This window comes from Streptomyces sp. NPDC055815 (assembly GCF_053616475.1).
Genome location: NZ_JBSHDU010000001.1, coordinates 281933 through 332444, shown reverse-complemented (window position 1 = coordinate 332444; position 50512 = coordinate 281933). Strand labels below are relative to the sequence as shown.

Here is a 50512-nt window from a genome sequence, read left to right as displayed (position 1 = left end):
GTCGTACGCCATGCCGCAGTCCCAGGAGGAGATGGCCACGGCGACGAGGGACACGTCGTCGACGACGACCGTCCAGCGGGCCCCGTGCCCGTCCTGGCCGAACACGAGCCCGTACCCCTCGGCGTACGGCTGAAGGCCGAGCGCGGCGCAGGCCGCCGGGTAGTCGTCGCCGAGCACGCTCGGGAATCGCGCGGGCGTCAGCAGCGCCGCGGTCAGCACTAGGAGCGCGTCGGCGTCGGCCTCGGCGATCGGGTCCGTCCCAGCCACGGCTTCCTCCCCATCTGGTCGTCGGCGCACCTTAACCAGTGGGTAACCCGCGCGTCGAGGGTCTCCACCAGCGAACCTCGACCCGCCGGGGCCGGGCCCGTCATGCGTCGCCGGCCCGCCGTGCTCCTGATGCGTCCCGCAGACCGAGGAGCGAGCGGGCGACGGTGCGGGGGGACTCGTTCCGTTCCCTGGCGAGGGTGATCAGCGCCCGGCAGGCCAGTTCGTTCACGCCGAAGGAGAGCATGCCGGGGGAGACCCGGCTCGCCGCCTCCTCAGCCCGGGCCAGGTCGTCCTCGGCACAGGCCGCCACGTACTCGGCGGCGGCCTCGAAGAGGTTGTGTCCCTGTCGGGGGCGCGGTGGAGCCGGCGCGGCGGCTTCGGGCGCCTTCCGGCCGGAGGGGAGGAGTCTGCGCAGTCTTTCCGGTACTCGTGCCACGGCCCGCCGCCTTTCCCGGGCACGACTGCCCGGCGTTTCTACGGTAGACAGTGAAGTGCCGGTAAAGAAGGGTGCGTTGGCATCCGCGACAGCCTCCGCGACGGCTCCGCCGACCCTGCCCCGACTCTGCCGCATCGGGCCCCGCGGCCCGGCTCAGTCCTCGCGGACGGCGAGAGCCAGATAGCGGGCGTCCTCATCGACATAGCTGACGAGTCGCCAGCCGGCCTCGGCGAGCACGGGGCGCAGCCGGGGCTCGGCGCGCAGGTCGTCCGGTGTGATCTGCCGGCCGTGGCGGGCCGCGAGGGCGGCTCGCCCGATCGGGTGGAACAGCGCGAGCCTGCCCCCGGGCCGTACGACCCTGGCGAGTTCCCGCAGATCGGCGACGGGCTCCGCGAGATGCGAGATGAGCCCCGCCCCGAAGACGGCGTCGAGTGCCCCGTCGCGCACCGGCAGCCGGCCGACGTCGGCGAGCAGCAGCGTCCCGCCGGACTCGCCGCCGCGTCCGGCGCTGACGGCCCGTTCGATCATTTCGGGGGTGAGGTCGGCCCCGAGTACCGTGCCGGAGGGGCCGACGGCGGCACGGAGCGGCGGGAGCGCGCGGCCGGTGCCGCAGCCGGCGTCCAGCACGGCGTCGCCGGGGCGGAGTCCGAGTTCGTCCACGGCCGCGGCGTACGCGGGGCCGTCGTCGGGGAACCGGCTGTCCCAGTCGGCGGCGCGGGCGCCGAAGAACTCTCGTACATGCGTGGGGTCATCGCTCATGTGCTCATGATCTCGCACCCTTCCGCACACGGAGGGGTGAACGTTCTGTGTGCACGTTCGAGCTCGGCCTGATCGTTCGGGACCATCTCTCTGTCATATTCCAGCAGCTTTCGAAATGCGCCCCCTGTGCGCCCCCCGGTGCGCACTAGCGTCCCTGAGCCATGGGACACCTGGACCACGCCACCTTCGGCTGGCTGACACCCGTGCTGTCGTACGCGATGGCCTGCATCGGCGCCGCCCTCGGGCTGCGCTGCACCGTACGAGCGCTCGACGCGACCGGCAGGTCACGGCGCAACTGGCTCCTCACCGCAGCCTCCGCGATCGGCACCGGCATCTGGACGATGCACTTCGTGGCGATGCTCGGATTCGGAGTGACGGGCACCGACATCCGCTACGACGTGCCGCTCACCATCCTCAGCCTCCTCATCGCGATGGCCGTCGTCGGCGTCGGGGTCTTCGCCGTCGGCTACGGACGCGACCGGGTCCGCTCCCTCCTGATCGGCGGGCTGACCACGGGCATCGGCGTGGCGAGCATGCACTACATGGGGATGGCCGCGCTCCGGCTCCACGGCCAGGTGCGGTACGACCCGCTGCTCGTCGGCCTGTCGGTGCTGATCGCCGTCGTCGCCGCCACGGCCGCGCTCTGGGCGGCGCTCAACATCCACGCGCCCGCCGCCGTGGCCGTCGCCTCGCTCGTGATGGGAGCGGCCGTCAGCAGCATGCACTACACCGGCATGTTCGCGGTGCGGGTCGAGGTCGTCCCCTCAGGGGCCACCCTCCCGGGAGCCACGGTCATGCAGTTCATCTTCCCGCTCGCCGTCGGCCTCGGCTCGTACCTCTTCATCACCTCCGCCTTCGTCGCCCTCTCCCCGACGGCCAGGGAACGCGCCGCGTACGCCTCCGCCGGACGCCTCACGGAACCGGACGAACGCGCGGTGGACGTCGCGCCACCCGGCTTCCGCACCCCGGAGGCGGCCCGCACACCCACGACCTGACCGTCACGCGCCGCCCCTGGCCGTCGCGAGCCGACCCTGCCGGGACGCGCCGACCCTGACCCGCTTGACCCGACACCCCTGAGCACACCAGGCCACACCGCACCAGAGACAGTCGCAGCCGGAACGAGGAGGCCATGCGAACTCCCCGCAAGAACAAGGACGCCGAGGCGGCCACGCCGCCACCGGCGGCCGCGCGCGGGCGGCGCGCACACGCAGGCCCGCCCGCCGACGAGCCGGGGGAACGAACCCCCGAGGCCTCTGCGACGGCGCGCCGGACGGGCGCCGCGGGCACCCAGGTGCCGGGAAGTGCAGGCCACCCGGCGGGCCCGTTCGTGGCCGGCGAGGACGGCACTGCTGCCCACCCCGCCGGCCCGTTCGTGGCCGGCGAGGCCGACTCCGCCGCCCACCCCGCCGGCCCCTTCGTGGCACGAGACGGCGGCACCGCCGCCCGGACCTCCGGGCGCCCCCAGGACTCCGCAGGACCGCACGGGTCCGACGCGCCACGTGGCCGTCCTTCCTTCCAGGGGCTGCGGCCGCGTACGGTTCGCGCCAAGATCGTCTCGCTCCTGATGGTCCCGGTCGTCTCCCTCCTCGCCCTCTGGGGCTTCGCCACCGTCAGCACCGCGCAGGACGTGGCCCGCCTCCGCCAGCTCCAGCGCGTCGACGCCGAGATCCGCGAGCCCGTCACGGCCGCCCTCGCCGCACTCCAGGCCGAACGGCGCGCCGCCGTACGGCAGGTCGCGGCGCCCGGATCCACCCGGGCCGCCGAGCTCAAGGACCGCGTCCGCCGTACGGACGAGGCCGTCGACCGGCTCCGCCTGGACGGCAGCCACACCGTCGGCGACACCGGAGACCTGCCCGGCGAGGTCGCCGACCGGGTGAGCGTCTTCGTCGGCAAGGTCGAGGGCCTCGCCCGGCTCCGTACCGCCGCGGCCGACGGGCGTGCCGACTGGGACCAGGTCTACACGGCGTACACGGACACCATCTCCGCCGCCTTCGCCGTCGGCGGCGCCCTCAGCGGCATACAGGACGCCGAGCAGGGGTCCGACGCGCGCGTACTCCTCGAATTCGGCCGGGCCGGCGAGATGCTGTCCCGTGAGGACGCCGTCCTCACCTCCGCCCACCTCACCGGCCGGCTCACCGCGGACCGGCTCCGCGCCTTCACCGGCGCCGTCGAGACCCGGCGTGCCCTCACCGCCTCGGCCTCCGCCGACCTGCCCGCCGCCGCACGCGCCGCGTGGGCCCGGCTCGCCGCCGGCGACGAGCAGACCCGGCTCACCCGGGCCGAGGAGCGGGTCGGCGCCGCGAGCCCGGGCCGCCCCGCGGCCCAGGCCGTCACGTCCGCCGAGTGGGACGCCACCCTCGCGGCCGTACGGGGCGGACTCACCGCGATCGAGAACGACGCGCGCGGCGCGGCGGCCGACCGCGCCGACCCCTTCGCCGGCGGTGCCCTCACCGCGGGCGGCGCGGCGGTCGTACTCGGCCTCGCCGCCGTCGCCGCCTCGCTCGTCATCTCCGTACGCATCGGCCGCGGCCTCGTCGTCGAGCTCGTCAGCCTCCGCAACACCGCCCTGGGCATCGCACGCCGCAAACTCCCCGCGGCCATGCGTCGGCTCCGCGCGGGCGAGGAGATCGACGTCCAGGCCGAGGCCCCGCCCGGGCCCGTCTCCCAGGACGAGATCGGCCAGGTCGGCGAGGCTCTCACCACCGTCCACCGTGCGGCGCTCTCCGCGGCCGTCGAACGCGCCGAACTCGCCAGCGGCATCTCAGGCGTCTTCGTCAACCTCGCCCGCCGCAGCCAGGTCCTCGTCCACCGCCAGCTCAACCTCCTGGACAGCATGGAACGGCGCGCCGACGACCCCAACGAACTCGGCGACCTGTTCCGGCTCGACCACCTCACCACCCGCATGCGACGCCACGCCGAGAGCCTGATCATCCTCTCCGGAGCCGCCCCCGGCCGCGCCTGGCGCATGCCCGTCCCCCTCACCAACGTCGTCCGCGCCGCCGTCTCCGAAATCGAGGACTACGCGCGCGTGGAGGTCCGGCGGCTTCCCGAGACGGCCGTGGTCGGCGGTGCCGTCGCCGACCTCACCCACCTGCTCGCCGAACTCATCGAGAACGCCGCCCAGTTCTCCCCGCCCCACACCAAGGTGCGGGTCAGCGGCGAACCCGTCGGCAACGGCTACGCCCTGGAGATCGAGGACCGGGGGCTCGGCATGGGCAAGGACACCCTTGCCGAGGCGAACGCCCGCATCGCCCAGTCGGAGGCCCTCGACCTCTTCGACAGCGACCGGCTCGGCCTCTTCGTGGTCAGCCGCCTCTCCTCCCGCCACGACATCAAGGTCCATCTGCGGACCTCGCCCTACGGCGGCACGACCGCCGTCGTCCTGCTCCCGACCGACCTCCTCCAGGGCGCCCTGCCGCCCGGCCGCGGCGCGTCGGCGAGCGCAACCGACACCCCTCACGCCGGAACCCCGCGCGCGGGGAACCCCCCTGCGCACCTCCCGGGCGGTCCGGTCGTCGACGGCAGGACCGGTCAGGCCCCGCACACCGACAACGCGCGCGCCGCGCGGGAACGTGAGGAGGCGCACCGCGCCGAGGCCCGCCGCTTCGGCCGGCCCCAGGCACCGCAATCGGCCCCGGCTGCCCCGATCCCCCCTGCGCTTTCTGGGAATCCGGCCTCGCCCGTCGCCACCGGACGCCCTGCCCCGCCGCCGTCGCCCGGCGTACGGGCCGGGAGCCTGCCCCAGCCGACGGACGGATCCCGCCCGTCGAACCCTCCGCAGCCCCCGACGGGCGCCCGCCCGCAGCCGTTGGCGCGCCCGACCGCCGTGCCCGCGCTCGGGGCGCGGCCGGAGCCCGGCCCCGGCCCGGCTCCGGCACCCGCGGGCGTCACCGAACTGCGCCGCCGCGGCCCCTCCGTACCACCGCTCGTCCCGCCGCCCTCCCGGGAGCGGCCGCCGGCCACACCGACCGGCGAAGGGGCGCCCGGGCACGATGCCTCCGCGGCCTCCGACGGCGAACTGCCCCGTCGCGTACGGCAGGCGAGTCTCGTTCCGCAGCTGCGTGAGGCACCGGCCCCGCAGCCGGTGTCCGTACCGGTCGCACCCGGCACCGGCGCACGGACCCCGGAACAGGTCCGGGACCGCATGGCGGCGTACCGGGACGGCTGGCAGCGGGGCGGTGGCGCCGTCCCTGGCGCCAGACGACCCCTCGGTACGGGCTTCGCCACCGACACGGGCCAGGACCCCGGCCACGGCACCGCCCCCCTCGACCCTCGCTCCGAAGGAGACGACGCATGATCGACCACGAGCGGATCTCGCACCACCGGTCCGGCGAACTGGACTGGCTCCTCGACGACCTCGTCATGCGCGTCCGCGAGGTCCGCCACACCGTGGTGCTCTCGAACGACGGACTCGCCGTGGGCGCCTCCAACGGACTCAGCCGTGAGGACGCCGAGCACCTGGCCGCCATCGCCTCCGGCTTCAACAGCCTCGCCAAGGGCGCCGGACGCCAGTTCCACACCGGCGGAGTCCGCCAGACCATGGTCGAGATGGACGACGGCTTCCTCTTCGTCGCCGCGGCGGGGGACGGCTCCTGCCTCGCCGTCCTCAGCTCCGCGAGCGCCGACATCGGCCTCATCGCCTACGAGATGGCCCGCCTCGTGAAGCGCGTCGGCGAGCACCTGCACACCCCGCCGCGCCTCACGGTGACCCCGCCGGCCGTCGGCTGACCCGGAGAAGCCCATGAACGACGACAGCACCGGCGCCGACCCGACCGTGCCGGGCAGTCAGTGGTACGACGCCGACGCAGGACCGCTCGTACGCCCGTACGCGATGACCGGCGGACGGACCAAGCCGGGCCCCAGCAACGTACGGTTCGACCTCATCGCACTCGTCGTCGTGGACGACGAGCCGCCCGGACCGGCCGAGGAAGCGCTCCTCGGCCCCGAGCACCGGTCCCTGCTCACCCTGTGCAGGGCCGAGACCCAGTCGGTCGCCGAACTCGCCGCGGACGCCGACCTGCCCGTCGGCGTCGTCCGGGTCCTCCTCGGCGATCTCCTCGAATCGGGCTTCGTGCGCGTCAGCCGGCCCGTACCCCCCGCACAGCTCCCCGACGAAAGAATCCTGAGGGAAGTAATCGATGGCCTACGAGCGCTCTGAGAGCACCGGCGCCGAGGACGGCGCGGACACCGCCCTCGCCCTGAAGATCCTGGTCGCCGGCGGATTCGGCGTGGGCAAGACCACCCTCGTCGGCGCGGTCAGCGAGATCCGGCCCCTGCGGACCGAGGAACAGCTCAGCAGGGCCGGCGAACTGGTCGACGACACGGGGGGCGTCGACCAGAAGACCACCACGACCGTCGCCATGGACTTCGGCCGCATCACGATCCGCTCCGGGCTCTCCCTCTACCTCTTCGGCACGCCCGGGCAGGACCGGTTCTGGTTCCTGTGGGACGAGCTCTCGCAGGGCGCCCTGGGAGCCGTCGTCCTCGCCGACACGCGGCGCCTGGAGGACTGCTTTCCGGCGGTCGACTACTTCGAGCACCGGAAGATCCCGTTCGTGGTCGCCGTCAACTGCTTCACGGGCGCGCGTACGTACGGGGCGCACGACGTGTCCCGGGCGCTCGACCTGGACCGCGGCACGCCCGTCGTCCTGTGCGACGCGCGCGACCGCGATTCGGGGAAGGAGGTGCTCATCCGGCTGGTCGAGTACGCGGGGCGGATGCTCACCGCCCGGCTCCTGAACACCGTCGGCTGAGGTGCACGGGGGGCGAGGGCGTCCTGGGGCGGCGGGGCGGGACCTCAGTCGGCGATGCCGGCCTCGGCGATCACCTTCTCGATCCGCACCCGGACGAGGAGTTCGCCGGGGACCGCGTTGCGCTCCCCGAACTCCTCCGCCCGGTCCGCCCCCATGTACCGGCCGCCGATCCGGGTGGCCCAGTGAAGCAACTCGACCGGGTCCTCGCTGAGTTCGGCCCGACCGCGGATCGACACATAGGCGAAGGGCGGGGTGTCGTCGTCGATGCAGAGGGACACCCGGCCGTCGCGGGCGAGGTTGCGTCCCTTCACCGTGTCCTTGCCCGTGTTGAACACCAAGTCGTCGCCGTCGAGCAGGAACCAGACGGGGACGACGTGCGGACTGCCGTCGTCGCGCACCGTCGCCAGCTTGCCCGTACGGGTCCCCTCGGACACGAAAGTCCGCCACTGTTCCTCGGTCATTCTCGTCATGGCCCCATCCTGCGGCACGCGCGGGCGTGGTGCGGTGCTTGCCCTGTCCACGACAGTGCGTAAGGCTTGCGGCGATACGCGGACGACGACGGTACGGACCACGAGGGCCGTGCGGACCAACAGGGTCCGCCCAAGGGGACGTACCGGCTAGGGGGAGGATCACTGATGGCATTGGACAAGGGACTGGACTGGCTCCTGGACGACCTGACCCAGCGGGTCGGATACATACGGCACGCGCTGGTGCTGTCGAACGACGGTCTGGTGACGGGCGCGAGCAGCGGGCTCGTGCGCGAGGACGCCGAGCACCTGGCGGCCGTCTCCTCCGGTCTGCACAGCCTCGCCAGGGGCTCGGGCCGGCACTTCCGGGCGGGCAGGGCGCGGCAGACGATGGTGGAGTTCGACGACGCGCTGCTCTTCGTGACGGCGGCCGGCGAAGGCAGCTGCCTGTGCGTCCTGAGCGCGGCCGAGGCGGACGTCGGCCAGGTCGCGTACGAGATGACGCTGCTGGTCAACCGGGTCGGCGAACACCTCGGCGTGGCGGCGCGGCAGCCCGGAATCCCGGACGGCGGCGTGATCTGACGCCACTGCCGGACGGTTGTCCACAGGGCGTTGTCCACAGGTCGTGCGGGTGTCGTCACTCTGCGTTACGGTGTTCTGTGTGGGTCCGAGGGGCCCGCGACGGAGCGAACACGGACGCAAGGGGGAGGGCCGCCATGACGGTGGACGAAGGAACGCGCACGGTGACACCGGGGCGGGCCGCGCAGGAACTGGAGCTGAGGCGCGACGAGTTCCGGCTCGCGGTCCAGCTCGGCCTGGTGCGGACGGTGCCGGCCGGCGAGGCGGGACGGCGGCGGGTCGAGCGGTGCGAGCTCGACCGCCTCAGGGCCGGCCCGGACTTTCCCGCAGGCCTGCGCGAGCGGGTCCGCGCGGTCGGTACGGGGGAGGCCGCCGCCCTCCTCGGGATCACGGCCGACCGGTTCACCCGGCTGGCCCGGACGGGACACGTCAGTCCGGTGCGGTTCTCGCTGAACCGCTACCGGGCCGTGGTCTGGCTGTATCTGCCGCAGGAGGTCGTCGAGTTCGGCCGGACACGCCCGGACCTCCTCACGGGGCGGCTGCCGCTGGAGCTCCGTGCGCGTCTCGCCGCGCACGAGGACCGGCGGGCCAGGAACTGGCGGGCGCGGCGGCTCGCCCTGCTGCTCCGTGCCACCGAGGACCCGTGGGCGCGGGCCGCCGCCATCGCCTCGCTCCTCGATCCGGTCCAGGTGGCCGAGGTCGTCGACGATCCTTATGAGCGCACGCACCTCGACCGCTTGCGCCCGCCTCCGCCGCCGGGGATGCCTGTGTCGCCGGTCGCGCGCGAGCTGGCCGAACGGCTGACCCTGGCCGACGACCCGGACGAGATCCTCTGGCACCGCCTGAGCCTGGCCCTGGCCCTGGACGAAGCCCGCGCGGAACGCCAGGCGCCGCACCCCGGGGATGCGGAAGCCGCCGTGCGGGCCCAGGGGGCGTCGGCTAGGCCATGGGCGCCGCGGGAGGTGCCGGATCCGAGGGGTTCGGCGAGGTCATGCGCGTCACTGGACGTGCCGGCTCCAAGGGTTCCGGCTCCGAGGGTGCCGGCTCCACGGGTGCCGGCTCCGAGCATGCAGGATCCACGGGTGTCGGACCCAGTGGTGTCGGATCCGGGGATGTCAGTTCCCTTGGCGTCAGTTCCTGTGGCGTCGGTTCACGCTGTGCCGGACGCTGCCGGGCCGGGTTCGGCCGGTCGGTCGGCGGTGGTCGGTCGGTCGGCGGTGGTCGGCGCTCCGCCGGGGCGGCCCCGGCGGAGCAGGCTGTTCGAGCGTTTCCGGCGGGGGAGGGCCGCGGGTGCGGCGCGGCCCCGGCGGCGGAGGCGGCCGGTGGACTGGCCCTGATGCGGTACTCCGGCGTGCGGCCCCGGCGGCGGGTCGAGAGGATGGGCCCATGCTGCTTGCGCGTGTCGCGGAAGTGTCCCGGGAGGTCGCCGCCACGGCCGCACGCACGCGCAAGATCGCTCTGCTCGGCGAGCTGTTCGCCGAGGCAGGGCCCGAGGAGAGCCCCCTCGTCATCGCGTATCTGTCCGGGCGGCTGCCGCAGGGGCGGATCGGGGTCGGGTGGAGCATCCTCAAGGAGGTCATCCCGCCGGCCGTTCCGCCCGTCGATGAGCCCGGGCTCACGCTGGGGCAGGTCGACGGGGCGATGGCGGAGCTCGCCGCCGTGTCCGGCGCCGGGGCCCGCGCCGCGCGGACCCGGCTCGTCCACGCGCTCCTGGCGGCCGCCACCCTCGACGAACAGGAACTCCTGCTGCGGTTGCTGGCCGGCGAGGTGCGCCAGGGGGCACTCGACGCCATCGCCCTGGAAGGCGTGGCCAAGGCCGCCGGGGTGCCGGCCGGCGAACTGCGGCGCGCCGTGATGCTCGAAGGGTCGCTGCCCCCGGTCGCCCAGGCCGTGCTGGCCGAGGGGGTGACCGCGCTCGACCGGTTCACGCTGCGGGTCGGCAGTCCCGTGCAGCCCATGCTCGCGCATACGGCCGCTTCCGTCGCCGAGGCGATCGCCGACCTGGGGGCCTGCGCGGTGGAGGAGAAGCTTGACGGGATCCGGATTCAGGTGCATCGGCGCGGCGAGGAGGTGCGGGTGTACACCCGCTCGCTCGACGACATCACCGACCGCCTGCCCGAGGTGGTGGCGACCGCCGGGGCGGTCGACGCCGACGCGTTCATCCTGGACGGCGAGGTGATCGCCCTCGACCCCGGAACCGGGCGCCCGGTGTCGTTCCAGTCGATCGCGTCCAGGGTGGGATCCCGGTCCGACGTGGCGGGTGCGCGCGCCGCGCTTCCCCTGACGCCGGTGTTCTTCGACGTCCTCGCGGTGGAGGGAGAGAGTCTGATCGACCGGCCGGGCGCGGAGCGGCACGCCGTTCTCGCCCGTCTGCTGCCGGAGGCCCAGCGGGTCCGCCGTACCGTCGTGACCGATCCGGCCGAGCGCGGGCAGACCGAGGCCGCAGAGGGGTTCTACGCGGACACCCTGGCCCGGGGGCATGAAGGGGTGCTGGTCAAGGCGTTGGAGGCGCCCTATGTGGCCGGGCGCCGGGGGCGTACCTGGCTGAAGGTGAAACCGGTCCACACCGTCGACCTCGTGATCCTCGCGGTGGAGCGGGGCCATGGCCGCAGGACCGGACTGCTCTCCAACCTCCACCTCGGCGCGCGGACCGCCGACGGCGGCTTCGTGATGCTGGGGAAGACCTTCAAAGGGCTCACGGACAGCATGTTGCGCTGGCAGACCGAGCGGCTCGGCGAGCTCGCGCTGTCGGACGACGGCTTCACCGTACGTGTACGGCCCGAACTCGTCGTGGAGATCGCGTACGACGGACTCCAGGCCTCGACGCGCTATCCGGCCGGGGTCACGCTCCGGTTCGCCCGGGTCGTACGGCACCGGCCCGACAAGCGGGCCTCGGAGGCCGACACCGTCGAGCGGATCATCGAGGGTCGCTGACTCCGTTCGGCGGCTCTCGCGGGGCGGCCTCCCGAGAGGGATGCTGGAGACGTGGCACGACGAGCGCCCGGCCCGAGGAGCGCGTGGCACCACGAGCGGCCGGCGGGCCGCGAGGAGATGAGCGACGTGTACGACTTGCACATCGACACCGACGTCACCGTGCAGCTGAGCGACTGCTGCAGGGAGGACGCCCAGGCCGTGTTCGACGTCCTCGACCGCGTCTACCAGCTGGAGGACATGGAGACGGTGAGCCCGCAGGCCGCCACGGGACCGGTTCCCACGGTCTGGAGCGCCACGTTCGACACCGCCGCCGGACGGCACGAGGACGTGGCCCCCACCCATCTGACCGCCCCGGTCGGCGCCACGCTCACGGGTGGCTACCACGCCGTCGACGAGGTCGAGAAGGTGCTCGCCAGCGGCTTCGACATCCAGTCACTCCAGTCCGTCTCCGGTGACCAGGAGACCGAGGCCCGACTGTTGCTCGCGTCCCGCTGAGCGGGACGCGTAGACACTCCGGGCGGCGCGGACGGGCGCCGCCCGGGGTTCTCGTGTGCCCGTGAAGGGCCCGGCGGACCCCGCCGACATCCCCGCTATACACCGTATGTAGAGTGCCTTCCGATCAAGCGCGCCGCCCTGACCAGCGGTGACGGCTGTACCGAAGACACCACGGGGAAAGCGGGTCCACCATGTTCCGATCCAGGCCTGTCCGCGGCAGGGCAGTGGCCACCGCCGTGCTCGCCGCGGCATCGCTGCTGCTGACGCTGAGCGGCTGCGGAGTCGATCCGCTCACCCCGCAGGACGCCCGGGGCGAGGCCGGATCGGACGACAAGGCGGGCGACGGGGGCCGCCGCGTCGACTGCGCCGAGGTCAAGTGCATAGCGCTGACCTTCGACGCCGGACCGGGCAAGGACACCCCCCATCTCCTGGACGTCCTCAAGGAGAAGCAGGTGCCGGCGACCTTCTTCCTCCTCGGCAGCAAGCACGTCGACCGCTACCCCGATGTGGTCAAGCGCATCGCCGACGAAGGCCACGAGGTGGCCAACCACACCTGGTCGCACCGGATCCTCACCGACCTCGACGAGTCGGAGGTCCGTGAGGAGCTGTCGAAGACCCAGGACGCCATAGAGAAGATCACCGGCCGGAAGCCCACGCTCATGCGCCCGCCCCAGGGCCGCACCGACGGCACGGTCTCCGACGTCAGCCGCGAGCTCGGACTCGCCCAGGTCCTGTGGAGCATCACGGCCAAGGACTACTCGACCACCGACCCGGCGCTGATACGTCAGCGGGTGCTGGAGGTCGCACACCGTGACGGGATCATCCTGCTCCACGACATCTACGACGGCACGGTGCCGGCCGTGCCCTCGATCATCGACGAGCTCAAGCGGCGGGGCTTCACGTTCGTGACGGTCCCGGAACTGCTCGCTCCCGGCAAGGCCGAGGCCGGTGAGGTCTACCGCCCCGAGAGGGACTGACGGACCTGCCGAAACCGGGTGAGGTCGCTCACATCGACCACCCGGGATTTCTCGGAACATTCGGGAAAGGTTTACCGTTCATACGTGTGTGACTGCGAAGGGGTCCGGTCCCCAAGGTCCCCCCCGAGAGGTGACCGCTCTTCGTCCGTCACGGCGATCGGCCCCGGTTGGAATCCCCCGTCCAACCGGGGCTTCGTCGCGTGGAGGACCCCCACCTCCTCCCTCGTCGGCGGTGCGTCGACGGCGCGTGAGCGGCGCGCACCCCGGCGCGTTCGACTCGTTCGAGTGAGCCTCGGCATGGCGGCCCGGCAGCCGGGCAGTGATCTTCCCGAGCCGGTCAAGACGATCACCGCCGGCCACTCCGACCAGGGACGATCGAAGGGGGAGCCCCATGGTCCGCACCACCTCCCGCACCGCCTCCCGTGCCCGTCGCACCCTCCTCGCCGCGGCCGCCACGCTGCTGCTCTCGGGCTGCGCCACCATCGGACCCGGTGGGCCCGCGCCCCCGAGCGTCCCGGCGGACACCGCGGCCCAGGACGAGCTCCTCAGGGCCGCCGAGCACCGCCTCGTGGCGGACTGTCTCGACGCCAGGGGGCTCACCCTCGCGGCCCGGCCCCGCGCTCCGGACGAGGACCGCGCCTTCCAGGCGGCGCTCTTCGGCTCCGGGCCCCACGAGCTCTCCGTCACCCTCGCCACGGGCGCCACCGTCACCGCCCACGAGGACGGCTGCCTCGCCACCGCCCGCCACCGGCTCTACGGCGACCAGCGCCGCTGGTTCCGGGCCCAGGTCACCGTCGACAACCTCCGTACCGAAGCCCAGGCCCGGATGCGCGCCGACCCCGCCCACCAGGCGGCGCTCGCCCGCTGGACCCGATGCGCCGGCCCGCCCGGTCACCCCCGCCCCGACCGCCCCGCTCCCACCGTCGCGACTCGCTGCGCCCGCGAAACCGGACTCGAGGCCGTCCGCGCCCGACTCGAAGCCGCGGAACTGGTCACGGTGCGCTCGCTGCGCCGCGACGAACTCACCACCTACCGGCAGCTGCGCGACAGCGCGCTGCGGCGGGCAGTCGAACTGTCCGCGTCCACCCACCCGCAGAAGGGCTCCACCCACTCGTGAAGCGACTCATCGCCACCTCCGCCGCCGCCCTCCTCGCCGTCACCTCCGGACTCGCCCTCGCCACCTCCGCCGGAGCCGCCGAATGCCCCAGCGGGGAGTTCTGCGTCTGGCAGGACGCGAACTTCGGCGGTCAGCGCGCCAACTGGAGCGGGGACGACGGCTGGTGGGAGAGCTGGATCTCCGACACCGACTCCTCATGGGCGAACCACGGCATCTCCGGACCAGGGATCAAGGACCACGTCCAGGTCTACGACAGCGCCTGGCAGGGCGGCAGCATGACCATCTGTCTCGCCCCGGGGCAGGAGGTCGGCTACGACGGCGCCGCCAACGACCGCGGCGACTCCCACATCTGGTCCACCGGTTGCTGACCCTCCGTCAGTCGCGGGGCAGGGCGCCGGCCGGGTGGCGGAGGGCGGAGGCCAGCATCAGACCGGCGCCACGGACGACGCTCGTGGAGGGATCGTTCGCCAGCCGGAGCCGGGCGCGGAGGAGGTGAGCCAGCCGTCCCGTCACATCGAGGCGCAGGGCGCCGCCGCCCGTCACCAGGACGCCCCGGCGCAGCGCCCCGCGGACCGCGCCGGTGCGGTCATGCCGCCACAGGTCGCTCACCATGTCGGCGGTCGTCGTGGCGATCGCGTCCGGCGCGCTTCCGGAGTCCGGAAGGTCGTCGAGGCCCACCTCGGCGAGCCGGGCGTCCTCGACGAGGCCGTCCACGACGAGCGTGACCTCCGTCAGCTGGGCGCCGAGGTCGACCACGAGCAGCGGGCCCCCGCCGGACGGGGCGGCATAGGCGGCCGCCGCGCGGGCGCTGTCCACGGCGATGACCCGCACCGGGCCGAGACCGTCGACGAGCCGCTTCGCGGCTGCCCGCTCCTCGGGGGCGGCGAGGACCGGGTGGGTGAGCATCACGACGGTGTCGTGCCCGCCGCCACCCGGGGCCGAGGCGGCCAGGCGTCGAAGCAGACGGAGCTGGGAGTCGGCGTCGGTCACCCGGCCGCGGCGTACCGGAGCGCTCGGCACGTCCGCGAAGACGCCCGCGCCCGGAGCCCAGGCGCGGGTCCGGGAGCTGCCGATGTCGAGGGCGATCCCGCGCACCGGCCGCCCCGTGCCCCGGCCTTCCCCTGCTGCTCCGAACGATCCCATCGCTTCCGTCCATTTCCTGCGAACCCGCTGATTGCGAGGTTGATATGGCACCTCACTATGCAATACCCGTGGAATTAACGCCATGGTGCATGGGGATCGAAGGGGGGAGCTGAAGGGGAGGGGGTGAGAGCTCAGCCCTCGGCGCCGAGCCAGAGGTCGGGGCCGAACACCTCGTAGTGGATGTCGGCCGCGGCGGTGCCCCGGCCGAGGAGGTCGCCGCGCACCGCGCGCAGGAAGGGCAGCGGCCCGCACAGGTACGCGGTGGTGCCCGCCGGCAGGTCGATGAGCGTCACGTCCGCGCGGCCGGGACGGGCGCCGGACTCGCCCGGCTCCTCGTACCAGAGGTGCAGCGTCCCCTGCGGGAGGGCGTCCACCAGGCGTCGCAGCTCGGCGGCGTGCGCGTGGGAGTCGGGCGTGCGGTCGGCGTGCACCACGACGACCGGCCGGGTCGATCCGGTGGCGACGAGATGGTCGAGCATCGCCAGCATCGGGGTGCTGCCGATGCCGGCGGAGGCGAGCAGCAGAGGGCTGTCGCCCTCGGGCAGGGCGAGGTCGCCGAACGGGGCCGAGACCTCCACGGTGTCGCCCGCGCGGGCCTGCGCGTGCAGCCAGGAGGAGACCTCGCCCGCCGGGTCGCCGTCGACCCGTTTCACCGTGATCCGCCACTGCGGGTGCCCGGGAGCGGCGGACAGGCTGTACTGGCGGATCTGCCGGGCGCCGTCGGGCAGCGCGACCCGGACGCTCACGTACTGGCCCGGCCGGAACGGGGTCGTCGGAGTCCCGTCGGCGGGGCGCAGGGTGAAGGACACCGTGTCGGACGTCTCCTCGCGCCGCTCGGCGATCTCCATGGACCGCCAGACCTGGCCCTCGGGGACACCGGCCTCCTGGTAGAGACGGGCCTCCACGGCGATGAGCGCGTTCGCCATCAGCCAGTAGACCTCGTCCCAGGCCTGTGCGACCTCGGGGGTCACCGCCCCGCCGAGGACCTCCACGATCGCGGCGAAGAGGTGCTCGTGCACCGTCTTGTACTGCTCGGAGGTGACGCCGAGCGAGGCGTGCTTGTGCGCGATGCGGGACAGCATGGCGTCGGGGCGGCTGTCCGGGTTCTCGAGCAGGGCGACGGCGAAGGCGGCTATCGAGCCGGCGAGCGCCTTCCGCTGCTCCCCGTTGGCCTGGTTGCCCCGGTTGAACAGGTCGCGCAGGAGCTCGGGGTGGGCGGTGAAGAGGCGCCCGTAGAAGCGTTCGGTGATCTCGTCGAGCGCGCCGCCGACGGCGGGCAGGGTGGCGCGGACGACGGGAACGGCCTGCTCGGACAGCATGGGAACTCTCAATCTGGTAGATGATCTACCTATTAAAGGGGGTGCGGATGCCCCTCAGTGGCCCACCGGGAGTGTGGTGACCCGGTCAGGGGGCCTGTGGCGGACGTGGGCTGAGAGTGAGGAGCAGCGGGCCGGTCGGTGACTCCACGAGCGAGGCGACGGTGAGCGGGTCGAGCGCGCGGTAGAAGGCCTCCTGCGCCTCGCGCAGTGCTCCGCGCAGCCGGCACGCGGTGCGCAGGGGGCACGGCGGGTCGCCCTCGCAGGCGACGACCTCCTCCTCGCCCTCCAGGGTCCTGGTCAGCCAGCCCACCGAGGAGCGGCGCCCCAGCTCCGTCAGGGCCAGGCCGCCACCGCGGCCCCGCCGCGCCTCGACCACGCCGAGGTGCTGGAGCCGGGTGACCACCTTCGCCATGTGCGCGTAGGGCACGTCCATCGACTCCGCCACCTCGCGGGTGGTGACGGACTCGTCCGATGCGGTGACCGCCAGGCGCATCACGGCACGGAGCGCCAGGTCGGTGAACTTGGTCAGCCTCACGCCATGACCGTATCAAAGCGGTATCTCGGGTACGTATTAAGGGGGTGGCTCCCGGCGACGCCTCCGGCGGTGCCACACCCACCAGCCGCCCGTGAGCAGGCAGCTGGTCACCAGGACGATCCCGGCCACGGGCCACTGTCCGCCCGCGATCCGGAGGTCCGCGGCGGCGACCACGAGCAGTCCGCCCACCGGGAGCACCACTGATCCCAGCGCGCGAAGCCCGGCCGTGGCCATGGCCGGGTCCACCCGGACGCGGCGCGGCGAGCGCAGGTCGCGCGAGCCGACGTAGAAGACGGTGGCCCGGTCCATGAGCTGGTTCGTGGCGCGGTTGTACGAGACTGCCATGTACGGCAGCCAGACGAGCGGGGCCACCAGACCGATGAGGAACACGCAGACCACGAGGACCCACTGGCCGAACCGCGCGAGCCGGCCGGGGCCGTCGTCGGAGGGCGTGAGCAGTCCGAGGAGCCGCGCCATCCGCATCACCAGGTCCCACAGGACGCCCGTACGCCCCCGTCCCCCGCGCGCGGGGGGCTCGGCCGCGTGGGCGTCGAGTGCGGCCAGGGCCGTCTCGGTGTCTCCGTACACCCCTTGCAGGACGAGCAGTTCGGCCGCCCGCTCCGGATCCGTGGGATCCCGCCCCTCGCAGGCGGCGAGTTCGAGCACCGTGCGCGCCTGGGAGAGGATGGCGGCGCAGAAGGCGACGGGGATGAAGAGGAGGAACGGGCCGCCGACGAAGGCGCCTTCCGTCACGACCCTCCGGCGGCCTCGGCTGATGACGAGGGACCGCAGAGCCGCCGCGTCGGCTTCCGGATGGGCGGCACGGAGGCGTTCGACCGCGGGCCCGGCCCCCGGCCCGAGGTGGCGCAGGGCGAAGGAGGCGAGCGCCTCCGGGAGCCTCCCGGGCTCCGCCGCGACCTCTCGCAGCAGGGATCCCGGGAGCCCGGCACCGCGCCCGCCTTCCTCCGGGCCCGCGGCCCGCCGCCTTCTCAGTCTCAGGACAGGACCTTGGCCTTGGCCTTCTCGAACTCCTCGGGCGTGATGGCGCCCTTCTCCTTGAGGTCGGCCAGCCGGGCGAGTTCGTCAGTGGGGCTCGTGCCGCCGCCCTGTGTCCCGGCGGTCTTGCGGATGTACTCCTGGAACGCCGCCTCGCTCTCCTTGGCCTGCTTGATGTCCCGCTGACCCATGCTCTTGCCGCGTGCGATGACGTAGACCAGCACGCCGAGGTACGGGAGCAGGATGCAGAAGATGAGCCAGCCTGCCTTGCCCCAACCGCTGAGGGAGTGGTCCCGGAAGATGTCGGTGATCACCTTGAACAGCAGGAACAGCCACATGATCCAGAGGAAGAACCACAGCATGGTCCAGAAGACGTTGAGGAGGGGGTAGTCGTCCATTCCTGCACTCCGTTCCCGCGCAGGCCGGGGAAGGCCTGGCGATGCAGCGAGTTTCGCTCAGCCCTCGCACGCCCGCATGTCGTACGCCCGCACGTGCGGGCCCGGCGCGGCCGTGTTCGGATGGAGGCCGCGGACCGTCGCCGGAACCGGGACCACCACCCGCCCGCGCGGGGCCGCGCATCGCACGAGGAACGGAACGGAGCAACATGGGGCCGGTGGAATGTGTCGTGCTCGCCTTCCCGGGGGAGCGGCTGAAAGTGGCGGCGGTGACGGCCATCGCGGAGCTGCGCAGGGCCGGCCAGGTGCGCCTGATCGACTCGCTCGTCGTCGTCAAGTCCGTGGCGGGCGAGGTGTCCACCTCCGAACTCGTCGAGTACGAGGAGTTCGACGAGGCCACGGCCGAGATCGGACCCGAGGTCAATCTGCTCGGTCCCGAGGACGCGGCCGAGGCGGCGGAGACGCTCGAACCGGGCTCCTGCGCGCTGATGCTGCTCGTCGAGCACGTCTGGGCCACGCGGGCGACGGACGCGATCCGCCAGGCCGGCGGCCGGATCGCCGGGAGCGTGCGCGTACCGCCCGTGCTGGTCGAAGAGGCGAGGGTCGCCCATCGCGAGGCCGTGGCCGCCGCAGCGGTCGGAAGGAGCTGAGCATGTTCCTGCGACGACGCCCCCTCCTGCGACCCGTCGTCCGGCCCGTCGGCGCGCCCCTGTTGCGCGGCGCCCTCGTGGGCGGCGCGGCCTACGCGGCGGGCCGCAGCTCCGCCCGCGCCGCGCGCCGCGAGGAGGACCAGGAGCAGGCCATCGCCGAACTCCAGGCCCAGCAGCAGCCCCCGGCGCCGCCGACCCCCGCCGCGCAGCCCGCCCCCGGCGGGGCACCGTCGATCACCGACCAGCTGGCACGGCTCGGCGAGCTCGCCCAGCAGGGTCTGCTCACGCCGGAGGAGTTCGCGGCCGCCAAGGCCAAACTGCTCGGCGTCTGAGGGTTCTGCCCGGTCAGGCGCCGCGCAGGGCCGCGAGGGCGCGGTCCGCGTGGGCGCTCATCCGCAGTTCGCTGCGGACGACCTCCCGGACCCGCCGGTCCTGGCCGATCACGAAGGTGACCCGCTTCGTCGGCGCGAGCGAGAAGCCACGCTTCACACCGAACCGTTCCCGTATGGCACCGTCCGGGTCGGACAGCAGGGGGTAGCCGAGCGAGTGCCGCTCGGCGAACTCCTGCTGCCGCTCCACCCCGTCGGAGCTGATGCCGACCGGCAGGGCGCCGACGGCACGGAACTCGGCCGCGAGGTCACGGAAGTGACAGGCCTCGGCGGTGCAGCCCGGGGTGAGAGCCGCCGGATAGAAGAAGAGGACGACCGGGCCTTCGGCGAGGAGGCCGGTCAGTGAGCGCGGCGCGCCCGTCTCGTCCGGAAGGGTGAAGTCCTCGACGAGGTCACCGACGTTCATTTCAGGCCGTCCTCGATGCGTCCGTGTGGCGCCACCGGTGCCTCCGGCGGCCGGCCGTGACGTTACCGCAGAGTAGGACCGGCGTCACCCCTGGCGTACCGCCTCCGGGGCCGCGCTCCGTGCCGCGGCGCGCCGGTCGAGCACGACGAGGGCCCGCTCGCCCCAGCGCAGGTTCTCCTCCTCGAAGAACCGCCCCCGCATCAGGGTGAGGTACGGTCCGACGCGCTCCGCCTCGCCCAGGTACGTGTCCTCGTCCCGGCCGGCGAGCATCCACTCCCGCAGCCGCTCGTAGCCAGCGAGCTTCGCCCGGGCCGTCTCCATCCGCTGCGCCACGAACTCCCGGACGGCCGCGGTGTCGCCCTCGTCGCAGGCCTGGACCTGCACCATCAGCTCGTCGCGGACGGCGCTCGGGCGCGGCGGGGTGCTCGTGTAGGCGACCAGATCCCGTCGGCCCGACTCCGTGAGGCTGAACATCCGCTTGTTGGGGCGCCGTTCCTGCTGCACCACGCGGGCCGTGATCAGACCGGCCTCGGCGAGCCGCTCCAGCTCGCGGTAGAGCTGCTGCGGGGTGGCGGCCCAGAAGTTGGCGACGGACACGTCGAAGATCTTGGCCAGGTCGTATCCGGAGGCCTCGCCCTCCAGGAGAGCTGCGAGGACGGCGTGCTTGAGCGACATCCGGACACGCTAGCAGCACGTTGAATAGTTTCGTCCGCACCTAATCAACCGAGTGGCCGTCCGAAGGAGCCGGACGGCCGTCCTTCGCTGGCAGGTCCGTCCGGCGCCTGCCTAGGCTGGAGAGGGGCAGGCCGCGGGGCAGCAGATCCGAGGGGCAGCGCGATGGACAGCGACACGTTCGTGTACACCACCTATATCCGGACCACTCCCGAGGAGCTCTGGCAGGCGCTCACCGAGCCGGAGCTCACCCGCCGCTACTGGGGCGTGGCCTTCGAGTCGACGTGGACCCCGGGCGCGTCGATGGTCTGGGACGAGCAGGGCCGCAGGACCGTCGACCCCGAGCAGGTGGTCCTGGAGGCCAAGCCCGGCCGCCTCCTCTCGTACACCTGGCACACCTTCACCCCGGACTGGGCGGAGGCCGTCCGACTCGACCAGGAGGTGTACGAGCGCCTCACCCGCGAGCGCCGGTCCCGGGTCACCTTCGTGATCGAGCCGTCCGGCGACACGGTGAAGCTCACGGTCACCCATGGCGACCTGGAGCCCGACGGCACCATCAAGGGCCTGATCGGCGAGGGCTGGCCCGCGCTGATCTCCAGCCTCAAGTCCCTTCTGGAGACGGGCGAGGAGCTCCCGGAGCCGCCCCGCTGAAAACCGGCTCGGCCGCCCGCCCCTGCCCGACCGCGGCCATCGCCCCTGCCCGGCCGGATCCGCCCCACGCCTGACCCCGCCGCCCGGCTGACCCATTCGAGTCGTCTCGCCCCCGACTCCGCGCCACGCCCGGCGCCTTGATCATCTTTTTCTCCGTTCATCCGTTTTGATGCTGCGGTCGGCAACGCCCGCCGACGCCACCGCACGAAGGGGAGGCTGTCCGACGTGTCGTCACGCCGATACGCACGAGGGTGGGGAGCGCTCTCCCTCGCCGTCGGAGCCGTCCTCGTCAGCACGGCCGCCCAGTCGCCCGCCCCGGACTCCGCGCGCGAGCAGGGAACCGCCACGGACCGGGACGCCACCGCCGTCGTCTCCCTGGACGGCTGCGCCGCCGACGAAGACCTGTGCACCGACCCGCCCCACACCGTCGTGCTCGGCGGCGACCGTGTCCTCACGGGCCGGCCGTTCACGCTCGGCCCGCACGCCGCGGGCCCCGTGGAACTCGCGCTCCGCACCCCGGGCGTGCTCGCCGACATCAACGTCACCGACGAACGCGGCCGCCGGATCGCCGGAGCACAGAGCCCGGACCACACCCGGTGGACCAGCGTCGCCCCCCTGCCGGCCGGAGCCCGCTACGCCGCCCGGATGGTCGTCGACGGGGCGGGGGCGTACGGCCCGCACCGCGCCCGCCTCGACTTCCGAACCGCCCCGATGCCCGCCGGGGAGCGGCTCACCGTCGCCTTCGGACCGGACGACGGCGGCACGTACGGAGTGGGCCAACCGGTCACCGCCGAACTCAGCCGGCCCGTCCCGGCGGACGACCCGGGCGCGCGCCGCGCCGTGGAACGGGCGCTGGACGTACGGACCGAGCCCCATGTGGAAGGCGCCTGGCACTGGGTCGACGCCAACACCCTCCACTACCGGCCCCGCACCTACTGGCCCGCCCGCGCCACGGTCCGCGTCCGCAGCGGCCTCGACGGAGCCCGCATCGGCGGCGGCCTCTACGGCGGCCCCTCACGCCCCCTCACCTTCACCACCGGAGCCCGGATCGAGGCGGTCACGGACGTCTCGGCCCACAGGATGAACGTGTTCCGCGACGGGGAACTCCTGCGCACGCTCCCGGTGACCACCGGCAAGTCCGGCTACCGGACGAGAAGCGGCATCAAGGTCGTCCTCGGGAAGGAGCGCTTCGTCCGCATGCGCGGGGACTCCATCGGGATCGCCCGCGGCAGCAAGGACTTCTACGACCTCAAGGTCTACTGGGCCACCCGGGTGACCTGGAGCGGCGAATACCTGCACGCCGCGCCCTGGTCGCTCGACTCCCAGGGCAGCGAGGACGTCAGTCACGGCTGTACGGGGATGAGCACCGAGGACGCCTCCTGGCTCTTCCACACCGTCCGCGAGGGCGATCTCGTACGGGTCGTCAACGGGTACGGGGAGCCCATGACGCCCTTCGGCAACGGCTTCGGCGACTGGAACCTCAGCTGGCCCGAGTGGCTCCGGGGCAGCGCCCTCGCCACGGACACCGCCACCGAGACCGGGGACTCCGACACCGGGTCCGCCGCGGGTGCGCTGAGCCCGAGCCTCTGACCGCCCGAGCCTCTGCCTGCCCGACCCTCTGACCGCGCGACCCCAGGGAGCACACCGATGCAGGAGATCACGGAAATCGAGGTCGGGGACGCGACGCTCTTCGTGGAGGCACGACGCCTCGGCCCCGATGCGGACTTCGAAGCGCTCGGCGACCACCTCCCCGACCTCTCCGGCGTCACCGAGGCCCTCTCCTCCTTCGCCGGACGGATCGGCGAGGCGCTCCGCCAGGCCGCCCCGGACCGTGCGACGGTCGAGTTCGGCTGCCAGCTCGGCCTGGACGCGGGCAAGCTCACCGCACTGGTCGTCCAGGGCAGCGCGAACGCGAGCCTGCGCGTGACCCTCGAATGGGTGAAGAAGCCCGGCTGACCGGCTAGGAGCCTGTCCGGCCGATCATTGGTCGATGCGCATGGTCGGGGGTAGTTGTGTGCGCGGCCTATAACCTGCGCCTGTCTCGGCGACCTGGCCGCACGCCTGACGGCTCGGTGGGGCAATGCGTTCATCGTGGACCTCGGACCGTATCTCAGTGCTGTCTGCGTGGGTGATGCGGTGCCCGAGCCGCTCGACTACCTCAGCCAACAGGCCGTGAGCATGCAGGTGTGGCCGCTCCCCGACAGCGGTCGTTGGATCGCGCTGGCGATCGGCCAGGCTGACAAGGAGCTTCTCCGGCACCGGCGCGAACTGGGTGCAGGCGGCCCGCTGTCCCGGTGTGACGATCAGGGACAACGGGCGGCAGCGGCCGTCCGCGCTCAGGTGGATCTTGCCGGTGAAGCCGCCGCGCGAGCGCCCCAGGCGCTCGCCTCCAGCAGCACCTCCACCAGCCGGTCGGCGAGGCTATGCCACGGAGTTTCGTCCTGGTGTTCCAGCGGCTCGCCCCCTTTTAGGGGATCGGCCGGACAGCTGTGGTTCAGCGGTAGTCGTCCTCGTCGAGGTCGACTACCCGCGCCTCGACCGGCGGCCTGCCTTGCGGCAGGAAACGGTCATCGGCTCACCAGCGCTCGAACGCGGTGAAGGCATGATCGCCGGCCGCCCCGACGATGATCCGCCCGTCGTGCTCGAAGAAGTAGCCGCTGGGCGCTTCCTCACGGAAATGGCGCTCGTCGAGTTCCTCGCCGTTGCCGGCGTCGTACACGAGCAGCTCGGTGATGGCGCTGGCCTGGGTTGACCACTCGCACAGCACGGTGACCCGGTCGCCCCGCACGGCCAGCCCGGCCGCAGGCTCGTCCAACTCGTTGTTCCACACCTCTTCGCCGCTCTTCAGGTCGAAGGCGATCAGCCGGTAGTGCCGTCCCTTGTGATAGGTCCACGCCAGCGCGTACATCCGCTCGCCGACGACCTCTGCCGCGTCGATCTGGCCGTAGTCGCCGCTGAGCTCGATGCCGGGCCGAGGATGCCCATCCTGGCCGAAGGAGACGAACGTGCCCGTCGCCTCGCCCGAGTTCCCGTTCGAGGACCGCACGACCCTCAGCACCAAGGGGTCGGCCGACTCGATGAGCACGCTGGAGTCCATCGACACGGGGCGACGGGCATCGATGGGAACGTTCCACTTCAGAGCGCCGGTGCCGCGATCGAAGGCCGCCGCCATCAGCTCGACGTCCCCGCCGCTGTCGGAGCCCGGGTCGTCCGCGTCCTCCCCGCCGCAGGCCAGGACGGCGTGGACCTGTTCCTTGCCCACGAACGTGTCCCATACCCCGCACGTGCCGGGAACGGCCGCCGTCCAACGGGCCTTGCCTGTGCGCAGGTCGAGGGCGCGGAGGGAACGGTTGCCGCTCGGCGTCCGCAGCTCCTGCTCGGTCCAGTCGTCGCGGATCAATGCCAGGCCGCCCTCCGCATCCAGGAAGCCGTCCCCGGGAAACCGGCCGTCCGAGACGGTCCGCGGGACGCTCCACAGCTCCCGCCCGTCCTTCATGTCGAAGGCAAGGACGGTCGAGCAGCCCTTGCCCTTGCCCGGCGAGGCGGGCTTGCCGCTCCCGCCGCTGGTGGCACTGCTCTCCGTGCCGTACGCGACCACGAGGACCCCCTCGCCCGCACGACGCGCGCTCCCGCAGATCTGGGCGCGGCCGGGCGGCACGAATTCCCAGAGCTTCTTCCCGTCCTGCCCGTCGGCGATGCCGAAGCCGGTCACCGCATCGAACCGGCTGCGGACGGCGACGTCCCCGACGACCCAACTGCCGTTGGCCTTGCCATCGCTGGGCCGGTCCTTCGGAGTGGCCCAGGTCCGCACCATGGAGTCGCCCGGCAGATAGCCCTCGAACGACAGGAACCAGGCGGTGATGGAACCGATCACCCCAAGTACGACCCCGATCACCGCCACCACCTTCACGAGCCCTGCTCTGCCTGACATCACGCGCTCCCCCTACCGTGCATGGCACACCCCCTGCGAGCGGCGTTCCGGAGACCCGCCCGACACGTTGATCTTCGAACAACGGTCAGGCTAAGGGCGGGGCCTCCCAGCGGTCCATGCCGATCCGGCGCGGGTGGAGGACGTACCGGCCGAGGGCGAGCTGCGAACGCCGTCGGTGGCGCGGAGGTGGACGGGTGGCTGGACGGTGATCGGCCGGACAAGCCCTAGGGACCGGGCTCCGCCTCCGCCGGCTCCGTCGGGTCCCCCTGTGTGGCCGGGGCCGGTTCGCCGAGGCTGAGGCGGGGGCGCCGCTGGAGCCCGGCGCCGACCAGGACGCCCAGGGCGATCGACGCCACCGTGATGACCATGGTGACCAGGCTGTCCAGGCCGCCGGCCGTGTCGCCCTGCACGATGATCTCCGAGACGCTGGTGAGACCGACCGCGCCCGGCACCAGGAGCCAGAAGCAGGGCAGGAACACCACCTGGTCCGGGGTGTGCGAGCGCCGCTCGATCCAGGTCGCCATCGGGGGCAGCAGCATCCCGGCCGCGAAGGCGCCGAAGGTCGGCCCGGCGAACTCCGTGGCCACCGACTGGACCAGGCGCTCGACGAGCAGCGCGGCCAGGAGCCAGCCGGTGACCCGGGGTGGGGCGGAGAAGTACAGCAGGAAGCCGAAGCCGAGCAGCAGCACCCCGGCCCACGGCGCCCAGGCGCCCAGCGGCTCGGACGGGGCCCCGCCCGGCGGGCGGGCCCGCAGGAGTTCGGTGCCGACCAGGATGCCGAGGGCCAGGAGCAGCAGGACGTTCACGGCTCCGGCGAGCCGCGCGATGCCCGAAAGCGCCGCCCCGGTGGCGAGTTCGATGGCGCCCAGGGTCAGCGCCGCGCCCGGCAGGAAGGCGATCAGCGGCGGGATGTACAGGACGGTGGGGACTTCGTGCAGCAGGGGGCCCGCCCAGCGCAGCGAGACGGCCGTGACCAGGATCGCTGCGGTCACGGGCAGGGCCGTACGGGCCGCAGGGAGCCGGTCGCCGAAGAGCCGGAGCAGGCCGATACCCAGACCGAGCACCGCGTACCCGATGACGGCCGGGACGGTCGCGTGCCGCATCGCGCCGAGGCCGACGGTGAGGAGCACGTACCCGAGGACGGTGGCGGCCGGGCTGAACCGCTCGGGCCGTTCCCGCACCTCGCGCAGGGCGTGGCGCGCGTCCTCGAACGGCACCTCCGTCGCCCGCATCCGCTCGACGAGGGACTGCAGCGCCTCGACCTGGTCGAGGCGGAGGTCGGGGCCCTCGACCGGGGCGAAGTCCAGCTCGCCGCCCCGGCCGTCGGGGCCGCCCCCGACCCGTACGAAGAGGCCCGTGGGGACCACGAAGGAGCGGACCCGCATCCCGTACCGGGCGGCCACGTCGTGCAGGACCCGCTCCACCTCTGCGGTCCGCTCCCCGGCGCGGAGGAGTGCGGCGCCGAGCTCGCACAGCAACGCCGCCAGGTCACGCAGCCGTTCGCGGCCGGCGCTCTCCGCCTCCGGCACGGTGACGGTGTCCCCGCCCCGCCGGCGCGGCCGCAGCGCGGCGGCCCGGCGGGCGAGAGCACGCACATCGAAACGGGGCAAAGAGCGCATTCGGGAAAACTAGCAGGACAGCGGTGCCACCGCCGTTCTGGCGCTCCCTCACACCCGTCCGCCGCCCTGTGTGTCCGAGGAGAGCCGCTGGGCCGCGTAGATCGGGATCACCGACAGCAGGACGAGTGCCGCCGCCACCACGTTCACCACGGGGGCCTGCTGAGGGCGGGTCATGTTGTTGAAGATCCACACCGGCAGCGTCTGCACCGCGGGTCCCGCCGTGAACGTCGTCACCACGATCTCGTCGAAGGACAGCGCGAAGGCGAGCAGCCCGCCCGCGAGCAGCGCCGAGCGCAGCAGCGGGAAGGTGATGTCCCAGAAGACGCGGAAGGTGTGCGCCCCCAGGTCCATCGCCGCCTCCTCGTACGAGCCGGGCAGCCGCCGCAGCCGCGCCACCACGTTGTTGAAGACGACCACGATGCAGAAGGTGGCGTGGCCCACGACCACCGTGAACATGCCGAGACCGACCCCGAGGGGTTCGAGGACCGTGCCGAAGGCCGAGTTGAGCGCGATGCCCGTGACGATGCCGGGCAGCGCGATCGGCAGCACCACCGCGAAGGAGACGGCCTCGCGCCCGAAGAAGGCGTACCGCTGCACCGCGAAGGCGATGAGCGTGCCGAGCACGAGGGCGACCGCCGTCGCCGCGAGACCGGCCCGGACCGAGGTCCACAGCGCCTCGCGGGCGCCCTCGTTGTCCCAGGCCGCCGCCCACCAGTCGACCGTGAGGCCGGGCGGCGGCCAGCTCGCCGAGCGGTCCGGGTTGAGCGAGCCGAGCAGGACGAGCAGCAGCGGCAGGTAGATCGCCGCGAAGCCGAGACCGGCCGCGGTGCGCAGCGCGATCCGCGCGGGTCGGGAGAGGTTCATCGGTCGCGGTCCTTCCGGCCGGTCACAGGCTGCGCAGCGCGCCGGAGCGCCGCACCGCGAGCAGGTACACCACGATGACCGCGACCGGCACGGTGCCGAGCGCGGCCGCCAGCGGCAGGTTGAGGGTGACGTTGGAGTAGACGAGGTTGCCGATCAGCTGGGTCTTCCCGCCGACGATCTGCACCGTTATGTAGTCGCCGAGGCTGAGCGAGAAGGTGAAGACGGACCCGGCGGCCACCGCAGGCCACACCAGCGGCAGCACCACCGAGACGAAGGTCCGCCAGGTCCGCGCTCCGAGGTCCGCCGAGGCGTTCAGGAGGTTGTCGGGGAGCTGGGCGAGCGCGGTGTGGATCGGCAGCACCATGTACGGCAGCCAGAGGTACGTCAGGACGAGCACCGTCGCCGTGAGCCCGTACCCGGGTCCGCTGAGGCCGAACGGCCGCAGCGCCCAGTCCAGCGGGCCGCCTTCGGAGAGGATGAGCCGCCACGCGTACACCTTCACCAGATAGCCGGCCCACAGCGGCATGAGCAGCGCCACCACGAAGAGCGGCCGGCGGCGCGGGTGCGCGACGCGCGCCGTGTAGAAGGCGAGCGGGAAGGCGATGACGGCGCAGAGCGCGGTCACCGCGAGGGCGACACCGACGGTCCGCAGGGCGACCGTCCGGTAGACGGGCGAGCCGACGAGCTCCTCGAAGTTCTGCGTGGTCCAGATCCGGACGACCTCGGACGTGAAGCTGTCGGTCGACCAGAACGCGGACAGGAACAGGGCCGCGAGGGAGCCGAGGTAGGCGAGGACCAGCCAGAGCAGCGGGGCGGTGAGCAGGGCCGCGAGCCGCAGCCGGGGCCGCCGGTGCAGGGCCCCGGCGAACCGCCGGACGGCGCTCCGGCCGGGGCCGGCGGCTCGCGTCGCGGACTCGGGGGAGAGCCCGGGGGAGAGTGCGGTCATGGCGTCGGGGTCAGCCCTTGATCTCGTTCCAGGCCTGGACCCACTTGGCGTACGGCACGCAGCGCGCGTCCGTCCGGCCGTCCAGGCACTGCTCGATGGGCGTCGTCCAGAAGTGGACCTGCTTCCAGTACGCCTCGTCGGTGGCGTGGAAGACGGCGCAGTGGTTCTTGTCGGCGGTCTCGGCGCAGGACTTCGCGTTGGCCGGGGCCTCGCCGAAGTACTCGGCGACCTGGGCGTTGGTCTTCGGCGAGACGATCCAGTCGAGCCACTTGTAGGCGCAGGTGGGGTGCTTGGCCTTGGCCGAGACCATCCAGGTGTCGGACCAGCCGGTCGAGCCCTCCTTCGGCAGGACCGCCTCGACCTTCGCGCCCTCGCCCTTCGCGAGGTTGGCGATCACCTGCCAGCTGGTGCCGACGACCGAGTCGCCGCTCTTGAAGGCGGAGATCTCCTTGAGGTAGTCGCTCCAGTACTCGCCGATGTGCCCGTTCTGCTCCTTCAGCAGGGCCACGGCGGCGTCGAACTGCTTCTGGTCGAGGGCGTAGGGGTTCTTGATGCCCAGCTCGGGCTTGGTCGCCTTGAGGTACAGGGCGGCGTCCGCGAGGTAGATGGGTGAGTCGTAGGCGGTGACCTTGCCGCTGTGCGCCGAGGCCTTGTCGAAGACGGCGGACCAGGAGTCGGGGGCCGGCTTCACCTTCTCCGTGTCGTACATGAGGAGGTTGGCGCCCCGGCCGTGCGGGATGCCGTAGGCGACGCCCTTGACCGAGTTCCACTCCTTGTTCTTGAGCCCGGCGAAGACGTCGGCGTAGTTCGGCACCAGCGCCGTGTTCACCGGGGCGGCGTCGCCGGAGGCGATCAGACGGAGGGAGGCGTCGCCGGAGGCGGAGACGGCGTCGTACGCGCCGGTCTTCATCAGCGAGACCATCTCGTCGGACGTCGCGGCCGTCTTGGCGTTGACCTGGCAGCCGGTCTGCTTCTCGAAGGCGCTGACCCAGTCGACCTTCGGGTCGTTCGAGCCGTCCTCGACGTATCCGGCCCAGGCGATCAGGTTGACCTCGCCCTCGGCCTTGCCGAGCGCGGTCGGCGCCTTGAGGTCGGGCGGGTTGAGGCCACCGGACTTCCCGGACCCCGCCGGGTCGGCCGATCCACAGGCGGTGACGAGGAGCAGCCCGGAGAGGGCGGCTGCGGTCAGGAGGGAGCGGTGCGGGCGCACGTATTTCTCCGTTGCGTGAGGGGACGGGGGTGTGGGGAGCAGGGGTGCGGGGGACCGTGATCGCTCACGGGACGTCAGGGACCGGCACCGCGTGGCTCGGGTGCCATTGGAGGCCGATCCGGGCGCCCCGGAAGGTGGCGAGGTCGGCGGAGGAGGTCTCCAGGTTCTGCTGGAGGGCGGTGAGCCGGCCGCCGCCGTCGAGGTCGACCAGGAAGCGGGTGGAGTCGCCGAGGTAGACGACCTCCGCGACCGTGCCGGCGGCGGTGGCGTGACCGGGGTCGCCGGGCGCCTTGTGGTCGGGGAGGATCCGGATCTTCTCCGGACGGATGCTGTACGTGCCCGGCGCCCCGACCACCCGTCGGGCGGTGTCCCCCGTCAGCAGGTTGGAGGTGCCGACGAATCCGGCGACGAACGGGGTCGCGGGGCGCTCGTAGATCTCGGCGGGAGCGGCGACCTGTTCGATCCGGCCCTGGTGGAAGACGGCGATCCGGTCGCTCATCGTCAGGGCCTCCTCCTGGTCGTGGGTGACGAACACGAAGGTGATGCCGACCTCCCGCTGGATCTCCTTGAGTTCGACCTGCATCCGCTCGCGGAGCTTGAGGTCCAGCGCCCCGAGGGGTTCGTCGAGCAGGAGCACGCTGGGGCGGCCGACAAGTGCGCGGGCCAGGGCGACCCGCTGGCGCTGGCCTCCGGAGAGCTCGGCGGGCCGCCGCCTGCCGAGACCGTCGAGGCCGACCTGCGCGAGGGCGGCGCGGGCCCGCACCAGGCGCTCGGCGCGGGCGACGCCGCGGACCTTCAGGCCGTAGGCGACGTTCTGTTCGACCGTCATGTGCGGGAAGAGCGCGTAGTCCTGGAAGACGGTGTGCACGTCCCGCTCGAAGGGGGCCAGCCGGGTGACGTCGCGGCCGGCCAGCTCGACGGTGCCGGCGGTCGGCTCCTCGAATCCGGCGATCATCCGCAGCACGGTCGTCTTCCCGGAACCGGAGGGGCCGAGCATCGAGAAGAACTCGCCGTCGGCGATCTCCAGGTCCACCCCGGCCACGGCCTCGGTCCGGCCGTAGGTCTTGCGCAGTCCCGTCAGCCGGATCGCCATTCCCTCCATGGGCGGGAACCTTTCTGGTGCGGTGGAGCGTTGCTCGGGTGGGCGTAAACATATGAAGTCATAGTTCAAATCTCAAGACCCCTTTAAGGTAAAGCCTGAGTCAACGCTCGACGCGCGAGGTGGTTAACCGTGAGACCGAACGGCAGGCCGGACGACGGCGGCGGCGCGGCCGGGACGGGCGCGGCCCGCAGGGCCGTCTTCACGCCCGTCGACACCCGGGCCCGGGTCGACACCGTGGTCCGCCGCATCGGCGACGCCATCGAACTCGGACTCCTCGCCGACGGGGAGCAGTTGCCCGGCGAGACAGAACTCGCCGGACAGCTCGGCGTCTCCACCGTCACCCTGCGCGAAGCCCTCATGGCCCTGCGGCAGCAAGGCCTCGTCACCACCCGCAGGGGGCGCGGCGGCGGCAGCTTCGTCACCCTGCCCGACGACCCGCCGGAGGAGCGGCTGCGCGCCCGCCTCGCGGACTGGTCCACCGAGGAACTCCGCGACCTCGGCGACCACTGGGCCGCCGTCTCCGGCGCCGCCGCGCTGCTCGCCGCCCGCCGCACCCAGCCCGGAGACCTGCGCCCGCTGACCCGCACCGTCGAGGAACTCGCCGCCGCCGGAGACCCGGCGACCCGCAGCCGGCTCTACGGGCGCTTCCACGTCGAACTGGCCGCCGCGGCCCAGTCCGCCCGGCTCACGCGCGAGGAGATCGCCCTCCAGACGGACCTGGGCGCGCTGCTCTGCCTCGTCCTCGACGATCCCGTCCATCTCGGCAATGTGTCGGATCGTCACCGCGCCGTGATCTCCGCCGTGCAGGATGAGGCCGACGAGCGGGCCAGAACGCTCGCCGAGACGTGCGTACGGGAGTCAGTGGGGCGGCTGATCGCGCTGCGCCTCGGCACCCCCGGCCGCGCCACCGAGCCTCGTCCCGAGGAGGACACGCATGGGCAGGAGCACCGGGCTCGCGGGCCCCGCGGGGGTCATCGCTGACACGCAGACGGTCGCCGGGGCGGCCCGCCGCCTCAGGAACGTGGACCCGGTCGACGAGGCCGTGGGCAGCATCGGCGCCCCGGATCCGGTCGACGAGGCCGTGGGCAGCATCGGTGCCCCGGATCCGGTCGACGAAACCGTGAGCAGCATCGGTGACTCGGACCCGGTCGACCAGGTCGTCCGCCGTGTCCGGGACACCCTCGAAGAGGTCTTCGCCGCCGTCGCCGAGACCGGCACCGACACCGGCGCCCTGCTCGCCGAGGCGGCCGCGCCCGGGCGGGAACCCCTCGCCGCCGACCTGGCCGGCCTGCGCCCCGGGCTGCGGGCCCGGCTCGCCCGCCACCCGCTCGTCTCCGGCGTGGGATTCGTCGCCGCGCCGGGCCTTTTGACCGACGTGCCGGGCTGGCTCGAGTGGTGGCAGCGCGGCCCCGACGGAGCCGTACGCCCGCTGCTGCTCGACCTCGACCCGCAGCACTCCGCGTACTCCGACTACACCCACTGGGACTGGTACACCCTGCCCCGCGAGACCGGCCGCCGGGCCGTCGCCGGGCCGTACGTGGACTACCTCTGCTCCGACGAGTACAGCCTCACGCTCTCCGCGCCGGTCGAGCTCGACGGCCGGTTCGTGGGCGTGGCCGCCGCCGACGTCTACCTCCGGCACTTCGAGGCGGCCGTGCTGCCGGTGCTCCAGCGGCTGCCCGCACCGGCCCGGCTCGTCAACGCGCGGGGCCGCGTCGCCGCCTCCACCGACCCGGCGCATCTCGCCGGATCCCTCACCAAGGGCCCGGACTTCGCCGCCGTCCTCGCCGGCCCGCCGACCGAACACCGCGCCGACGGCCTGCGCCTGCGCCCCTGCGGCGACACCCCGCTCGTCCTTGTCCTGGCGGACGACTGACCTGACGGGGCGGACCTGACAGAGGTCCGGGGCTGCTGAAACCGTTCGGCACGAGGGCTCCGTCTGCGCGGACGGGGCCCTTCGGCCTCCTCAGGCCACCCCGAACCGGCAAGGAACGCACCTGTGTTCACCGCGATCTTCCAAGACCACTACGGCTACCTGGCCGGCTGCGCCCTGGTCGCCCTCGCCCTCGCGGGCGCGGCGTGGTGGGCGGCCCACCGACTGGGCAGCCGTCGGGGCAGGTGGTGGGCGGGTCTCGCCGCCACCGTGACCCTCATGATCGGCGTCACCTTCATGGGAAGCGGCCCCGCCGCAGGCCAATGCGTCATCAACCACGACGCCCTCGAGCCGTTCCGCACCACTCAGGGGCTCTGGAACCTCGCCATGACGGTGCCGGTCGGACTCTTCGCCATGCTGGCGTCCCGTCGTCCCCTTCCCGTCCTCGTCGCCGTCGTGGCGCTGCCCCTGGCCGTCGAGTTCACCCAGGGGACCGTCGACGGGCTGGGGCGCGTGTGCGACAGCGCGGACGCCGAGATGAACATCCTCGGAGGCGTCGCGGGCGCCGCCGTCGCCGCCCTGGTGCTCGCCGTGCGGGGCCGCGTCGACTGGAGCGCGGGAGCCAAGGCCGGCCTCCTCGGGGCGGCGGCCTTCCTGGTGCTCGGTGCGGGCGTGGCACGGCCACTGGTGCCCTTCACCCACGTGGACGGCACAAGCCTCTCCGAGGCGGACGCCGCACAGCGGACGGCGGTGGAGCAGGCGGTGGAGGAGGCCTTCGGCGATCTGTACGAGCTGGGGCGGGTGTACGACCAGCCGTGCCTGGACGTGCCCTGCACGCACGTCGTCTTCGGCCTCCACTCCGGCGACCCGGCGCACCCGCAGAGCTTCGGTGACGGAACCCTGTCCTGGCCGGACAGGAAGCGCCTCAGCGTGGAGTTCGCGGTCGGCGAGGGCCTCACCGACACGGGTTTCCCCGTCGACGGTGCCGCGGTGCCCGCCGGTGAGGAGGCGGCGTACGAGACGGCCCGGCGGTACATGGGGGCGCACTACCCCTGGGCGCGGCAGGCCGGCGCCCACCGCACGTACCCCGTCGGGGACCGGGCGGAGCTGGGGTGGACGACCCGCTGGACCTGGGAGGACGACGGTGTCCTGATGCCCCGCGCGCTGGACGTACGGGTCGACCGGCGGGGGCGGGTCTCCCGTCTCGACGTGAGCCTCGGGCCCACGCGCCTGGAGCTTGAGCGGCCGAAGCTGAGCGCGGGGCAGGCCGAGCGGATCGTACGGGAACGGCTCGCCGCCCGGTCCGAGGGGCGGGGCGTGCCGGACGGGTCGCGGTTCGACGCGTTCGCGCTCAAGGCCGTGGAACGGGACGGTGAGTGGCGTGCCGAGTGGCTCGTGCACGAGTCGTTCGGTGCGAGGAGTGAGGGGGCCGCGCCTCCGGACCCGGGATCGCCGGACATCCTGTGGGTCGATGCCGTGTCCGGAGACGTCCGCACCAGCGCCTACGGGACCGGGTGACGGGTGCGGAGGCGCCGGGTCACAGACTCCTGAGGAGGTCCTCCAGCGGCGCCGGGGCCCGTGCCGCGTCGAGCGCCTCCACCAGGAGGGTGCCGTAGCGGATCTTGCGGCCCTTCTTCGTGCCGAGGAAGCGCCGCAGCTGCTGATCGCGCGGCCGGCCGTGCTGGGCGGGCTGGCTCAGGAAGGTCTGCCAGGGGCGCAGGTCGCCCTCCGCCGCGATGATCTCCTCGACCTTCGCCGTGCCGAGCGCGCGGATGAGCTCGTCCTCCAGGTCCGCCACACAGACGAAGAAGTCCTGGTCGGGAGCTCCGGCCCGACGGAGGCCGCGCTCGTAGAAGCCCCGCTCGCGCTTGTCGCACAGGCCGGTCAGGCGCAGGTCGAGGCCGGGCGGTCCGAGCAGTTCGGCGTAGCGGGCGATGCTCATCGCCCCGCCCATCGACACCACGCACACGCCCTCCGCGGCGAGGTCCCGGCCGCGCCGCGCGGCCAGCGTCTCGACGGCCGCGAGATCGCTCGGCCCCTCCAGGAGCACCGCCGTCCGCAGCCCCAGGCCCTCGGCCAGCTCCCTCGCCGTGTCTCCGCCGTGGTCGTCGACCACCCAGCGGTCCATCTCGTGGTGGAACGCCCTCATGTCCTTCATGGGGCGAGTCTGCACGGGCACGCACCCGCACGGCACCGGAATTTCCGGCGCTCAGTCGTTCACGGCGGTCAGCAGCACCACCGCGTCCTCCAGGGCCGTCAGCCCGTGCCGCTCCTTGGGGATCATGCGCAGCGTGCCCGCCGGGAGTTCCTCCGCCCACCCGGCGGCCGTCAGGTTCACCCGGCCCCTCAGCACCTGGAGGCTCGCGGCCGGCGGCGCGTTGTGCTCGTCCAGGGAGGTGCCCGAGGTGAGGGCGATGACGGTCTGCCGCAGCACTCCGTCGTGCATGATCCGGTGGGCGCTGCGCCCGTGCGGTGCCGTACGGGCCGCGGCCAGGTGCTCGTCGGCGAGGGCGGTGAGGTCCAGCTTCATGACTCTCCCTGCGGGATGCGCGGGCGGATACCCCCAGCCTCCCGTGTGACGTCCCGGACGCAAGTCGGGGCCGCCGCTCGTGCCGCGACCGTCACCACGAGCCCGGCGACGGCGACGCACGCGCCGGCGGCGAGCAGCGCGGCCCGCCAGCCGTGCGCCGCGTACAGCCAGGACCCGGCGAGGGAGCCGAGGGCTCCGCCGCCGAACGTGGCCAGCATGAAGACCGTGTTGACCCGGGCCGCCACCGCCCGGCCGATCGCGAAGATCCGCGCCTGGCTCGCGACCTGGCACGAGCTCACCCCGAGCACGAGCAGGTTCGCCCCGGCCACCAGGGCCGCGGGGGAGTACGGGGCGAGCCCGGCCGCCGTGAGGCCGAGCCCCGCGCAGGCCAGACCCCCGGCGTTCACCGCGGACGCCCCGTACCGGTCGGCCAGCGGTCCGGCCGTCGCCGACAGCAGCGCGGCCGGCAGGGTCAGCACCCCGAAGAGGCCCGCGGCCCCGGGGCCGTACCCGAGCGGGGGCGCCGCCAGATGGAAGGCGAGGACCGCCCAGAAGACGCTGAACGCGGCGAAGACGCACGCCCCGAGCAGCGCCGAGATGCGCAGCTCCCGGTGGACCGCGAGAAGCCGGGGCAGTCCGGCCAGGAGGCGGGCGTACGAGGTGTGTCCCCGCGAGCCGAGCCGCTCGGGCAGCCGGCGGGGCAGGACGAGGAGCAGGGCGCCCGTCGCCACGGCCGCCACCACGTAGGCGACCCGCCAGCTGCCGCTCGCGTCGGCCACGGCGCCCGAGACCGTACGGGACAGGGTCGAGCCGAGCGTCAGGCCGAGGCCGACCAGGCCCACGACCCTGCCCTGCCGGCCGGGGCCGGCGAGCACCGCCGCCACCGGGGTGAGGATCTGCGGCAGCACCGTCGTGGTGGAGAGCGCGAGCGTCGCGAGGGTGAGGGTGACGATGTCGGGCGCCGCCGCGGCGACGAGCAGGGCGGCACTGGTCAGGGCGAGCAGCACCGAGGTGAGGCGGCGCAGCCGCGCGGAGTCGGCGAGCGGCACGAGCAGCAGGATGCCGAGCGCGTAGCCGATCTGGGCGGCCGAGGCGACCAGCCCCGCCGTCCGCTCCGACACGTCCAGGCCGCGCGCCACGGCGGCGAGCAGCGGCTGCGGGAAGTAGATGTTGGCGACGGTGGCCGCCCCCGCGACGGCGAGGAGCAGGACGTTCACGGGCCGGGCGGGGGCGTCGGGAGTCGGGGCGTGCGAGGCCATGGAGGCTCTTCCGTACGGGGGAGGGGGACACCTCAAGGCTCCTCGTCGCCGCCCCCGCGCATCAAGGTGTCATCATGAAACCGGCGTTGAGCCACGCTCAACCATCAGTCGACGGCGAAGGGACGGGCCGGTGCTCGAACGGTACGAACTGGAGGCTTTCCTCACGCTCGCCGAAGAACTCCACTTCGGGCGCACCGCCGAGCGCCTCGGCGTCTCCACCGGCCGGATCAGCCAGACCGTGAAGAAGCTGGAGCGCCGCGTCGGCACCCCGCTCTTCGCCCGCACCAGCCGCAGCGTCCGGCTCACCCCCGTCGGCCAGGCCCTGTACGAGGATCTCCTGCCCGCGTACCGGCAGATGGGCGAGGCCCTCGCACGCGCCACCGCCGCCGGGCGCGGCGTCCACGGCCGGCTGCGCGTCGGCTTCGGCACCCCGTGGGGCGGCGAACTGCTCACGGCAGCCGCCGACGCCGTGGCCGCGCTCCACCCGGGCTGCGAGATCACCGTCCGCGAGGTCCCCCTCGACGGCGGGGTCCGCGCCCTGCAGGACGGGACGCTCGACCTCCAGTGCGCCGCCTTCCCCGTGCGCGAGCCGGGCCTCACCACGGGGCCCGTCGTCGTCACCGACGAGCGGGTACTGCTCCTGCCCGCCGCCCACCCGCTGGCCGGCCGCGCCTCCCTCGGCCCGGAGGACCTCGCGGGCCTCGACCTGATCGCCCCCGGCGGCACCGTCCCCCGCTACTGGACCGACCACCACTACCCCCGCAGCACCCCGTCCGGCGCCACCGTCGGCCGGGGACCGACCGCCGCCACCTGGCAGGAGGTCCTGTCCCATGTGACCGCCGGGCGGGGTGCCTCCCCGGGTGCGGCCCGCGGCGCTCAGTACCACCCGCGCCCCGGCATCGCCTACGTCCCCCTGCGCGACTGCCCGCCCCTGGAGTACGGACTGGTGTGGCCGACCGCCGCCGAGTCCGCCCTCCTCCGTGCCTTCGTCTCCGCCGTCACCATGTGACAGGCCCGGGAGCCGTGTCACCGGCCGGCTTCCGGCCCCCGCCACTTACCGTGAACCGGTGCGACGCACCACCACAGACCAGGCCGCTCTCGCGGCGTTCGCGGCCGCCGCGGTCCTCGCCGGGGGCAACGCGGTCGGCGTCCGCTTCAGCAACCGCGAACTCGACCCGCTGTGGGGGGCCGCGCTGCGGTTCGGTGCCGCGTCGATCGTCCTGTTCGTCCTCATGGCCGTCCTGAGGCTCTCCTTCCCGCGTGGAAAGGCGCTGCGCGGCGCCGTCCTCTTCGGGGCGCTGAACTTCGGCGTCACGTCCGCCCTCGTGTACTACGCCCTCGTCCGCCTGCACGCCGGTATCGGTCAGACGATCCTCGCGCTCGTTCCGCTCGCCACCCTGCTGCTCGCGGTCTCCCAGGGCCTCGAACGGTTCCGGCCCGCCGCGGCCGTCGGAACGGTCCTGGCCGCCGCCGGCGTCGCCGTCGTCTCCGGAGCCACTCCGAAGGGGTCCTTCCCCGTCCTGTCCTTCCTCGCCCTGCTCGGCGGCATGCTGTCCTTCGCGCAGGCCACGGTGCTCGTCCGCCGCCTCCCGCGGCTGCATCCGGTGACGACGAACGCCGTCGGCATGAGCGCCGGGTCCGTCCTGCTCCTCGTCGGCTCCCTCGCCGTCGGCGACACCTGGCGCCTACCGGACCGGGCGGCGACCTGGTGGGCGCTCGCCTACCTCGTGGTCGCCGGCTCCGTCCTCACGTTCGTGCTGTTCCTCTTCGTCGTGCACCGCTGGAGCGCCTCACGGGCGGCGTACGTCTTCGTCGTCATCCCCGTCGTGACGATCGTCCTCTCGGCCCGGCTCGACGACGAACCCCTCACCGCGTCCCTGCTCATGGGTACCCCGCTGATCCTCGCCGGCGTCTACCTCGGCGCCCTCCGCGGGCCCCGCCCGCACGCGTGATCACGGGACCAGTGTTCCCACCAGATGGTCGTACGCCACGTGCGCGTGGAGGCGGACGCCGGTGACGAGGGTGTCGTCGTCCGCGTAGAAGTGCGGATTGTGGTTGGTGACCAGACCCCGCCCGCCCTCCACCGGAACCGGCCGGCCGGAGGCGTCCGGCGTCGCGTCCTGGACGCGCCGGCCGGAGGCGTCCGGCGTCGCGTCCTGGACGCCGAGCATCACGTACAGGCCGCCGAACCGGCCGACCAGCTCGGAGACGTCGTCGTACCCGAGAGTCGCACCCGTCTCCACCACGCGCTCCCCGCCGACCACCCGGCGCAGGGTCGGCAGCCCGGCCTCCATCCACGGCCCGCTGTTGTGCACCGGCGGCACGGACTGCAGGTACTCCACGGCCGCCGTCGCCCCGTAGGCCGCCGCGGAGTGCTCGACCAGTGTCGTCAGCCGCCGCCGGACCTCGGCCATGTCGGACTCCACGGCACAGCGGACCGTGCCCCACAGGGTCACCGTCTGGCCGATGATGTTGAACCGGCCCTCGTCCTCGACATGACCGATCGTCACCGTGACCGGGTCGAAGGCCGAGACCTGCCGGTACAGCTGGCCGATGCCGGTGAGCACCGCGCCGACGGCCGGCATCGGGTCGATCCCCTGCCACGGCGTGGACCCGTGGACCTGCTGTCCGGTGACGACGACACGGACCAGGGTGGACGCGCCGTACTGGTTGCCGACCCTGTATCCCACGTACCCCTTGGGATACGGCGTCACATGCAGGCCGAAGGCCATCGTCGGCACCGGATCGGCGAAGGCGCCCGCCTCGACCATCGCCCGCGCCCCGCCCTCCTCCGTCACCGGAGGGCCCTCCTCGGCGGGCTGGAAGACGAAGAGGACGGTGCCGGGAAGCCGGTCCCGGACCCCCGCGAGCACCGTCGCCGCGCCCATCAGCATCGCGGTGTGGCAGTCGTGCCCGCAGGCGTGCGACACGGGGAACGGGCCGCCCGGATAGTCGGCGTCCACCACCTCGGAGGCGAAGTCCTCCCCGCAGAGGTCCCTCACCGGCAGCGCGTCCATGTCCGCCCGCAGCGCCACCACGCGCCCACCGCCGGACACCTTCCGCCCACCGCCGGGCACCTTCCGCCCGCCGTCCGGCGCCGACCCGCGCAGGACGCCCACGACGCCGTGCCCCGCGATCCCCGTACGGACCTCGTCGAGGCCCAGGGCGCGCAGGTGGTCCGCCACCAGGCGGGCCGTGTTCACCTCCCGGTTGGACAGCTCCGGATGCCGGTGCAGATGCCGCCGCCAGGCGACCACCTGCTCCGCCACCTTCGCCGCCCGCACGTCCAGTTCACCGTGGATCGCCTCGCTGCCCAACGGGGACTCCCTCTCGTACGGCCGGCGCCGTGGCCCGGAGAACCGTGTCCGAACCAGACTGCCACCCGGGACGGCACCATGGCACCGGCCCGGTCAGCCGGTCGGACCCACGGGGGCACTGCTGCGCCCCTGGTCCCTCCCGCTGAGCTCGGCGTCGAGCGTCTCCTGGGCCACCCGCATGGTCTCGGCGTACACCGGGTCCTTGAGCCGCCGCCACATCTCGTCCTCGGGGACCTCCTCGACGAGGCTGCTCACCCACCAGATGTTCCCGAACGGGTCGCGGACCCGCCCGCCGCGCTGCCCGAAGGCGTCGTCGGCGAGCGGGGTCACCACATGGGCGCCCGCGGCGGCGGCCCTGGCGAACGCCTCGTCCGCGTCGGCGACGTACACCCGCAGCAGGCTCGGCAGGACGGGCCAGTCCGCACGCCGGTCGAAGGCCAGCACGACGGTGTTGCCGACCCGGATCTCACCGTGACCGATCGCGCCGTCCTCGGTGGCCACCCGGGCCAGCTCCTCACCCCCGAACGCCCGGGTGACGAAGTCGAGGAAGGCCCCCGTGTCGTCGGTGACGACCCAGGGCGCCACGGTCGTGTACCCCTGCGGAGTGGTGCCGCTGTGCTCGGACATCCCTGATCCCTTCGCCCATGTGCCCCTCGTCGTCGTACGGGAGTCACGCTAGGCGCGAAGTAGGTCAGAGGCCGTCCGACATGACCGGTCAGGCCGGCGTGGTCACCGCGTCCGGGCCGCTGCGCGCGATGATGGCCGCCGTGTCCACGCCGGCCGGCAGCGTGCCGAAGGCGAGGCCGCGGTCGCCGTCGAGTCGCGAGGCGCAGAACGCGTCGGCGATCGCCGGGTGACCGTGCCGGACGAGCAGCGAACCCTGGAGCACCAGGGCGAGGCGCTCGACGAGCCGCCGAGCCCCGTACGCCACCGCGTCCGGGTCGCCGAGCCCCGCGAGGTCCTTGCGGAGGCCCGCGACCGCCGCGTCGAGCCGCCGGTCCGCCCCCGCACCCCGGTCGACCTCCGCGAAGTACGCCTCCACCGCCTCCGGCTGACGGGCCATCGCCCGCAGCACGTCGAGCGCGGCGACGTTCCCGGAGCCCTCCCAGATGGACGGCAGCGGCGATTCCCGGTAGAGCCTCGGCAGGCCCGAGTCCTCGACGTAGCCGTTGCCGCCCAGGCACTCCAGGGCCTCCGCCGCGTGCGCGGGCGCCCGCTTGCACACCCAGTACTTGGTCACCGCGAGACCGAGCCGCCGCAGCTGCTCCTCCTGCGCGTCACCGCGCGCCGCCCGGTCCACCGCCCCCGCGAGCCGCAGCGCCGCCACGGTGGCGGCCTCCGCCTCCACGGCCAGGTCGGCCAGGACGTTCCGCATCAGGGGCTGGTCCACGAGCCGCGCCCCGAACGCCGAGCGGTGCGTGGCGTGGTGCACGGCCTGCACGAGCCCGAGCCGCATGCCGGAGGCCGAGCTGATGGCGCAGTCGAGCCGCGTCATGTTGACCATCCGGATGATGGTGGCGACCCCGCGACCCTCCTCGCCGACGAGCCGGCCGAGGGCACCCTCGTACTCGATCTCGGAGGAGGCGTTGGACCGGTTGCCCAGCTTGTCCTTGAGGCGCTGGAGCCGGATCGCGTTGCGGCTGCCGTCGGGCAGCACCCGGGGCACCAGGAAGCAGGACAGGCCGCCGGGGGCCTGCGCCAGGGTGAGGAAGACATCGGACATGGGTGCCGAGGTGAACCACTTGTGGCCGGTCAGCGCGTACATGCCGGACTCGCCCGTGGGGACGGCCCGGGTCGTGTTCGCCCGGACGTCGGAACCGCCCTGCTTCTCGGTCATCGACATCCCGGCGATGATCCCGCGCTTCTCCGTCGGGACCCGGAGGCCGAAGTCGTACCACGAGGAGGTGAGCAGCGGCTCGTACACCTCGGCGAGCTCCGGCTGCACGCGCAGCGCCGGCACCGCCGCGTACGTCATGGAGACCGGGCACAGGTGCCCCGCGTCGGCCTGCCCCCACACGAACACCTTCGCCGCCCGGGCCACGTGCGCGCCCGGCCGCTCGTCGCGCCAGGGAGCGCCGTGCAGCCCGTGCCGCACGGCGACGTCCATCAGCTCGTGCCAGTACGGGTGGAACTCGACCTCGTCGATCCGGTGCCCGTACCGGTCGTGGGTGTGCAGGACGGGGGAGTGGCGCTCGGCGAGCCGCCCCCACTCCTGGGCCTCCTCGCCTCCCGCCCGCGCCCCGAGCTCGCGGACCTCGGCCTCGGCCCAGCCCGCGCCCTCCCGGCGCAGCGCCTCCAGGAGCGCGGGGTCGGCGGAGACGTCGTAACCGGTCAGCGGCGGTACCTGGTTGGTGACCTCATGCGTGGTCGGCATCGGGAACTCCCAGTGCTCGCAGGGTGAAAGTGACGAGTGCGGGTACGGTGTCGGGCCCGACGGACCCCTCCGCCAGCGGTCCGACGAGCGCCTCCGCGCCCGCCCCGACCAGCGCCGAGGCCGTCAGGACCGGGTCCTGGGGCGGCAGCTCGCCCGAGCGCACGCCCTCCGCGACGCGCGCGGCGAACACGTCCCGGAACGCGCGCCGGAAGACGAGCCGCTCCGCGTCCACGGCCGGGTCGACCGGTTCGGCGAGCAGGGCGTAGGCGAGGCGCGGCGACTTCAGGGCGCGCTGGGCGAAGGTCTCGATCACGGCGACCACCCGCTCGGCCGCCGAGGAGTGCCCGGGATGCCCGGCCGCCTCGGAGACGGCGGCGACCTCCCGGCCCACCACGGTCCTGAACAGCTCGACGGCGAGCTCGGCCTTGCTCGGGAAGTGGCGGTACACGCTGCCCGTGGCGATCCCGGCGCGCGCGGCGACGGCGGCCATCGTGCAGCCCGCGTACCCCTGCTCGGCGAGCAGCCCGAGGGCCGCGTCGACGACCGCGACGCGCTGGGCGTCGAGCCGGGCCTGGACGGCGGGGGTGCGTCGGTAGGGCATGGAAGGAGTGAAGCAGTGATTCACTGCTTCATCAAGAGGCCGTTGAGGGCGCACACCCCGTCCTGGGACGGAACGCCGCACGCCCCTTCCCGTGACGGGAAGGGGCGTGCGGCAGTCAGGGGGCGTGGTCAGCCGGTGAAGACCTCGGTCAGGGACCAGATCGCCAGGCCGGCCATGCAGACGCCGCCGATGCGCTGCACGGTCTTGAGGGGGACGCGCTTGGCGATGAAGCGGCCCGCGATCAGGGCGAGGGCGGAGACGGTCGTCAGGGCGGCGAAGGAGCCGATCGCCGTCGACCAGGTGCCGTTGGTGGCGGCCAGGTTGGCGGTGGTGATCTGGGTCAGGTCGCCCCACTCGCTGATGAAGACGGCCATGAACGCGGTCGAGAAGACGGGCCAGAAGCCGCTGACCGTCCGGCCGCCCTCGTCGGCCTCGTCGTCGTCGCCCCCGCCGCGCAGCAGCATGAACGCGCCGAAGCCGAACATCAGGGCCGAGACCAGCTTGACGGTCCAGCCCGGCAGCAGCCCGAGCAGGCTGCCGGCGCCCACCGCGATGGCGACGTGGGCCAGGAAGGCGGTGGAGGTGCCGATCCACACGTACAGCGGACGCATGCGCGTGCCCATGGCGAGGGACGCGAACATCGTCTTGTCGGGGAGTTCGGCGAGGAAGATCAGCCCGAAGGCGGTGAGGATCGCCAAGGGGTCGAGGTGCATACCGGGGCTCTCTGCTCGGTCCGGGCCCCGTGGCTCCGCACGACACCTCGGTGGGCGACGGGAGGACCACTCGGCCCGGCATGACGGACCACGCCCACGGGAACGCGGACGCGGCTGTTGCCTGGCCGAAGGTCTCGCCCGCCCGCGTCGTACGCGGACCCGGTCACCGGGAACCCGGGGGTTCCAGTGTGTCGACGACCGGTTCGCAGGGCTACTCCCCTTCGCTGTCGCCCAGTGTAGCGGAACGGGGCGTACAGGTAGGTAGACACTGTCTACTCGATCTTGATAGACAGTGTCCATGTCCCTGCACGAGAACGGTCCCGAGAGCGGTCACGAGGACGGGCTGCGCGAGCGGCTCGTCCGCGTCGGCGTCGAGCTGCTGAACGCCGAGGGCGCCCAGGCGCTGTCCCTGCGCGAGATCGCCCGCCGCGCCGGCGTCTCCCACGGAGCCCCCCGGCGCTACTTCCCCGCCCATCGGGACCTGCTGTCCGCCATCGCCCGCCAGGGCTTCGCCGAACTGGCCGCACGCGTCGCCGACGAGGACCCCGAAGGGGCCCCGGCGCGCGAACGGATCGAGGCCCTCGCCCGCGTCTACCTGGACTACGCCGGCACCCGGCGCGGCATGTACGAGCTGATGTTCCGCCACGACCTCCTGGAGAGCGGCCGGCTCGGGCTGCGCGAGACCAGCCTGCCGCTCTTCGCCCACCTCGCCGCACTCGTCGCCCGGGTCCGGCCCGAGGCCGACCCCGTCCTCCTCGCCGGCGTCCTCTGGGCCAACCTGCACGGCATCGCCCAGCTCTGGCACTGGGGCAGCCTCCGCCTCGCCACCGGCGCCGACGACCCGGGCCCCCTCCTGACGGCCGCGCTCGACGCCCACCTGGGGCGGTCCGCCCCGTGAACCGCACCCTCGCCTGCAGCGTCGTCGGTGCGGCCGTCGTCGCCCTCGACGGCACGGTCCTGACCGTCGCCCAGCCCGCGCTCCAGCGCGACCTGCACGCCCACGTCGGGCAGGTGCAGTGGACCAGCACCGGCTACCTCGTCGCCGTCGCGAGCCTCCTCGTCCTCGCGGGACGCCTCGGCGACCGCTACGGCCACCGCCGGGTGTTCGCCTCCGGCGCCCTCGGCTTCGCCGCCGCCTCCGCCGGGATCGCCCTGGCCCCCGGCATCGGCGCCGTCATCGCGCTGCGGGTGCTGCAGGGCGTCTGCGGGGCGCTCCTCCAGCCCGCCACCCTCGGCATGCTCCGCACCGCCTACCCGCCCGACCGGCTCGCGACCCCGATCGCCGTGCGCACCGCCGCCATCGGCCTCGCCGCCGCTGCCGGCCCCCTCGTCGGCGGCGCGCTCGTCTCCTCGTACGGCTGGCGCGCGGTCTTCCTCCTCGGTGTGCCCCCGACCCTGGCGATCGGCGTGCTGGCCCTGGTGACGCCGGACCGCACCCAGGGGGATCCCGCCCAGGACCCGACACCCGGCCCCACCGCCCCCTCCCGCCTCGCCGCGCTCGACCCCCTCGGTGCCCTCCTGCTCGCCGTTACCCTCGGGCTGCTTGTGCACGGGCTCGACGCGGCCTCCCGGCCCGGCGGCACCCGCGCCGCCGCCCTCGCGTGCGCCGTGGCCCTCGGCGCCGGGGTGGTCTTCGCGCGGCACGAGCGGCGCGTCGCGCGCCCCCTGCTGCCCCCGGCGCTGCTCCGGAGCGGGCCGGTCGTCGCGGGGCTCGCCGCGCTCCTCGCGGCCTCGGCGGCCCTGTCCGGGTCGCTCTTCGTCGCGACGTACTTCCTCCAGGACGTCCAGGGCCTCGACCCGCTCGACTGCGCCCTGCGCTTCCTGCCCCTCGCCGCCCTCATGGTCCCCGGCGCCCTGCTCTGCCCGCCGCTCCAGCGACGCTTCGGTCCCCGGCGGACGGCGACGGCGGGCGCCGCGCTGCTCACCCTCGGGGTCCTGGGGCTCGCCCGGCTCGACGCCACGGCCGGCGCGGCCTCCGTCGGCATCGCCTCCGCACTCCTCGGCGCCGGGTTCGTCACGCTCATGGTCACCGCGACCTCCGTCGTCGTGCGCCGCGCCCCCGAGGAGCACGCCGGGGTCGCCGGTGGTCTCCAGCAGACCGCGATGAACGTCGGCCCGGCGCTCGGCGTGGCCACCGCGGCCCTCCTGCTCGCCCTCGTCCCGGACGGCGGCTTCGTACCGGCCCGGGGAGCCGCCCTCCCGGCCCTGGCGGCGATCGCCGCGCTCGCGATCCCCGCCGCCCTCGCCCTGCCCGGCCGCCGGAGGACACGCCCGGAGCCGACGGCACCCCGGCCCGGCGGACGGGCCTGCGTACGATCATGAGATGCCCGTAGCCGGTCACCGCAGCCCTCCCGGCACGGCGACGCGCACCCAGTTCAACCTCGGTCGCGCCCTGCCCTTCCTGGTCCTGATCCTGACGGTCGTCGCCGACCTGGTCACCCCCGACCGGGAACGGTTCGACCGCCTCCTCGTCGCCGCGCCCGCGCTCGCCGCCGTCACCTGGAGCGTGCGCGGGACCGTCGCCATCGGACTGCTCGCCGTGGCCGTCCGGGCGCTGCTCAACCCCGCCCGGGAGGGGGCCACCGCCCGTGATCTCATCGCCAGCGAGGCGGTGCTGGTGATGGTGACCGCCGTCGCGGCCTGGGTCAGTCGGGTCAGGACCCGGTACGAGCAGGACCTCAGGGAGGTCACCGCCGTCGCCGAGGTCGTCCAGCGGGTCGTCCTGCGCCCGCTGCCCGAACGCCTCGGACGCTTCGAACTGCACCTGCTCTACGTCGCGGCCGCGGCCAAGGCGAGGATCGGCGGCGACTTCTACGAGGCCGTCAGGATCCCCGGCGCGGTGCGCGTGATACTCGGCGACGTCCAGGGCAAGGGCCTCGGCGCCGTCGAGACCGCCTCCGTCCTGCTCGGTTCCTTCCGTGCCGCCGTCCACGAGGCCCGCGACCTCGCGGCCCTCGCGGACCGGCTCGACGAGGGCCTCGCCCGCTACGGCGCCTGGGACCCCGACTCGGACGCCGCCGAACGCTTCGCCACCGTCGTCCTGGTGGAGCTCCCGGACGGCCGGGACGTCGTACGGCTCCTCAGCTGCGGCCACCCCGCCCCGCTGCTCCAGCGCGCGACCGGCGTCGAGTCCGTGCACTTCGCCGACCCCTCGCTCCCCGTCAACCTCGCGGGCCTCGCCGAGAACCACCACCGGATCGAGGAGGTGCCCTTCGGTCCGGGGGAGCGGCTGCTCCTCTACACCGACGGCGTCAGCGAGACCCGCGACCGGGCCGGCACCTTCTACCCGCTGGAGCTGCGCCTGCGCGGCTGGGCCGGGGAGCAGGCCGCCGAGCTGCCCGCGCTCCTCCACCGCGACCTCGCCGCCTACGGGGCGGACGGCCTCGACGACGACGTCGCCGCCGTCGTCGTGGTCCGCCCGCCCCGCACCGGCTAGGGCTCAGTTCTCCCTGACGGACAGGGCGGTGACGGCCGTGCGCCCGTCCTGGAAGAAGCGGCGGTGGCGGGTGCGGACGAGCAGCATCACGAGGCCTCCGAGGACGATCGAGCCGACGCCGAGGAGGAAGACCCCGCCGACTCCGCCGACGGACGTGGAGCCGTAGCCGGGGTCGGCCATGTCGTAGGCGCTGCGGACGAACGCCGCCAGCATCATCAGGCCGCCGGTCGCCGGGAGGACGCCCTTGACCAGCAGGTCGCGCGGGGAGTTCCGCAGCTGTCGGCGGAAGTACCAGGCGCAGGCGAAGCCGGTGACGCCGTAGTAGAAGGCGATCAGGAGGCCGATCGACAGGATCGCGTCGCCGAGGAAGTCGGCGGAGACCAGGGTGAGCAGGACCAGGGCGACGGCCGCGGCGGCTCCGCAGAACACCGTCCCGAAGGCGGGCGTGCCGAAGCGCCGGTGGATGCGTCCGAAGGCGGCGGGCAGGGCGCCGTGCGCGCTCATCGAGAGCGTGCTCCGGGGGCTGGAGCCCGCGCAGGTCAGCAGGGCGCCGACGGCCGAGACGGCGATGGCGAGCGTGACGACCCGGCTCGCGGCGCCGCCGAGCACGGTGGGCGCGAGGTGGGTGAGGACGTCGGCGGCGTTCTCCTCGTTGCCGAGCCCGAGGCCTCCGGTGCCGGTCCCGGCGAAGGAGATCGCGGCGAACGCGGTGAAGAGGTAGGTGACGAGCAGGATCAGGGTGGAGACGACGGCGGCCCTGCCGGGGGTGCGGTCGCTGTCGACGGTCTCCTCGTTGAAGGTGATCAGGGCGTCCCAGCCCCAGTAGATGAAGAGGCAGAGGAGCACCGCCTCGGCGAAGGAGCCGAAGTCGTCGAAGGCGAAGGGGGAGACCCAGCTCAGGGACGGGGTGGCGGCGCCGTCCCGGGCGAAGGCGGCGATGCCGAAGGCGAGCATCGCGAGGAGCTGGAGGCCGAGCATCGCGTACTGCACGTGCGCGGCGAGCTGGACGCCCCGGTAGGCGACGGTGACGACCAGGGCGATGAGGGCCACGGCGAGGGCGGTCACGGCGAGGGTGCTGCCGGCGGCCGCGTCGAGCCCGAGGAAGACGAGGATCGCTGAGGCGCCGACCTGGGCGAGCGCGGTCATCGCCAGGACGGTCGCGACCAGGACCGTCCAGCCGCCCGCCACCCAGCCGACGGCCGGGCCGAACGCCCGGGTGTTCCACACGAAGGTCGTGCCGCAGTCCGGCATCCGCCGGTTCAGCTCACGGAACGCGAAGGCCGTGAGGAGGATCGGCACGAAGCCGAGGAGCAGGGCGGCGGGGGCCAGGTCGCCGACCACGAGGGTCACCAGGCCGAGGGTGATCGCGATGCTGTACGCGGGGGCGACGGAGGCGAGCCCGAGGACGATCGTGGCGAGGAGGCCGACGGAGCCGCCCCGCAGGCCCTTCGCACCGGGCGGTGCCGCAAGGCGCGGGGTGTCGGATGCGCTGGTCATGAGGGGCCTCCTGGGGCAAGCGTACGGACGAGCCACTTTCGTTAAACGGAGATTTAAGGAACGGGTCGTGGTGCGGTCAAGCCCCTGCGTCGTATCTTTTGTTTTCGATTTAGTTCATGAGACGGTGGGAGGCCCAAACATCGACCGAAGGGCGGCTTGTGTCGTTGACGCCCGGTTGCGCGTCCCGTGCGCCGTTCGTGCGCTCTGGTCGCCCCGTTCCCGGTACGTGAGGCTTGCGGGCATCCGCAGAGCGGACAGCCAGCAGCCCCAGTCGAGAGGAACGGGTGCACGTGCCCCAGGACACCCCCTTCGCCAACGGATCGTCCGAGGAATTCCCCGGCTTCCCGGGCATCACGGCGGGTCTCACCGCCGCCGAGGCCTCCCGCATGACCGGCCGCGGCCTCTGGGCCGCCGACGGAACCGTCGACCCCGACGTCGTCCGGCTCGGCCAGACCCTCACCACCGCCCTCCTGAGCGGAAGCACGGGCGAACTCCCGGCCGAACTCGCCGCGCACATCGAGGAGGTACGGGGCCTCGCCCTGCCCGCGTACCACCGCATCGAGGCCACGGACGGCATCCGGCTCTCCGCCTTCACCCTCCGGCAGCTGGGCCCCGGCCCCCACCCGCTGGTCGTCGTCCCGGCCGGCTGGACCCCGTTCGGCTGGCCCCTGTTCCTCTGGGCCTACCTCGCCCTCGCCCGCAGGGGCTACCACGTCCTCGCCTACACACCCCGCGGCCTCGGCATCCCCGGACTGCCCTCCACCTCCGAGGGCTTCGTCGACGTCGCAGGACCCCACGACTGGGCCGACGGCTCAGCCGTCATCGACTTCGCGGACGACCACCTCGCGCCGAGCGCGGTCGGCTTCCTCGGCGAGTCCTACGGCTCCGGCATCAGCCAGCTCGTGGCCGCCCACGACGACCGCGTCGCCGTCGTCGTCGCCCTCAGCACCTGGGGGAACCTCGCCACCAGCCTCTACGACCACGACACCCGTCACCTCGCGGCCGTGAAGGCCCTCCTCGCGCTCACCGGCGGCCCGGTGGAGACCAAGTTCGACGAGGCGAACCAGGAGATCCTCGCCGACTTCCTCGCCGACCGGAACCTCGACCGGGTCGTCGAGTGGGGCAGGCTGCGCGCCCCCGAGTCGTACCTCCACCTCACCAACGACAACGAGACGCCCACCTTCTTCTCGAACACCTGGCACGAGGGCCTCTTCGCCGTCAACCAGCTCCTGGAGACCTTCGACGGGCTCGACGTCCCCAAGCGGCTCAACCTCTGGATCGGCGACCACGCCGCCCCCGAGGGCCCGGGGCTCATCGGCACGGAGCCAGGCAGGCCCAACGTGCCCCTGGCCGAGGCGTACGCCTGGCTCGACCACCACCTCAAGGGCGAGCGCAACGGGGTGGAGGACTGGGAACAGGTCTGCAACCAGGTCATGTTCACCTACCGCACCGAACCCGTCCTCGACCCCGGCACCGGCGAGCCGACCGGCGAGAACCGGATCGTCGAAGAGGCCCACCGGGAGCACCGGGCCGACTGGAGCCGGGTCACCACCGGCGTCGAGGTCCTCGGCCTCACCGGCGACGGCGCGGGCGGCACCGACGGCCGCCTCCTCCCCGCCGGCGAGACGACGACTCCCGCCGAGGTCACCGGCTGGCGCCGCGCGTTCCTCGCCGGCGTCGACACCGAGGCCACCGTCATGGACGCCCTCATGAAGACCGGCCAGGCCGAACGGGCCGGCAACCCCAAGGCCTACGACACCCGCAAGATCGACCGGCGGCACGCCGTCGTCTGGACCACCGCACCGCTCGGCGCCCCCGAAGGGGAGGGCGCGGCCGGCCGCCGCGTCCGGGGCGTCCCGCGACTGCGCCTCACCGTCCGCTCCACCGCCACCTCCGCCTGCCTGATCGCCCACCTCTTCGACGTCGCCGAGGACGACACGGCCCGGATCATCACCCACGAGCCGCTCAACGTGTACGGGCTGACGCCCGACGAGGACCGCACGGTGACCTGGAAGCTCCAGGCCGCCGCGTACGACATCGCCGCCGGGCACCGGCTGATGCTGGTCGTCGACAGCAAGGACCCGCTGTACGGGGACGCCTCCGTCACCTGGACCCAGACCACCATCAGCTCCCCGGAGGGCGCACCGGCCTTCCTGGAGCTCCCGCTGGGCTGAGACGGCCGGACGACGGAGGCGGGGGGCCCGCCGACCGGGCCCCCCCCCCCGGGGGGGGCCCCCCCCCCGCCGGCCCCCCCCGCACCCCCCGCGGGCGGGCCCGGGACGGCGGCCCGGACCCGGGGA

51 protein-coding genes and 1 pseudogene are annotated in these 50512 nt (G+C 73.4%); 26 read left to right on the top strand and 26 right to left on the bottom strand.

What is annotated here, in order from left to right; translation table 11 throughout:
- From ACWGN5_RS01760 to ACWGN5_RS01750, 3 genes and pseudogenes are all read right to left on the bottom strand, one after another.
- A pseudogene (locus ACWGN5_RS01760) lies at positions 1-267 on the bottom strand (hypothetical protein); the annotation flags it as partial.
- A 100-nt stretch (positions 268-367) separates the two neighbouring features.
- A complete protein-coding gene (locus ACWGN5_RS01755) occupies positions 368-703 on the bottom strand; it encodes a hypothetical protein (RefSeq protein ID WP_453510611.1) in 336 nt (111 codons plus the stop codon).
- A gap of 153 nt (positions 704-856) precedes the next feature.
- A complete protein-coding gene (locus ACWGN5_RS01750) occupies positions 857-1462 on the bottom strand; it encodes a class I SAM-dependent methyltransferase (RefSeq protein ID WP_453510610.1) in 606 nt (201 codons plus the stop codon).
- Positions 1463-1623: 161 nt separating this feature from the next.
- On the opposite strand from ACWGN5_RS01750, the gene ACWGN5_RS01745 reads away from it, so the two are divergent.
- The 5 genes from ACWGN5_RS01745 (at position 1624) to ACWGN5_RS01725 (ending at position 7215) form a co-directional block, all read left to right on the top strand.
- Positions 1624-2457, top strand: coding sequence for an MHYT domain-containing protein (locus ACWGN5_RS01745; protein WP_453510609.1), 834 nt, complete (start codon positions 1624-1626; stop codon positions 2455-2457).
- Between the two features lie 134 nt (positions 2458-2591).
- Positions 2592-5759 carry a nitrate- and nitrite sensing domain-containing protein gene (locus tag ACWGN5_RS01740; protein ID WP_453510607.1) on the top strand — a complete coding sequence of 1056 codons (3168 nt, stop codon included), beginning with the start codon at positions 2592-2594 and terminating at the stop codon, positions 5757-5759.
- On the top strand, positions 5756-6190 hold the full coding sequence (locus ACWGN5_RS01735) for a roadblock/LC7 domain-containing protein (protein WP_453510605.1): 435 nt from the start codon (positions 5756-5758) through the stop codon (positions 6188-6190). Before ACWGN5_RS01740 ends, ACWGN5_RS01735 begins: the two co-directional genes overlap by 4 nt.
- Before the next feature lie 13 nt (positions 6191-6203).
- Positions 6204-6620, top strand: a complete 417-nt coding sequence (locus ACWGN5_RS01730; protein WP_369148692.1) for a DUF742 domain-containing protein — start codon at positions 6204-6206, stop codon at positions 6618-6620.
- A complete protein-coding gene (locus ACWGN5_RS01725; RefSeq protein WP_453510602.1) occupies positions 6601-7215 on the top strand; it encodes a GTP-binding protein in 615 nt (204 codons plus the stop codon). Before ACWGN5_RS01730 ends, ACWGN5_RS01725 begins: the two co-directional genes overlap by 20 nt.
- 44 nt (positions 7216-7259) lie before the next feature.
- Here the strand turns inward: ACWGN5_RS01725 and ACWGN5_RS01720 are convergent, their stop codons facing one another.
- Positions 7260-7685 carry a PPOX class F420-dependent oxidoreductase gene (locus ACWGN5_RS01720; RefSeq protein ID WP_453510600.1) on the bottom strand — a complete coding sequence of 142 codons (426 nt, stop codon included), beginning with the start codon at positions 7683-7685 and terminating at the stop codon, positions 7260-7262.
- A gap of 165 nt (positions 7686-7850) precedes the next feature.
- On the opposite strand from ACWGN5_RS01720, the gene ACWGN5_RS01715 reads away from it, so the two are divergent.
- The 7 genes from ACWGN5_RS01715 (at position 7851) to ACWGN5_RS01685 (ending at position 14152) form a co-directional block, all read left to right on the top strand.
- Positions 7851-8264, top strand: coding sequence for a roadblock/LC7 domain-containing protein (locus tag ACWGN5_RS01715; RefSeq protein WP_369148695.1), 414 nt, complete (start codon positions 7851-7853; stop codon positions 8262-8264).
- Positions 8265-8398: 134 nt separating this feature from the next.
- On the top strand, positions 8399-9598 hold the full coding sequence (locus ACWGN5_RS01710; protein WP_453510598.1) for a DUF6397 family protein: 1200 nt from the start codon (positions 8399-8401) through the stop codon (positions 9596-9598).
- A gap of 49 nt (positions 9599-9647) precedes the next feature.
- A complete protein-coding gene (locus ACWGN5_RS01705; RefSeq protein ID WP_453510596.1) occupies positions 9648-11195 on the top strand; it encodes an ATP-dependent DNA ligase in 1548 nt (515 codons plus the stop codon).
- 51 nt (positions 11196-11246) lie between these two features.
- Complete coding sequence (locus tag ACWGN5_RS01700) at positions 11247-11690, top strand: hypothetical protein (RefSeq protein ID WP_453510594.1); 444 nt, start codon at positions 11247-11249, stop codon at positions 11688-11690.
- A gap of 191 nt (positions 11691-11881) precedes the next feature.
- The gene (locus tag ACWGN5_RS01695) at positions 11882-12667 is read left to right on the top strand and encodes a polysaccharide deacetylase family protein (RefSeq protein ID WP_453510592.1); all 786 of its coding nucleotides are present in this window, start codon (positions 11882-11884) and stop codon (positions 12665-12667) included.
- A 391-nt stretch (positions 12668-13058) separates the two neighbouring features.
- Positions 13059-13784, top strand: coding sequence for a hypothetical protein (locus ACWGN5_RS01690; protein WP_453510590.1), 726 nt, complete (start codon positions 13059-13061; stop codon positions 13782-13784).
- On the top strand, positions 13781-14152 hold the full coding sequence (locus tag ACWGN5_RS01685; RefSeq protein WP_453510588.1) for a peptidase inhibitor family I36 protein: 372 nt from the start codon (positions 13781-13783) through the stop codon (positions 14150-14152). The genes ACWGN5_RS01690 and ACWGN5_RS01685 overlap by 4 nt, the downstream gene beginning before the upstream one ends.
- A 7-nt stretch (positions 14153-14159) precedes the next feature.
- On the opposite strand, the gene ACWGN5_RS01680 is transcribed toward ACWGN5_RS01685, so the two are convergent.
- The 5 genes from ACWGN5_RS01680 to ACWGN5_RS01660 all read right to left on the bottom strand — a co-directional run bounded on the left by ACWGN5_RS01680 (position 14160) and on the right by ACWGN5_RS01660 (position 18175).
- The gene (locus tag ACWGN5_RS01680) at positions 14160-14927 is read right to left on the bottom strand and encodes a rod shape-determining protein (protein WP_453510586.1); all 768 of its coding nucleotides are present in this window, start codon (positions 14925-14927) and stop codon (positions 14160-14162) included.
- A 131-nt stretch (positions 14928-15058) separates the two neighbouring features.
- Positions 15059-16246 (bottom strand): globin domain-containing protein, encoded by a 1188-nt coding sequence (locus ACWGN5_RS01675; protein ID WP_453510584.1) that lies wholly within the window; start codon positions 16244-16246, stop codon positions 15059-15061.
- Positions 16247-16331: 85 nt separating this feature from the next.
- Positions 16332-16781 (bottom strand): RrF2 family transcriptional regulator, encoded by a 450-nt coding sequence (locus tag ACWGN5_RS01670; protein WP_453510582.1) that lies wholly within the window; start codon positions 16779-16781, stop codon positions 16332-16334.
- A gap of 36 nt (positions 16782-16817) precedes the next feature.
- On the bottom strand, positions 16818-17534 hold the full coding sequence (locus tag ACWGN5_RS01665; protein WP_453510580.1) for a hypothetical protein: 717 nt from the start codon (positions 17532-17534) through the stop codon (positions 16818-16820).
- Positions 17535-17776: 242 nt separating this feature from the next.
- On the bottom strand, positions 17777-18175 hold the full coding sequence (locus ACWGN5_RS01660; RefSeq protein ID WP_453510578.1) for an SHOCT domain-containing protein: 399 nt from the start codon (positions 18173-18175) through the stop codon (positions 17777-17779).
- A gap of 206 nt (positions 18176-18381) precedes the next feature.
- Between ACWGN5_RS01660 and ACWGN5_RS01655 the strand changes: the two genes are divergently transcribed.
- Both ACWGN5_RS01655 and ACWGN5_RS01650 read left to right on the top strand, forming a co-directional pair.
- Entirely contained in the window at positions 18382-18822 is a 441-nt protein-coding gene (locus tag ACWGN5_RS01655) for a DUF6325 family protein (RefSeq protein WP_453510576.1), read from the top strand.
- A 2-nt stretch (positions 18823-18824) separates the two neighbouring features.
- Entirely contained in the window at positions 18825-19154 is a 330-nt protein-coding gene (locus ACWGN5_RS01650) for an SHOCT domain-containing protein (protein WP_453510574.1), read from the top strand.
- 13 nt (positions 19155-19167) lie between these two features.
- Here ACWGN5_RS01650 and ACWGN5_RS01645 read toward each other — a convergent pair whose 3' ends face one another.
- Together ACWGN5_RS01645 and ACWGN5_RS01640 are read right to left on the bottom strand one after the other, a co-directional pair.
- Positions 19168-19617 carry a peroxiredoxin gene (locus ACWGN5_RS01645; protein ID WP_453510573.1) on the bottom strand — a complete coding sequence of 150 codons (450 nt, stop codon included), beginning with the start codon at positions 19615-19617 and terminating at the stop codon, positions 19168-19170.
- 84 nt (positions 19618-19701) lie between these two features.
- Positions 19702-20292 (bottom strand): PadR family transcriptional regulator, encoded by a 591-nt coding sequence (locus ACWGN5_RS01640; protein ID WP_453510571.1) that lies wholly within the window; start codon positions 20290-20292, stop codon positions 19702-19704.
- 162 nt (positions 20293-20454) lie between these two features.
- Here ACWGN5_RS01640 and ACWGN5_RS01635 point away from each other — a divergent pair, with 162 nt between their 5' ends.
- From ACWGN5_RS01635 to ACWGN5_RS01625, 3 genes are all read left to right on the top strand, one after another.
- Positions 20455-20940: an SRPBCC family protein gene (locus ACWGN5_RS01635; protein ID WP_453510569.1), complete on the top strand. Its 486-nt coding sequence runs from the start codon at positions 20455-20457 to the stop codon at positions 20938-20940.
- 225 nt (positions 20941-21165) lie between these two features.
- Complete coding sequence (locus ACWGN5_RS01630) at positions 21166-22530, top strand: Ig-like domain-containing protein (RefSeq protein ID WP_453510567.1); 1365 nt, start codon at positions 21166-21168, stop codon at positions 22528-22530.
- A 57-nt stretch (positions 22531-22587) separates the two neighbouring features.
- On the top strand, positions 22588-22896 hold the full coding sequence (locus ACWGN5_RS01625; RefSeq protein WP_453510565.1) for a CU044_2847 family protein: 309 nt from the start codon (positions 22588-22590) through the stop codon (positions 22894-22896).
- A gap of 619 nt (positions 22897-23515) precedes the next feature.
- On the opposite strand, the gene ACWGN5_RS01620 is transcribed toward ACWGN5_RS01625, so the two are convergent.
- The 6 genes from ACWGN5_RS01620 to ACWGN5_RS01595 form a co-directional block, all read right to left on the bottom strand.
- Complete coding sequence (locus ACWGN5_RS01620; RefSeq protein ID WP_453510563.1) at positions 23516-24871, bottom strand: outer membrane protein assembly factor BamB family protein; 1356 nt, start codon at positions 24869-24871, stop codon at positions 23516-23518.
- Between the two features lie 224 nt (positions 24872-25095).
- The gene (locus tag ACWGN5_RS01615) at positions 25096-26490 is read right to left on the bottom strand and encodes a threonine/serine ThrE exporter family protein (RefSeq protein ID WP_453510562.1); all 1395 of its coding nucleotides are present in this window, start codon (positions 26488-26490) and stop codon (positions 25096-25098) included.
- Between the two features lie 48 nt (positions 26491-26538).
- Positions 26539-27354, bottom strand: a complete 816-nt coding sequence (locus ACWGN5_RS01610; RefSeq protein ID WP_453510560.1) for an ABC transporter permease — start codon at positions 27352-27354, stop codon at positions 26539-26541.
- Between the two features lie 22 nt (positions 27355-27376).
- Positions 27377-28300 (bottom strand): ABC transporter permease, encoded by a 924-nt coding sequence (locus ACWGN5_RS01605; RefSeq protein WP_453510558.1) that lies wholly within the window; start codon positions 28298-28300, stop codon positions 27377-27379.
- 10 nt (positions 28301-28310) lie between these two features.
- Positions 28311-29510 (bottom strand): ABC transporter substrate-binding protein, encoded by a 1200-nt coding sequence (locus tag ACWGN5_RS01600; RefSeq protein ID WP_453510557.1) that lies wholly within the window; start codon positions 29508-29510, stop codon positions 28311-28313.
- Between the two features lie 64 nt (positions 29511-29574).
- Entirely contained in the window at positions 29575-30612 is a 1038-nt protein-coding gene (locus ACWGN5_RS01595; protein WP_453510555.1) for an ABC transporter ATP-binding protein, read from the bottom strand.
- Positions 30613-30741: 129 nt separating this feature from the next.
- Here ACWGN5_RS01595 and ACWGN5_RS01590 point away from each other — a divergent pair, with 129 nt between their 5' ends.
- The 3 genes from ACWGN5_RS01590 to ACWGN5_RS01580 all read left to right on the top strand — a co-directional run bounded on the left by ACWGN5_RS01590 (position 30742) and on the right by ACWGN5_RS01580 (position 34003).
- A complete protein-coding gene (locus ACWGN5_RS01590) occupies positions 30742-31593 on the top strand; it encodes a FadR/GntR family transcriptional regulator (protein ID WP_453510553.1) in 852 nt (283 codons plus the stop codon).
- Entirely contained in the window at positions 31547-32488 is a 942-nt protein-coding gene (locus ACWGN5_RS01585) for a cache domain-containing protein (RefSeq protein ID WP_453510551.1), read from the top strand. Before ACWGN5_RS01590 ends, ACWGN5_RS01585 begins: the two co-directional genes overlap by 47 nt.
- Before the next feature lie 123 nt (positions 32489-32611).
- Positions 32612-34003 (top strand): VanZ family protein, encoded by a 1392-nt coding sequence (locus tag ACWGN5_RS01580; RefSeq protein ID WP_453510549.1) that lies wholly within the window; start codon positions 32612-32614, stop codon positions 34001-34003.
- A gap of 19 nt (positions 34004-34022) precedes the next feature.
- On the opposite strand, the gene ACWGN5_RS01575 is transcribed toward ACWGN5_RS01580, so the two are convergent.
- The 3 genes from ACWGN5_RS01575 to ACWGN5_RS01565 are packed head-to-tail and all read right to left on the bottom strand — an operon-like array spanning position 34023 to position 36274.
- A complete protein-coding gene (locus tag ACWGN5_RS01575) occupies positions 34023-34643 on the bottom strand; it encodes a TOPRIM nucleotidyl transferase/hydrolase domain-containing protein (RefSeq protein WP_453510547.1) in 621 nt (206 codons plus the stop codon).
- Between the two features lie 51 nt (positions 34644-34694).
- Positions 34695-35015, bottom strand: a complete 321-nt coding sequence (locus tag ACWGN5_RS01570; RefSeq protein ID WP_086829565.1) for a cupin domain-containing protein — start codon at positions 35013-35015, stop codon at positions 34695-34697.
- A complete protein-coding gene (locus ACWGN5_RS01565; protein WP_453510545.1) occupies positions 35012-36274 on the bottom strand; it encodes an MFS transporter in 1263 nt (420 codons plus the stop codon). Before ACWGN5_RS01565 ends, ACWGN5_RS01570 begins: the two co-directional genes overlap by 4 nt.
- A gap of 130 nt (positions 36275-36404) precedes the next feature.
- On the opposite strand from ACWGN5_RS01565, the gene ACWGN5_RS01560 reads away from it, so the two are divergent.
- Both ACWGN5_RS01560 and ACWGN5_RS01555 read left to right on the top strand, forming a co-directional pair.
- A complete protein-coding gene (locus ACWGN5_RS01560; protein ID WP_453510543.1) occupies positions 36405-37283 on the top strand; it encodes a LysR family transcriptional regulator in 879 nt (292 codons plus the stop codon).
- Between the two features lie 58 nt (positions 37284-37341).
- Positions 37342-38226 (top strand): DMT family transporter, encoded by an 885-nt coding sequence (locus tag ACWGN5_RS01555; protein ID WP_453510541.1) that lies wholly within the window; start codon positions 37342-37344, stop codon positions 38224-38226.
- Here the strand turns inward: ACWGN5_RS01555 and ACWGN5_RS01550 are convergent, their stop codons facing one another.
- The 5 genes from ACWGN5_RS01550 to ACWGN5_RS01530 form a co-directional block, all read right to left on the bottom strand.
- Entirely contained in the window at positions 38227-39591 is a 1365-nt protein-coding gene (locus tag ACWGN5_RS01550) for a M20 metallopeptidase family protein (RefSeq protein WP_453510539.1), read from the bottom strand.
- Between the two features lie 93 nt (positions 39592-39684).
- Complete coding sequence (locus ACWGN5_RS01545) at positions 39685-40218, bottom strand: VOC family protein (protein ID WP_453510537.1); 534 nt, start codon at positions 40216-40218, stop codon at positions 39685-39687.
- Positions 40219-40306: 88 nt separating this feature from the next.
- Positions 40307-41965 (bottom strand): acyl-CoA dehydrogenase family protein, encoded by a 1659-nt coding sequence (locus tag ACWGN5_RS01540; RefSeq protein ID WP_453510535.1) that lies wholly within the window; start codon positions 41963-41965, stop codon positions 40307-40309.
- Positions 41949-42566 carry a TetR/AcrR family transcriptional regulator gene (locus ACWGN5_RS01535; protein WP_453510533.1) on the bottom strand — a complete coding sequence of 206 codons (618 nt, stop codon included), beginning with the start codon at positions 42564-42566 and terminating at the stop codon, positions 41949-41951. Before ACWGN5_RS01535 ends, ACWGN5_RS01540 begins: the two co-directional genes overlap by 17 nt.
- A gap of 128 nt (positions 42567-42694) precedes the next feature.
- Positions 42695-43279 (bottom strand): TMEM165/GDT1 family protein, encoded by a 585-nt coding sequence (locus tag ACWGN5_RS01530; protein ID WP_116164323.1) that lies wholly within the window; start codon positions 43277-43279, stop codon positions 42695-42697.
- A 298-nt stretch (positions 43280-43577) separates the two neighbouring features.
- Here ACWGN5_RS01530 and ACWGN5_RS01525 point away from each other — a divergent pair, with 298 nt between their 5' ends.
- Genes ACWGN5_RS01525 through ACWGN5_RS01515 form a run of 3 tightly spaced genes read left to right on the top strand, consistent with a single transcriptional unit; the run spans position 43578 to position 46715 of the window.
- Positions 43578-44177 (top strand): TetR/AcrR family transcriptional regulator, encoded by a 600-nt coding sequence (locus tag ACWGN5_RS01525; protein ID WP_453510531.1) that lies wholly within the window; start codon positions 43578-43580, stop codon positions 44175-44177.
- Positions 44174-45601, top strand: coding sequence for an MFS transporter (locus ACWGN5_RS01520; RefSeq protein ID WP_453510530.1), 1428 nt, complete (start codon positions 44174-44176; stop codon positions 45599-45601). Before ACWGN5_RS01525 ends, ACWGN5_RS01520 begins: the two co-directional genes overlap by 4 nt.
- A gap of 1 nt (position 45602) precedes the next feature.
- Positions 45603-46715, top strand: a complete 1113-nt coding sequence (locus ACWGN5_RS01515) for a PP2C family protein-serine/threonine phosphatase (protein ID WP_453510528.1) — start codon at positions 45603-45605, stop codon at positions 46713-46715.
- A gap of 3 nt (positions 46716-46718) precedes the next feature.
- Here the strand turns inward: ACWGN5_RS01515 and ACWGN5_RS01510 are convergent, their stop codons facing one another.
- Positions 46719-48212: an APC family permease gene (locus ACWGN5_RS01510; RefSeq protein ID WP_453510526.1), complete on the bottom strand. Its 1494-nt coding sequence runs from the start codon at positions 48210-48212 to the stop codon at positions 46719-46721.
- Positions 48213-48502: 290 nt separating this feature from the next.
- Between ACWGN5_RS01510 and ACWGN5_RS01505 the strand changes: the two genes are divergently transcribed.
- Positions 48503-50386 carry a CocE/NonD family hydrolase C-terminal non-catalytic domain-containing protein gene (locus tag ACWGN5_RS01505; RefSeq protein ID WP_453510524.1) on the top strand — a complete coding sequence of 628 codons (1884 nt, stop codon included), beginning with the start codon at positions 48503-48505 and terminating at the stop codon, positions 50384-50386.
- Positions 50387-50512 lie beyond the last annotated feature (126 nt).

Excerpts from the sequence above, each read along its gene's own strand:
- ACWGN5_RS01750 (WP_453510610.1), bottom strand. The coding sequence starts at position 1,462 with ATGAGCGATGACCCCACGCATGTACGAGAGTTCTTCGGCGCCCGCGCC.
- ACWGN5_RS01745 (WP_453510609.1), top strand. The coding sequence starts at position 1,624 with ATGGGACACCTGGACCACGCCACCTTCGGCTGGCTGACACCCGTGCTG.
- ACWGN5_RS01740 (WP_453510607.1), top strand. The coding sequence starts at position 2,592 with ATGCGAACTCCCCGCAAGAACAAGGACGCCGAGGCGGCCACGCCGCCA.
- ACWGN5_RS01735 (WP_453510605.1), top strand. The coding sequence starts at position 5,756 with ATGATCGACCACGAGCGGATCTCGCACCACCGGTCCGGCGAACTGGAC.
- ACWGN5_RS01730 (WP_369148692.1), top strand. The coding sequence starts at position 6,204 with ATGAACGACGACAGCACCGGCGCCGACCCGACCGTGCCGGGCAGTCAG.
- ACWGN5_RS01725 (WP_453510602.1), top strand. The coding sequence starts at position 6,601 with ATGGCCTACGAGCGCTCTGAGAGCACCGGCGCCGAGGACGGCGCGGAC.
- ACWGN5_RS01720 (WP_453510600.1), bottom strand. The coding sequence starts at position 7,685 with ATGACGAGAATGACCGAGGAACAGTGGCGGACTTTCGTGTCCGAGGGG.
- ACWGN5_RS01715 (WP_369148695.1), top strand. The coding sequence starts at position 7,851 with ATGGCATTGGACAAGGGACTGGACTGGCTCCTGGACGACCTGACCCAG.
- ACWGN5_RS01710 (WP_453510598.1), top strand. The coding sequence starts at position 8,399 with ATGACGGTGGACGAAGGAACGCGCACGGTGACACCGGGGCGGGCCGCG.
- ACWGN5_RS01705 (WP_453510596.1), top strand. The coding sequence starts at position 9,648 with ATGCTGCTTGCGCGTGTCGCGGAAGTGTCCCGGGAGGTCGCCGCCACG.
- ACWGN5_RS01695 (WP_453510592.1), top strand. The coding sequence starts at position 11,882 with ATGTTCCGATCCAGGCCTGTCCGCGGCAGGGCAGTGGCCACCGCCGTG.
- ACWGN5_RS01690 (WP_453510590.1), top strand. The coding sequence starts at position 13,059 with ATGGTCCGCACCACCTCCCGCACCGCCTCCCGTGCCCGTCGCACCCTC.
- ACWGN5_RS01680 (WP_453510586.1), bottom strand. The coding sequence starts at position 14,927 with ATGGGATCGTTCGGAGCAGCAGGGGAAGGCCGGGGCACGGGGCGGCCG.
- ACWGN5_RS01675 (WP_453510584.1), bottom strand. The coding sequence starts at position 16,246 with ATGCTGTCCGAGCAGGCCGTTCCCGTCGTCCGCGCCACCCTGCCCGCC.
- ACWGN5_RS01660 (WP_453510578.1), bottom strand. The coding sequence starts at position 18,175 with ATGGACGACTACCCCCTCCTCAACGTCTTCTGGACCATGCTGTGGTTC.
- ACWGN5_RS01655 (WP_453510576.1), top strand. The coding sequence starts at position 18,382 with ATGGGGCCGGTGGAATGTGTCGTGCTCGCCTTCCCGGGGGAGCGGCTG.
- ACWGN5_RS01650 (WP_453510574.1), top strand. The coding sequence starts at position 18,825 with ATGTTCCTGCGACGACGCCCCCTCCTGCGACCCGTCGTCCGGCCCGTC.
- ACWGN5_RS01645 (WP_453510573.1), bottom strand. The coding sequence starts at position 19,617 with ATGAACGTCGGTGACCTCGTCGAGGACTTCACCCTTCCGGACGAGACG.
- ACWGN5_RS01640 (WP_453510571.1), bottom strand. The coding sequence starts at position 20,292 with ATGTCGCTCAAGCACGCCGTCCTCGCAGCTCTCCTGGAGGGCGAGGCC.
- ACWGN5_RS01635 (WP_453510569.1), top strand. The coding sequence starts at position 20,455 with ATGGACAGCGACACGTTCGTGTACACCACCTATATCCGGACCACTCCC.
- ACWGN5_RS01625 (WP_453510565.1), top strand. The coding sequence starts at position 22,588 with ATGCAGGAGATCACGGAAATCGAGGTCGGGGACGCGACGCTCTTCGTG.
- ACWGN5_RS01620 (WP_453510563.1), bottom strand. The coding sequence starts at position 24,871 with ATGTCAGGCAGAGCAGGGCTCGTGAAGGTGGTGGCGGTGATCGGGGTC.
- ACWGN5_RS01615 (WP_453510562.1), bottom strand. The coding sequence starts at position 26,490 with ATGCGCTCTTTGCCCCGTTTCGATGTGCGTGCTCTCGCCCGCCGGGCC.
- ACWGN5_RS01610 (WP_453510560.1), bottom strand. The coding sequence starts at position 27,354 with ATGAACCTCTCCCGACCCGCGCGGATCGCGCTGCGCACCGCGGCCGGT.
- ACWGN5_RS01605 (WP_453510558.1), bottom strand. The coding sequence starts at position 28,300 with ATGACCGCACTCTCCCCCGGGCTCTCCCCCGAGTCCGCGACGCGAGCC.
- ACWGN5_RS01595 (WP_453510555.1), bottom strand. The coding sequence starts at position 30,612 with ATGGAGGGAATGGCGATCCGGCTGACGGGACTGCGCAAGACCTACGGC.
- ACWGN5_RS01585 (WP_453510551.1), top strand. The coding sequence starts at position 31,547 with ATGGGCAGGAGCACCGGGCTCGCGGGCCCCGCGGGGGTCATCGCTGAC.
- ACWGN5_RS01575 (WP_453510547.1), bottom strand. The coding sequence starts at position 34,643 with ATGAAGGACATGAGGGCGTTCCACCACGAGATGGACCGCTGGGTGGTC.
- ACWGN5_RS01570 (WP_086829565.1), bottom strand. The coding sequence starts at position 35,015 with ATGAAGCTGGACCTCACCGCCCTCGCCGACGAGCACCTGGCCGCGGCC.
- ACWGN5_RS01565 (WP_453510545.1), bottom strand. The coding sequence starts at position 36,274 with ATGGCCTCGCACGCCCCGACTCCCGACGCCCCCGCCCGGCCCGTGAAC.
- ACWGN5_RS01545 (WP_453510537.1), bottom strand. The coding sequence starts at position 40,218 with ATGTCCGAGCACAGCGGCACCACTCCGCAGGGGTACACGACCGTGGCG.
- ACWGN5_RS01540 (WP_453510535.1), bottom strand. The coding sequence starts at position 41,965 with ATGCCGACCACGCATGAGGTCACCAACCAGGTACCGCCGCTGACCGGT.
- ACWGN5_RS01535 (WP_453510533.1), bottom strand. The coding sequence starts at position 42,566 with ATGCCCTACCGACGCACCCCCGCCGTCCAGGCCCGGCTCGACGCCCAG.
- ACWGN5_RS01530 (WP_116164323.1), bottom strand. The coding sequence starts at position 43,279 with ATGCACCTCGACCCCTTGGCGATCCTCACCGCCTTCGGGCTGATCTTC.
- ACWGN5_RS01525 (WP_453510531.1), top strand. The coding sequence starts at position 43,578 with ATGTCCCTGCACGAGAACGGTCCCGAGAGCGGTCACGAGGACGGGCTG.
- ACWGN5_RS01515 (WP_453510528.1), top strand. The coding sequence starts at position 45,603 with ATGCCCGTAGCCGGTCACCGCAGCCCTCCCGGCACGGCGACGCGCACC.
- ACWGN5_RS01510 (WP_453510526.1), bottom strand. The coding sequence starts at position 48,212 with ATGACCAGCGCATCCGACACCCCGCGCCTTGCGGCACCGCCCGGTGCG.